The 57671-nt window shown below is 65.2% G+C and carries 28 protein-coding genes, 2 pseudogenes and 2 CRISPR repeat arrays (2 of these 32 only partly in view); of the genes and pseudogenes, 12 read left to right on the top strand and 18 right to left on the bottom strand.

Going from position 1 to position 57671, the window contains the following annotated elements; genetic code table 11:
* Positions 1-729: the end of an NACHT domain-containing protein gene (locus tag NWFMUON74_RS19745; RefSeq protein ID WP_187683339.1), read on the top strand. Its footprint begins 2268 nt before the window's first position; only the last 729 of its 2997 coding nucleotides appear in the window; its start codon lies off the left edge, out of view; the stop codon is at positions 727-729.
* Between the two features lie 244 nt (positions 730-973).
* A CRISPR array of direct repeats spans positions 974-1367; the repeat unit is 28 nt; unit sequence GGATCATCCCCGCGTGCGCGGGGAGCAC.
* Positions 1368-1407: 40 nt separating this feature from the next.
* On the opposite strand, the gene cas2e is transcribed toward NWFMUON74_RS19745, so the two are convergent.
* From cas2e to NWFMUON74_RS19795, 10 genes are all read right to left on the bottom strand, one after another.
* Entirely contained in the window at positions 1408-1815 is a 408-nt protein-coding gene (gene cas2e, locus NWFMUON74_RS19750; RefSeq protein ID WP_187683340.1) for a type I-E CRISPR-associated endoribonuclease Cas2e, read from the bottom strand.
* Positions 1812-2759 (bottom strand): type I-E CRISPR-associated endonuclease Cas1e, encoded by a 948-nt coding sequence (gene cas1e / locus NWFMUON74_RS19755; RefSeq protein ID WP_187683341.1) that lies wholly within the window; start codon positions 2757-2759, stop codon positions 1812-1814. The genes cas2e and cas1e overlap by 4 nt, the downstream gene beginning before the upstream one ends.
* Positions 2756-3433, bottom strand: coding sequence for a type I-E CRISPR-associated protein Cas6/Cse3/CasE (cas6e, locus tag NWFMUON74_RS19760; RefSeq protein ID WP_187683342.1), 678 nt, complete (start codon positions 3431-3433; stop codon positions 2756-2758). Before cas6e ends, cas1e begins: the two co-directional genes overlap by 4 nt.
* A 3-nt stretch (positions 3434-3436) precedes the next feature.
* The gene (gene cas5e, locus NWFMUON74_RS19765; RefSeq protein ID WP_187683343.1) at positions 3437-4162 is read right to left on the bottom strand and encodes a type I-E CRISPR-associated protein Cas5/CasD; all 726 of its coding nucleotides are present in this window, start codon (positions 4160-4162) and stop codon (positions 3437-3439) included.
* Entirely contained in the window at positions 4159-5280 is a 1122-nt protein-coding gene (cas7e, locus tag NWFMUON74_RS19770) for a type I-E CRISPR-associated protein Cas7/Cse4/CasC (RefSeq protein WP_187683344.1), read from the bottom strand. Before cas7e ends, cas5e begins: the two co-directional genes overlap by 4 nt.
* A 6-nt stretch (positions 5281-5286) precedes the next feature.
* A complete protein-coding gene (casB, locus tag NWFMUON74_RS19775; RefSeq protein WP_187683345.1) occupies positions 5287-5943 on the bottom strand; it encodes a type I-E CRISPR-associated protein Cse2/CasB in 657 nt (218 codons plus the stop codon).
* Entirely contained in the window at positions 5940-7661 is a 1722-nt protein-coding gene (gene casA / locus NWFMUON74_RS19780) for a type I-E CRISPR-associated protein Cse1/CasA (protein ID WP_187683346.1), read from the bottom strand. Before casA ends, casB begins: the two co-directional genes overlap by 4 nt.
* Positions 7658-10477, bottom strand: a complete 2820-nt coding sequence (gene cas3, locus NWFMUON74_RS19785; protein ID WP_187683347.1) for a CRISPR-associated helicase Cas3' — start codon at positions 10475-10477, stop codon at positions 7658-7660. The genes casA and cas3 overlap by 4 nt, the downstream gene beginning before the upstream one ends.
* Before the next feature lie 975 nt (positions 10478-11452).
* Positions 11453-12701: a CRISPR direct-repeat array (repeat unit 28 nt; unit sequence GGATCATCCCCGCCTGCGCGGGGAGCAC).
* Between the two features lie 1359 nt (positions 12702-14060).
* A complete protein-coding gene (locus NWFMUON74_RS19790) occupies positions 14061-16883 on the bottom strand; it encodes an ATP-binding protein (protein ID WP_187683348.1) in 2823 nt (940 codons plus the stop codon).
* The gene (locus tag NWFMUON74_RS19795) at positions 16877-18685 is read right to left on the bottom strand and encodes a hypothetical protein (RefSeq protein ID WP_187683349.1); all 1809 of its coding nucleotides are present in this window, start codon (positions 18683-18685) and stop codon (positions 16877-16879) included. Before NWFMUON74_RS19795 ends, NWFMUON74_RS19790 begins: the two co-directional genes overlap by 7 nt.
* A 1457-nt stretch (positions 18686-20142) precedes the next feature.
* Between NWFMUON74_RS19795 and NWFMUON74_RS19800 the strand changes: the two genes are divergently transcribed.
* Both NWFMUON74_RS19800 and NWFMUON74_RS19805 read left to right on the top strand, forming a co-directional pair.
* Positions 20143-21348 carry a hypothetical protein gene (locus tag NWFMUON74_RS19800; RefSeq protein ID WP_187683350.1) on the top strand — a complete coding sequence of 402 codons (1206 nt, stop codon included), beginning with the start codon at positions 20143-20145 and terminating at the stop codon, positions 21346-21348.
* Positions 21349-21353: 5 nt separating this feature from the next.
* Complete coding sequence (locus NWFMUON74_RS19805; protein WP_232110462.1) at positions 21354-22355, top strand: nucleoside hydrolase; 1002 nt, start codon at positions 21354-21356, stop codon at positions 22353-22355.
* Between the two features lie 18 nt (positions 22356-22373).
* On the opposite strand, the gene NWFMUON74_RS19810 is transcribed toward NWFMUON74_RS19805, so the two are convergent.
* On the bottom strand, positions 22374-23408 hold the full coding sequence (locus NWFMUON74_RS19810) for a hypothetical protein (RefSeq protein ID WP_187683351.1): 1035 nt from the start codon (positions 23406-23408) through the stop codon (positions 22374-22376).
* Between the two features lie 258 nt (positions 23409-23666).
* On the opposite strand from NWFMUON74_RS19810, the gene NWFMUON74_RS36910 reads away from it, so the two are divergent.
* From NWFMUON74_RS36910 to NWFMUON74_RS19830, 5 genes are all read left to right on the top strand, one after another.
* Positions 23667-24194 (top strand): MT-A70 family methyltransferase, encoded by a 528-nt coding sequence (locus NWFMUON74_RS36910; RefSeq protein ID WP_187683352.1) that lies wholly within the window; start codon positions 23667-23669, stop codon positions 24192-24194.
* A 134-nt stretch (positions 24195-24328) separates the two neighbouring features.
* Positions 24329-25593 (top strand): IS3 family transposase gene (locus NWFMUON74_RS19820; protein WP_425301314.1). Its coding sequence is split into 2 segments (ribosomal slippage): positions 24329-24611 and positions 24611-25593, totalling 1266 coding nucleotides; the frame shifts between segments, so codons are not numbered across the junction.
* Positions 25594-25808: 215 nt separating this feature from the next.
* Positions 25809-26489 carry a hypothetical protein gene (locus tag NWFMUON74_RS19825; protein WP_232110464.1) on the top strand — a complete coding sequence of 227 codons (681 nt, stop codon included), beginning with the start codon at positions 25809-25811 and terminating at the stop codon, positions 26487-26489.
* Between the two features lie 134 nt (positions 26490-26623).
* Entirely contained in the window at positions 26624-26755 is a 132-nt protein-coding gene (locus NWFMUON74_RS36915; RefSeq protein ID WP_425343067.1) for a hypothetical protein, read from the top strand.
* The gene (locus NWFMUON74_RS19830; RefSeq protein ID WP_425343068.1) at positions 26752-29079 is read left to right on the top strand and encodes an NAD(P)-binding domain-containing protein; all 2328 of its coding nucleotides are present in this window, start codon (positions 26752-26754) and stop codon (positions 29077-29079) included. The genes NWFMUON74_RS36915 and NWFMUON74_RS19830 overlap by 4 nt, the downstream gene beginning before the upstream one ends.
* A gap of 23 nt (positions 29080-29102) precedes the next feature.
* Here NWFMUON74_RS19830 and NWFMUON74_RS19835 read toward each other — a convergent pair.
* Positions 29103-29424 (bottom strand): annotated as a pseudogene (locus NWFMUON74_RS19835) (low molecular weight phosphatase family protein); the annotation flags it as partial.
* Here NWFMUON74_RS19835 and NWFMUON74_RS36920 point away from each other — a divergent pair.
* Complete coding sequence (locus NWFMUON74_RS36920) at positions 29394-29801, top strand: hypothetical protein (RefSeq protein WP_425343069.1); 408 nt, start codon at positions 29394-29396, stop codon at positions 29799-29801. The pseudogene NWFMUON74_RS19835 and the gene NWFMUON74_RS36920 sit on opposite strands and share 31 nt — an antisense overlap.
* A gap of 23 nt (positions 29802-29824) precedes the next feature.
* Here NWFMUON74_RS36920 and NWFMUON74_RS19840 read toward each other — a convergent pair whose 3' ends face one another.
* The 4 genes from NWFMUON74_RS19840 to NWFMUON74_RS19855 form a co-directional block, all read right to left on the bottom strand.
* Positions 29825-30091: a hypothetical protein gene (locus NWFMUON74_RS19840; RefSeq protein ID WP_187683355.1), complete on the bottom strand. Its 267-nt coding sequence runs from the start codon at positions 30089-30091 to the stop codon at positions 29825-29827.
* 879 nt (positions 30092-30970) lie between these two features.
* Entirely contained in the window at positions 30971-46780 is a 15810-nt protein-coding gene (locus NWFMUON74_RS19845) for a GNAT family N-acetyltransferase (protein ID WP_187683356.1), read from the bottom strand.
* Positions 46710-51692: a coiled-coil domain-containing protein gene (locus NWFMUON74_RS19850; protein WP_187683357.1), complete on the bottom strand. Its 4983-nt coding sequence runs from the start codon at positions 51690-51692 to the stop codon at positions 46710-46712. Before NWFMUON74_RS19850 ends, NWFMUON74_RS19845 begins: the two co-directional genes overlap by 71 nt.
* Entirely contained in the window at positions 51682-52281 is a 600-nt protein-coding gene (locus NWFMUON74_RS19855; protein ID WP_187683358.1) for a hypothetical protein, read from the bottom strand. Before NWFMUON74_RS19855 ends, NWFMUON74_RS19850 begins: the two co-directional genes overlap by 11 nt.
* A gap of 696 nt (positions 52282-52977) precedes the next feature.
* Here NWFMUON74_RS19855 and NWFMUON74_RS19860 point away from each other — a divergent pair.
* Positions 52978-53160, top strand: coding sequence for a hypothetical protein (locus NWFMUON74_RS19860; protein ID WP_187683359.1), 183 nt, complete (start codon positions 52978-52980; stop codon positions 53158-53160).
* 161 nt (positions 53161-53321) lie between these two features.
* On the opposite strand, the gene NWFMUON74_RS19865 is transcribed toward NWFMUON74_RS19860, so the two are convergent.
* The gene (locus NWFMUON74_RS19865; protein WP_232110465.1) at positions 53322-54707 is read right to left on the bottom strand and encodes a hypothetical protein; all 1386 of its coding nucleotides are present in this window, start codon (positions 54705-54707) and stop codon (positions 53322-53324) included.
* A gap of 342 nt (positions 54708-55049) precedes the next feature.
* Here NWFMUON74_RS19865 and NWFMUON74_RS36925 point away from each other — a divergent pair, with 342 nt between their 5' ends.
* Both NWFMUON74_RS36925 and NWFMUON74_RS36220 read left to right on the top strand, forming a co-directional pair.
* The gene (locus NWFMUON74_RS36925) at positions 55050-55460 is read left to right on the top strand and encodes an integrase core domain-containing protein (RefSeq protein ID WP_425343090.1); all 411 of its coding nucleotides are present in this window, start codon (positions 55050-55052) and stop codon (positions 55458-55460) included.
* Positions 55436-55825, top strand: a pseudogene (locus NWFMUON74_RS36220) (integrase core domain-containing protein); the annotation flags it as partial. The gene NWFMUON74_RS36925 and the pseudogene NWFMUON74_RS36220, both read left to right, overlap by 25 nt.
* 259 nt (positions 55826-56084) lie before the next feature.
* On the opposite strand, the gene NWFMUON74_RS19870 reads toward NWFMUON74_RS36220, so the two are convergent.
* Positions 56085-57671, bottom strand: partial view of a helix-turn-helix transcriptional regulator gene (locus NWFMUON74_RS19870; protein WP_187683360.1) — the 3' portion only. The gene runs 1146 nt beyond the window's last position; 1587 of the gene's 2733 nt are visible here — the last part of the coding sequence; its start codon lies beyond the right edge, outside the window; it ends in the stop codon at positions 56085-56087.

The raw sequence follows: 57671 nt of genomic DNA on the forward strand, positions 1-57671 counted from the left end.
CTGCACACCGACCAAGGCCGCCTGCACAACGCGATGTTCGTCGGCCCTCTCGACCCCGCCCTCGCCCGAGCCCTCGTACTCGCCTACGCCCACGACCTCGGCCGCGCACTCGCACGCCTGCACGACTCCCTCGGCCGCCGCAGACCCACCCGCCTCACCGACGCCCTGCACGACCTCACCGACCACATGGGCATCCGGATCGAACCGGACCTCACCGCCGACACCCTCGACCTCACCAGCGCCGCCGAGATCGGTGACTGGTTCGCCGACTTCCACCCCCACCCCGGCCACCACCTCCGCGACCTGCTCATCCTCGCCGGCCAACGCGACAAACCCCTCACCCACGCCACCACCTCACTGCGGCGACTCGCCGGACAGCCCAACCCACCCCTCCACCAACGCACCGTCACCGCCCTTACCCAAACCCCCGGCGACATGACACGCGACCTCACCTTCACCCATGCACCCCTGCCCTGGATACGCGACCTCGGCGACCAACTCGCCGCCTTCGTCACCGCCGCCCTCGAACGCAGAACCGACATGCCACCCGCCGTCGCGACCCTGTTCCGGCTCACCGCCCTGAGCCTGGCCCTCGAATCCGACCACCACCACGGCCCCCGCCACATCCGCACCGCCTGCCAGACCATCGTCAACGCCACCACCATCCTCGAACGCCGACTCCACGGCCCCATACCACCCAACGAAATCATCGTCCTCACACGCGAATAACCACGACACCAACCGAGCAGATCGACTCCAACCGTCCGACACGGCCCCCACGCGCACGCCAGACCAACCCGCAACGACGCGTCAGACTTTCCCCAACCAACGCACACACGCACGGGCTCTGCACCAAGCAGTACTCCCCAGCCGACAGAAGCACCCCGGTCCCGAACAACCAAAACCGCTGACGTTCTGAACCATTTCCACGCGCGAGGAGCACCACGGTGGTGGTGGTCTTGCCCACCCCACCGGGTCATCCCCGCGTGCGCGGGGAGCACAAGCCGTCGAGCTGGCGCATTTCGATGCCGAACGGATCATCCCCGCGTGCGCGGGGAGCACGCGCGCGGCGACATCGAAGCACACCGACAGCAGGGATCATCCCCGCGTGCGCGGGGAGCACATCGATCGCAGCTTGGGCACGCGACGGCCGTACGGATCATCCCCGCGTGCGCGGGGAGCACGGCCAGCTTCCGTCTTCGTTGCGGTACAGGTGCGGATCATCCCCGCGTGCGCGGGGAGCACGCCGGTGTGCAGGTAGCGCTTCGCCAGGGTGCCGGATCATCCCCGCGTGCGCGGGGAGCACTGGTGCAGGTCAGGCTACAGCGCGTTCATGGCCGGATCATCCCCGCGTGCGCGGGGAGCACACTTGTTGACCAGGCGCTTTGTGGTGACCACGAGCGAATTTCATTCGGTTTGTTTTGGTTTGAATTTCCGTCGTGTTGCGCGTCTGCGCCACACTGTTTCGTCGGACAGTTGTGGTGCGCCGCTGTTGCGTGTGTCTTGTGTGGTCCGAGTCCTTCGTGCGGGTGTGTAGTCGGGGACGGTTTGTCGTTGCATGAGGGTGAGGCCGTCGTAGTCGATGGGGGTCCAGTCGTGGCCGTGGACTTTGAATTCAAGTCGTTGTTCGTTGTGTGCGGTGTAGACCATGATGGCGCGGCCGTCGGCGACGTATTCGATGATGCGGTCCCAGGTGAGGTGCCGGATTCTGGTGGATATGTGACCGATGAATACGCCGGGGCTGATTTCCAGGAGCCATCGGGTGAGGTGGCCGCGCAGTCCCGGTGGGACTGCGGTGAGGACGATGACTGTCAAAATTCGTCTCCGTAGCCGGCTCCGCCGGGGACGGTGTTGTTGTGTTCGTCCCAGAGTGTGATGACGTCGAATTCGAGGCTGTCGATTTCCGGGTCGTCGTCGTCGCCAGCGCGGAGGAGGTGCTGGATATCGGCGGCGCAGCGGGTGAGGAGTTTGCCGTTGTAGATGGTGTCGCGGAGTCGGCGGCGTGTGGTGGCGGCGATGTCGTCTGGTTCGTCGGCGGCGATGTCGAAGGCGAGGGGGATGGTGATGTCTGCTTTGTAGAGGTCGGCGATGTCGTAGACGAAGGACCGGTGGTGGCCGGTGTGGACGAATCCGAGCGCGGGTGAGCAGCCCAGGGCGACGATGACGGAGTGGACGACTCCGTACAGTGCGGAGTTGGCGGCGGAGAGGGCTTGGTTGATGGGGTCGCCGCTGTCCCAGTCGTCGAGGTCGTAGCGGCGGTGTTTCCATTCCACGCCGGTGCGGGCGGAGTGGTGTCGGTAGACGTGGCGGACGCGGGCGCCTTCTCGGCCGCGTAGTTGTTGCATGGTCAGTTCGGAGACGTCGTCGTCGGGGAAGCGCATGGCGTACATGGCGCGGGCGACGCTCAGGCGGACGCGGGTGTTGGTGATGCAGTGGGCTTGTCGTTCGAGCAGCCGCGCGGAGCGTGCGGTGGTGGTGCCGTGGGCGTAGTAGCGGACGCCGCGTTCGCCGACCCAGACGACGGTGGAGCCGCTGTCGGATATCAACGCGATGGCTTGGTGGGTGATGGTGGTGCCAGGGCCCAGTAGCAGCACGCCGACGGACGCGGCGGGGATGTGGACGGTGCCGCGTTCGTCGGTGGCGGTGATGGCGTTGAAGTCGCGGTTGACCACGCATCGGTCCAGGTAGAGGAACGAGACGCGGTCGGAGATGCGGACGAGTTCTTGCGCGCGGGTGGGGCGCCGCCCGATCGTGCTCATGGCTGGTGCGCGGGCCGGGGCGGGGCGAGGGTGAGCAGTCCGCAACCGTAGGATTTCGCGCGTCCGAGGCCGTGGGTGAGGGTGTGGCGCAACAGGTCCGGGTCGGTGACCTGGAGGATGCCTTCGTAGGTGGCGGTGGCGACGGTGACCTGGTTCTCGCCGCGGCGGAAGCGGTGGGTGCGGCGTTCGGCCAGGGTGAGCTGGTATTCGCCGGGGGCGCTGGAGTGCGGGAGGATGGTGAATCCCGCGCGGGCGGCGCGGGCGAGGAGCCAGTGCTGCTGCTGGTCGGCGGTGACGTGGCCGACGGGTTTGGTGTCTGGCCAGTCGCGCAAGCGCACGGAGTGTACGGGGTTGGCGGTGAGCCGGAACTGCCAGCGTTGACCCGGGGTGAGGGTGTCGAGGAGGGTGTCGTAGTTGCGGGTGTCCCAGGTGTGGGTGGTGGGCCAGCCGGCTTGTTCGACGAGGTGGGTGTAGTCGGGTTTGCCGGGGCTGGCGGTGTAGAGCAGGACGCGGTGCGTCGAGTAGGTGTCCAGCCGCCACAGCACGCGCCCGTGGTCGGTGGGTCCGGGGTCGGCGAATCCGCTCATGACCGCGGCGTGCATGGCTTGCGGGGAGGACAGCAGGGGGCGGGCGCCGCGGCGGCGGGGGTTGAGCGCCATTCTGGTGAGGAACACCGGTCATGCCTCCAGGATGGTCATCGGGTCGTGCTCGTCGACCGGTTCGGTGGTGCCGTGCGGGTTGTCGATGCGCACGGTCGCGCGTACGACTTGGCGCCAGGCGTACTCGCGCCGGTCCGGGTCGTAGCTGACCGGGTTGTCGCGCAGCATCTCCGTGCCGGTGTCGCCGGGCCGGGCGTCGCGGACGGTCGCCAGCTCCACCTGGGTGGCGCGGGTGCGTTTCTGGGTGCGTTCGCTGACCAGCCAGGGGTGGGTGGCGAGTCGGGTGTCGAGGGTGTCGTCGAAGACGCCGCAGGCGACCGGCCCGGCGGGCGGGCAGGCGCGCCGCCCGAGATAGAGGGGGAAGTGGGGGTGGCGCAGGGCGTGGTCGATGCCGTCGAGCAGGGCGCGCTCGCCTTCGACGGCGGCGAGGTAGACGGCGTCGGCGAGGTAGTAGCGGTAGGACAGTGGCAGCGACTGCCAGCGGGTGCTGCCGTCGCGTTCGGTGCGGGGGCGTTGCGCGGTCTGGAAGTCGCGTACCAGGCGGCCGGGCTGGTCGATCCGCACCCCGAACCTCAGGTCGAGCAGGTCCTCGAGCGGGTCGCTGCGACGGCGGCCCTGGGCGGCGGCGATCAGTCCGAGGACACCGCTTTTGGTGGGGGCGTCTTCGGTGTCGCGGCGGACGAAGCGGCTGCGTGAGCCCCACGATTGCAGGGGCCCGGCCAGCCGCAGTGCGAGGACGCTCACGACGGGTCTGCCAGCCGCTGGGCGGCCAGTTCACCGACCCCGGCGACCAGCTCGGCGAAGGGGACGTTGCGGCCCAGGTCGTCGAGGCTGGCGGTGTCGGTGCCGAGGCGGGTCACCCACGCCGCGACGGGGGTTTCGGTGTAGGCGCGTTCGACTTCGCGGGCCTCGTCGCGCAAGGCGTCGGCGGCACGTTTGACCCGGCCGGTGTGGTCGGATTCCCGGACCGGGTGCTCGAACGCGCCGACGAGATTGATCGGCTGGGAGTCACGGGCCAGCACGACGACGGCTTCGGGCAGGGTGCGGTTGGCGAAGGTGTTCTGTTTACCGGTGGGCATCGACCGCACGAAGCAGTCGACGAACGCCTCGACCGCACGCCGCGCGGCGACCGGGTCGCCGAGGTTGTCGGCGAGCCGGTCGGCATCGACGGTCGCGTACCGGTACAGGGTGGCGGAGTTGAACTCGACCGTCCCGATCATGCCCGCCCCCTTCTCGTGGTCATCGAGGAAATCGTCGACCGCGGTGAAGTAGTCGAACTCGGTCTCGGCCGGGTGCACGCTGATCGCGTGCGCCACCTGGACCGCGGCGTCGACGTTCAGGTCGGCCTGATCGGCGACCATCCGCCCGAACAGCGCGACATCCACCGAATGCGCTTGATCGGCAAGGTCTTTCACCTTCGCGTGTTTCAACGCCTGCGCGGTGTCTTCGGCTCCGGCGGCGTCGATCGCGGCCTGCGCGAGGGCCTCCACCTGGCGCCGCGACAGGAATACCAGATAGCCCGCTTCCGCGGTGGCGTCCTTCTTCGGCGGCTTCACCGTGATCCCGACGGCTTTGATCGTCTCGCTCGCCAGCTCGGTAGCTCGTTCCGTCAGTTCTGGTGCCCGGCTGGTGATTTCGCATGCGATAAGTTCGACGACGCGTCGGGTCCGCACGCCGAGTTCGGTGCGGTCGAGGCGGTCGTCGAACGCAACGCGGGTGGCGCGTTTCCAGGCTTGGCTCGACACCCGGGCACGGCGGACCCCGCCGTAGACCGCGGTCTTCGGGCTGCCGGTGTCGTCGCGGTTGAGATTGCTCGGCGGCACGGTGTGCAGGATGTGAATGTCGAAAATGGTGCGGCCCATACTGTTTCAGTCCTTAGTGGTGGTTTTCGGGGTGGATTCGGTGGTGGTGCGGTGGAAGTCGCGGCCCCATGCCAGCCGGACAGTGACCTGCCTGCCAGGCGTCAGCAGTGCGACCACATCGTCGGCGAAACGGGCGTAGTCGAACCCCAGCCCTTCACCGCGGAGCTGGGTGATCAGGCCGCGGGCGTGGGTGAGGAATTCCTCGACCGTCTCGGCGGTAGCCAGGGCGGTGAACCGCCGCGTGACCGCCTCGGTGTTGGCGGTTTTGCGGATTTTCAGCTGGGCGACAGCCGTGCCGAACGTGGTGCCCGGCTTGTGCGCGCGAACCGTCATCGACTGCTGGTGCACCGCAAACAACGTCATCGCGGCATGAGCGGCCTGCTCGGTGCGGGTCGCGTCGTCCCACACGGCCGGGTAGGACTCGCCGCGACTCCAGCGGACGTGGTCTGGCATGTCTCCGACGGTGAGGTTCCAGATCTCGGGAACGTCACCGACCGGCTTACCGACACCGCGGCGCAACCGCGCCAGATCCGCCCGCGCCGCCGGCACACCCCGGAGCAGGTTGTCCTGTAGCTGCGTCAGGCGAGGGTCGAGGAACCGGCCCAGATCGCCGAGGCGATACTTGCGCTCGACCGTGGTGGTCTCGCGGGTGGATGTCGTCATGCCACTACTCCCTTGGTTGCCTCGGAGTCAGTCGTGCGGGATGTGTTGTGCGCCAAAGGCAATGCCGCACGCACGCTGGCCATGAATCCTGCCTGGGCGGCGGCGACGGTCATGGTGCGGCCGTCGACCTCACGGCCGGTCCACGCGGCCGGTGGCGCGGCGGTCACCAGATCGCGGGCGATCGCCGCCACGCTGCGGCGGACGGTGTGCTGCCACTCGGTACGCGCGACAATCAGATCGCTGTCAGGCACCAATGCCGCGAGCCAGCGCCGATACGGTGCATCGAGCGCCGCATACACCTGCTCCTGCGCCCGATCGCCCGCGCCGGCCTTCGGCTCCGCGCCCGCGGCACGGGCGATGTTCTCCGCCAGCCGCCACACCGCGCTCGCGGCCTTGTCGGCGTCGGTGACAGCGTTGACGGCGACCTGCCCGGCCGCTGGGTCGTCCTCGCGCAACAGCATCACCGACACCGGCAGGGCGTCCTCCACGATCTCGGCATAGGTCGCGTTCTGCGCACCATATTCGACACCGACCACTCCGATCGCAGGCCGATAGGAACCGGGCAGCACCTCCGAGGCGCACAACTCACCGATCCACCCCAGCACCCCCGGCGCCAGATACCGCTGCGGCGCACCGTTCGCCGTCTGGCGGCCCGCGGCCGAGGGCAGCAACGCGTTGAGGCCACGCCACACCGACCGCTCCGCAGCATGCGTGACCGGCATGTACACGACCGTCTTCGCTTTCTTGCTCTGTGGCTCGGAATACCGCCACGCGGTGTGCGGGTCCAGGCTGTGCCGGTTCTGCGGCTGGATCCGGTCACCGTTGGCCAGCACCACCCCCGTCACCCCCGACCGGTCCCCGACCAACCGGATCCGCCGCGTCTGCCACGTATACAGCTCCACCGTGCCCGCCGGTGGCCGCTCCGACCACACCGGCCCGTCCTGATCCTCACGCTCCCACACCGGCACATCCCCGGCCCCGCCCAGCCGCGCGAACCGCTGCTCCTCGAACGCGATCAGGTTCAGCAACAACGTCTCCCGCAGATCCGCGCCGAGGGGCAGCACGCCCCCGATCTGCCCGGACCAGCCCGGCCCGATCGGATACCCCTTCCCCGCCTTCACCGTCGTATCTCCCACCGCACCGGACTTGATCCCCGACGGATCGAACGCGTGGGTGTGGACCAGCCAGCGCGCCGCCTCGCCCGCCGAGATCCGCTGCAGGCTGCGCCGCGACCGGGTCGTGAACAACGGCTCCCCGTTCGGCACATCCGCCACGATCTTCTCCAACCCCGACACCTCTCCCCGCGCCGTCCGCAGACCGGCAACCTGGAAGAACGGCGCCACCGGATCGAACAGGTCGAACCGGTGCCGTAGCCGCTCGCCATACTCGGCGAACACCTCGATCGGCAAAACCGGCTGCTCCCACAACTCCTGCCACTGATCACTGTCGACCGGGCCCTGAAGCGCGCGATGTGCGAACGCCAGCAGCAACCGTGTGACGGCGAAACCCTGCGTCGGCACCTCGCCCCCGACCGCAGTGAATTCCGTTGCGCGCTCGAACAATCCGAGAATCGACACCACGTGTTCACGGCCGTCGCGGCCGAGCACGACGATCCACGGCTCGTCCAGCAAATTGAACGGCTGCCGCTCGCCGACCGGTGAGTCTGTCGCCGATACTTTGGTGCTGGATGGGCGAGGTGGTGACGTGGGTGGTGTCATGCGGTCACATCCAATCCGGTGTGGCGGGTGTAGCGGATGTCTTTCCCAGCCAGTCGTCCACGGCCGCGCTCATCGACGACCAGAGCGGGGAGGCGGTAGATGATCAGCGAGGATTCCCAGGCAAGTGGGGTGGCCTGCCACAGTTCTTCCTCGGCCTCGGCCGAACTGAAATCCAGCGGCAGCCGCAGCGCGCAGTCGGCCATCACACGGGCTGTCGAATCGTCCGGGGTGACATCGCGCGGGATAGGCAGGCCACCGTCACCGTCGGGCAGCCACGATGGCGTCTGCCACTCCCCGGTGTCGGTGGTTTGGATCAAGACGACTTCGAGGCTGGGGGCGCCGTCACGTACCTGGCCTTGCCCTTGCGCGGCGTCGTCGGCGTCACCGACGTTGGCCGACAACCAGCCGACGAGCGGCTTACCGGGCCGGCCAGGATCATCGAGCTGATGATCCATCGCTCGGTCGGTACGGCGCGCGATGTCGCTGTGCCATCGTTGCCGGGCCTCAGCCATCGCCGCCTGCCAGCTGCCGGGACCGATCGGCTCGGGCCCGTAAGCGTTCTGCACCAGGGGCGCGATATCGTCGGGCAGCGAAATCACCGACCCCAGACACGGCAGCAGCACCGCGGCGGCCCGCAGCAGCGGATAAGACTGATACACATGCCGGGCCGCGGCCGGTTCCAGTGCGGGTGGCGAGACCGAGAAGTCCACAGCGGCAAGGTAAGTGCGTGCCTGGCGCAGTTTCGGCGGGCGTTGCGATTGGCCGTCGCCGCGCTGGTGGCGGTGCAACCGTCCCATGCGTTGCAGGACCAAATCGATCGGCGCGAGGTCGGTGACCAGGACATCGAAATCGACATCCAGGGATTGCTCGACCACCTGGGAGGCGACCACGATCCGCCGCCGCAACCGCTGCGGCGCCCCGCCGCCGGGGCCGAAGTCTTCCAGCAGTTCGGCGTCCTTGCGCGCCCGGTCCGCGGCGATGAACCGGGCATGGGTCACGATCACCTCACCGGGAAACTCCGCCTCCAACCTCGCCGCGGTCGCGAGCACGCGGCGCACGGTATTGCGGACCACCAGCGCGCAACCGCCCTCGGAGAGAAGGTCTTTCAGCACAGCGGTGAGTTCGTCGAAGTCGTCATCGACCGCTCCGCCTAGTGCCTGCACCGCGACGCTCGTCGTACGACCGGAAGGCACGACGACCCGGCTGCCGACCTCGGTGGCCGCTGTCCACGACAGCAACGGATACCCCACCTGCACCGCCGGCGGCGCCGGTGGTGCGCCGAGGCGTCCGCGTTGATACGCCTGCAGCAGCTCGGTGCGGCGGTCTGCCGGTAGCGTAGCCGACAGCGCTATCACCGGGACCCGGTACGCGCCGAGCCACGTCAACGTCTTCAACAGGTAGGAGTTCATGTAGGCGTCGTAGGCGTGGACCTCGTCGAGGATGACGACCTTGCCCGCCAGCCCGAGGTGACGCAGCATCACATGCCGCGCTTTCAACGCCGCGAACAACAACTGATCGATCGTGCCGACCACGAAATTCGCCAACGGCGCCTTCTTCCGCCCCGCCAGCCACGCATGCGCCACTACCGCATGCCGCCCCCGGCGCGATTGCGGATCCGCGGAATCCTCTTCGTCACAGCCTATTCCGGTCCGCGGCAACCAGCCCTCGCGCACCAGTCCGTCGAACTCCCTGTGCAGCCGGGCTTTTCCATGGCTGAGGGTCACCGCGCCCACCTGCTGCCCGTCGGCGCCCATCGCGTCCAGCCACGCCAGCACACGATCGAACATCGCGTTCGTCGTCGCCTGCGTCGGCAACGCCACCTGCACACCACCCGCGCCCCACCGGGCAGCCATCAACTCCGCCGCCGCCAACGCCGCCTCGGTCTTCCCCTCCCCCATCGGCGCCTCCACCACCAGCAACCCCGGCCCCGCCATCTCCTCCACCGCCTCACACGCCGCCACCTGCACCGGACGCACCGCACTGCCCTCTGGCAGCCGGAAACGCGACGCAAACAGCTGCGCCACAGACTCATTCACCGAATCCGGCCGCCACGGCCCCGGAAGAGCCAACCGCCGCAATCCTCGCACCGCCCGACCATCACCGTCGCCCACCGCGGGTAGCGCGCCGTGCAGGAACGGCAGCAACTCCTCACTGCTCGCGATCCAGTCCGACATGATCACCAAACCGGTCACCACAACCTGAAAACCGGTCGACAGCTTCACATCTCGCCAGCGATCGAGGTAATCCGCCGCACCTATCCGCGCCGCGACACGATCAGCCAGCTCCCACTGCACCGACCGCCACAAGCCCTGGCCGAACAAGCAGGGATACGCCTGCGCTGTATCGGCCGGGTCGGACTCCAACGGCACACCGTGATGCCCACCCACCACCACACCCCACGACCGCGCCACCGACCGACGCCACCCCCGCTCCACCAGCCACGCCACCAGCAAATGATGCCCAGTCACCGTGTGATGCGCCTGATCCCGATCCGGCAGCTCACGCTTGCTCGTCGGCATACTCAACCCGAACTCCCGCATCCGCTGCGCCAGCAAATCGTGCTGCACCGCGAATGCCGGAGTCGCCTTACCCACATCATGAACCCCCGCCAGAAACCGCACAGCCGCCCGCGCAGCCACCACATCACCCCCCAAATCCCGCGCCAGCAACTCCACCACCGACCCCGGCAACCACCGATCGAACAACCACCCCGCCACATCCGCCGCATCATCCATGTGCTGCCACAACGGAAGCCAATCCCCCACGCTATTCGGCGATTTCGCCCACACCGAACGCGCCGCCTCACTCAACCCCATCGCAGTCCCCCTCCAGATGCCCACGCAGACCAACAGAATGCCCGAACTATCGCACGCCCCACCGACACGTTACAGACGACACGACCACCCCCGGCCCCCACCAAACCGACACGACAGCAACAACTTTCGATCTTGAAACGGACCACCCCTGACACAAACCCGCGGATAACAACGAGCCCGCACCTCACCACCACGACCACGCGAGAGCGCCTACCGCCAACGACCACACCACGAAACGTCTCCGCTCCGACGCGGACCCCACTCGCCTCACACGGCATCCGGCACCGCATGGGATCACCCCGTGCGTGAAGAGCACCGCCTGGCCGTGGGCATCATCCGGCAAATCGCCGCACACCAACGCGGGGGTCACCGCCGCGTACGCGGGGAACACGGCTGGCCGTCGTCGGTCATCACCCATCGCCCGGACCATCCCCGCATCCGAGTGGACCACGCCGCGGTGCCCATGACGTCGAGCACACGACCCGTCTCATCCCCGCCTACGCGGGGAGCACACCGAGGTGCACTGGGCGTCCTGGCGTGCCATCGGATCATCCCCGCCTGCGCGGGGAGCACGCGTAGGTGCTGTTCGTCAGGGATGGTCCCTGCGGATCATCCCCGCCTGCGCGGGGAGCACACCGGCGGCGGCCGCTGGGTGCGCCGTGTCAACGGATCATCCCCGCCTGCCGCGGGGAGCACTGTCAGTGTGTACAGCTATCTACCCTCCTAGGAGGATCATCCCCGCCTGCGCGGGGAGCACGGCTTGACGATCTCGTCGCGGAAGATGCGTTCCGGATCATCCCCGCCTGCGCGGGGATCACCCAGCGAACATGCCCTCAGTCGGCGCGCGACCCGGATCATCCCCGCCTGCGCGGGGAGCACAGCTCGGATATCACCGGCCGACCGGCGAGTGGCGGATCATCCCCGCGCCTGCGCGGGGAGCACGTCCAGTGCGGACCGCAAGCGGAAGTCGACGGCGGATCATCCCCGCCTGCGCGGGGAGCACTGCGGCGGGCACGCCGCCGATCAGTTTCCCCGGGGATCATCCCCGCCTGCGCGGGGAGCACGCTGCCGAGACGGGAAAAGGTCTTGGTCGTCTCCGGATCATCCCTGCCTGCGCGGGGAGCACGAGAACTTGGCGATGGTCGTCGACCGCCTCGACGGATCATCCCCGCCTGCGCGAGGAGCACCGCTCGCTGCGCTGACCGGGCCGACTGCGACGCGGATCATCCCCGCCTGCGCGGGGAGCACCAACCTCTACCGCGAGGTGGACAACCGGTGGTCGGATCATCCCCGCCTGCGCGGGGAGCACATCGGGTAGTCCAGGACGACGATGCGCGTCCCCGGATCATCCCCGCCTGCGCGGGGAGCACTGTGCCCGACTGTGATTGCCTCCGGGGAACTGGGGATCATCCCCGCCTGCGCGGGGAGCACCCGAACCTCGAGTTCGTCGCCACGGTGAACGCCGGATCATCCCCGCCTGCGCGGGGAGCACAGCCGCTCCCACCGCTCCTCGGCGGCAATCAGCGGATCATCCCCGCCTGCGCGGGGAGCACTTGAACATTCCGGTCACCACACACACGCCCGTCGGATCATCCCCGCCTGCGCGGGGAGCACTGCCCTTGCCTTCGGTGGGATCCTCAGTCGTTTGGATCATCCCCGCCTGCGCGGGGAGCACTACCTGCGCGCGTACCGCGACGGCAAACGAGACGGATCATCCCCGCCTGCGCGGGGAGCACCGTCGGGTATCCCCCGATGTGCGCGATCACGCCGGATCATCCCCGCCTGCGCGGGGAGCACGATGTCCCCACGTCTCGCCCGGCCCTCCCCGACGGATCATCCCCGCCTGCGCGGGGAGCACCGGTGACGACAAATATGTCGGACTGCTCGGATTGGATCATCCCCGCCTGCGCGGGGAGCACGCCATGTGGAACCCTGCGGCCGTAGGGTTGAGCGGATCATCCCCGCCTGCGCGGGGAGCACGGGTAGCGGGAGTGGCTCGTCGATGCCATCTGCGGATCATCCCCGCCTGCGCGGGGAGCACTGTCCGGTCCTCTCGGTGATGAGTGGGCGCTACGGATCATCCCCGCCTGCGCGGGGAGCACCTCCACAACCTCCACGTAGCCATTGCGGATCAGGGATCATCCCCGCCTGCGCGGGGAGCACTTTTCGTGCGCGCACAACGTTCCGCCCTGTAGCGGATCATCCCCGCCTGCGCGGGGAGCACACTTTCTGACCTGCTACGTTACCGCGACACACCCGGGAATTCATTCACTTTGCTCACGCACAGGTCCTAACCGGCGGCCGGAGGGCCGGTTTCCGGATTCGGCGGAACCACTGCGCCGGATCCTGATCACCCGTCGCCCGGTTCACCCCGACGGTGACAGCCAGTGGCTGCGGATGGTCGAGATCCTTGGCGAACATTCCCCTCCTCCGGCACCGCGTCTCGACGCCGGAGCGCCGAGCCTCGGTCAACGGCGCCACATGATGGATGTCGACTTGTACCGGGTCAGCCACCACCCGTATCGTCGCAGAGCGAATGCCAACTGCCCACGGCATAGCGCATCGACATCTAAACGCTACCGTTACGCCGCAACACGGTCTCCGGGTGGTGCAACCACCGGAGGTGGTGCCAGTACCGAATTCTGCTTGGCTGGAATAGCCGTCGGCGCCGTCCCTCGCGGGCCGCCACGAGCCTGGACTCAGGACAGCCGAGGCTCGGCATCTGCACGCACCGGCAACGCCAGCGCGACGACCACAGCGACCGACACCACCGACCCAACTGCTTGCCCGCACCAACCGCGTCCCCGCCCCTGCCCGAAACGGCCACTCCGGGTCCGAATAGCAGCGCGGCGGACCGAGCGAGCCACGATTGGAGTGAGGTGTGGCCACCCGCCGATCACGTTCGCATATACCAGCGGAACCGGTTCCCATTCCGTACCGCCGACGTCGCCAGAACCTTCGATGAGACCACCGTCCACGGCCTCCGGCGGCGCGGGGCAAGGGCACGCCGCCGGCAACCATCAGGCGGAACGAGAACTGAAGGGTAGTCGTCGAAAAGCTCTGTGCGCCAGTCATTCCGGCCGCGACCAAACCTGGCGGCCAGTCCTCATTCGAACTGTCATCAGAACGAGAATTGACCAATAGCTCGCCACCTCGAGAGCTCGACGTGAATGCACGGCTGTCTCATCAAGTGATGATTCGCTCCCCCGAGCGGGCACGGCTCGGCCGAACGCGTCGGCGACCGCCTTCAACACGTTCGATTCGCCTTCGGGTAGCCAAATCGCGTTTCGACTGTCAATGTTCCCCAGGCAAACCGCTGGTCAGCGGCGGTCCCATCCTTATAGTGCCCCGCCGAGGGCGCGAACCTGCGACAAGTCGACGACACCGGGTCGCCCCTGGCTGTGCCTCATACAGGCCCGCGTTCGCGGAACATTCAGAACGGTCATGGCGTCATCGCCCAGATGCTGGCCGACTCAGGCGAGGTACCAACCCATACCATATGGGACGAAATTCCTTATTCACTTGCTCCGACGTCAGACCGCGGCGACTCATTGGCGCCCGGGCCGAACCGGTCGGGTTGATGTCATGAGTCGTTCTGCGCACCAGAAGCGTTGTGGGGTTCGAGTAGCGCGAGCGGCCAGCGGGTCAGTCCGTGCAGGTGTGTGGTTGCGTGCTGAAGGCGTTGTTCAGTGGTAGCGGCGCGGCTGAGTTGGTCAATGGTAAGGGACAGCAATGTTGGGGCGGGGCCGGTGATGATGGCCGGATCGGCCCAACTATCTGGGTGGGCGCGGAGTTGTTCGCGTTGCTCGGGCAGGGTTGTGCCGGTCAGGCGCAGCCCGCGGGCAGCCCAAGCGTTGGTGTCGGGATGTGGGCACTGCTGTGGCAATTGTGGATTTTGCAACGCTTCTTCGACATCGCTCCAGCGGTACCTGCCAGCTTGCCAACAGGTCTCATCATCCTTACAGCAGCGTTGTGGCGCGCCACGCAGGGCTGTGGTTGCGATCGTGGATAGGTGTTCGGTGAGGTGTTCGGGCGGGAAGTACTGGGACAGTCCGGGGCCTCGTCGGTCGACGGCGGTGCGGACGAGGTGGTGGACTGCTTCGTCAGTGATTGCCGGGTTGGCTTGGCCACGCCAGGTGCTGAGCCAGGCGGGGTCGGGGCGTGGGACCGTTCGCCCGACGAGGTGAGCGATGAGAGTCAGTTCGATCCAGAGGACCAGCCGCGGGTCCTCAGCGAGCCGGTGCGCGCGGTTGAGGTCCCGCAGTAATAGCAGCGGTTCGCGTGGGGGCGGCAGAACCGCGGGGGCTGGTGCCGATCCTCGTGCTTCGCGCTCTTCGCCGAGGGGGATGTCGATGCGGATGGGACGGTCCATGCCATCGGTGAACGCGACGGCGCGGCCGGGTGGTAGCGAGACGACGTGGCGAGACTGCTGGGAATCGAGGTTCATGGTGGTGCCGACAAGGTCGCGATCGTCGGCGGCGGGTAGGCGGTGCACGATCTTGAGCGCGGTGTTCTTGACGATATCCGGGGTGATTTTGGTCGGGATTTGCTCGGCGACCACGATTCCTTCGCCATAAGCGCGGATCTCGGCGAGCAACGCGGTGAATAGTTCGACTGCGTGCGCGGTAGGGCTGCCTGGCTCGGCGCGGCGCAGCAGTCGGTGGGCTTCCTCGATCACTGTCACGTGTGCCAACCGATAGGTGCCCGCCGACGTTTCGTTGCGGTGGATGCGGAGGTGTTCCGCGATGCGGATGAGTACGACGCCGATGAGGAATGCCTTATCCGTATCGGTTCCGACGTCCTCGATCTCGATGACCGTGTCGGCGTTCAGAAGAGCAGAAATGTCGAGACGATAGCCGCCGTCGAAGAAGCGTCCCGGGGTGCCGAGCCGCAGCGCCGCCAACCGCACGTCGATGAAGCCGCGCACGTTGTCGGCGACTTCGCGTCCGTAGCCGATTGCGTCGACTACTTCGAGTGCTGTTTGCTGTAGGTCGCCCAGCTTCGGGTACCGCGGTGACCGGCCAGGGATACGGGGTTCGCTGAGCACGAGGTCCCAGCCAAGGTCGGTGTAGCAGCGGATCAACGCGTGCGACAGGACTTGGGGAAATGGTTCGACGGCGTCGAAAGCGGCCAGGAACAAGGCGCGAACCAAATCGACATGGGTTTGTAGCGGGAAGCCGGGCTCGGGTTCGAGGGGGTTCATTCCGACCGGGACCGCGTCGGGGTCGCCGGGCCGGATCACTGCGACCGGCGCGCCGGTGCGGCCAGCCATGGCGGCATACTCGGCTTTGGCTGGTTCGATGACCAACCACGGGACTCCGAGCGTGTGGAGCTGCTCGAGGAGGTGACGCACCGTCTGCGATTTGCCCGATCCGGTTGCCCCGGCTACCAGGGTGTGCCGGTTGAGGGTTTCGCGGGTGACGCTGAACCGGTGGACGGGTTCGTCGGCGGCACCAAGGACGGAGCCGAGGTCGATGTCTCCCTCGTTCTCGGGTGTCAGGTCGAATCCGGCTGTCTCCACCATTCGAATTCCGGGCAGCTCCTGTCGTGGCGGACGGGCCAGTGCGGCAAGCAGTTCCGTGTCACACAGAAAGGGCGAGGAGTCTTCGCCAGCGACCACGGGGGTGCGCCACACCTCCTCGGCGTCGCCTGTCTGCGGGTGCGGGGTCAGTGTGTACGGGAGATCGTCGAGATCGGCCGCGTTGCAGAGTAGTGCGGCGGTGGTGCGGGTAGCGGTGAGATCGTCACCGCCGACGAGGACATGAACTCGCCACAATCCGGTCCCGTGTGCTCGAGACAGTTCCCGGTAGCGGAGTTCACCGCGACGCACGGCGACGCGGGCGGGCTCTGAGTCGTCGCGGGCTCGCAGCCGCGGGAGCTGCACCTCTAGCGCGGCGAGTTCGGCGTCGACTTCCTCTGTGCGGACAGGCGCGGCCACGACCAGCCAGACGAACCTGCCAGGCAGGTGAGTGACGTAGTCTTCGAATCCACCTCGCCGCGTCCGTGCCCCCTCACCTGGCACCTGCAACCACAGCGCATCTGGACGTCCCGTGCACCGCAGCCAAACAGGCAAGGCTTTCCATTGTGCCGCAATAGTTTCCGTATCCATTTCACAACCGACGGCTCCCGGTGGGAACATCACGGTCGTCCGGCCGTTGCGGGTCGACACTGCGGGAAACTGTAGGCGTCCGCCTACCAGCACTCGGATGCGTCGATCGTCGCCGACGCGGTCCCAGGCCACTGCTAACGACGCGCCGTCAACTGAGGCCAGGGCAGGGTGCGCGGCGGTCAATGCCGCGAACACCGCAGCCCAGGGACGCGCGCTCTGATTTCGGGCAGGCTCGTCGGCGCCTGGCTGCGAGGTCGGGATAGCCAGTAGCTGATGAAAGCGCAAGCCGCTCAGCATGTTACGGCCGTGTTGGTCCGGGGATGCGGAGCGACGCGGTCGAGTAGCGCAATGCCCGGGTTGCAGTCTCCGGCGACGACGCGGCGGCCCCGGCCTCCCGGTTCCACCCACACGAACGCGGTCGCTGGTAGCGACTGGAACGTGGTGGGTTCGACCGTGTATTCGTACGCTCGTGCCCATGTCCGAGAAGACGACGAGTTATCGCCCCACGACCAGCTGCTTGTCTGCGACCACGTCGCCGCGCGGGACCGTGAATCTGAACTACCTGCCGAGGTCGGGGAGTAGTTGTCGGTTACGGTGGCGGTGACCGAGTCGCCCGCGGTATCGGATATTCCGCCTGTGAAGCTGTGGCCGACCTGCTCGGTCAGTTGCGACAACACGAATCTGTGCCCTCGTCCGACGAAATCGGCCGCCGTCGCGGCTTCTGCCGCCGCTCCCAGCCGCATCAGCACGGTCGAGGTGTTCGCCCCGCCCAGCAACTGGGCGTGCTCACCGCGCAGGTGCTCATACATCACGATCAGTCTGATACCCATTCGTCCGGCATGCCGGGCGAGCGCCTCGATTTCGGCGACGGGCAAATTGTCCGCTCCCGCCACTACGACCGCGCCTGCCAGGCCTACGGTTCCCGAGCGAACTTCGTGCAGGAGTCGGAAGAACACGAAATGGTCCTGTAGATTCTTGCGCCGGGAGTGTGGATCCGCCGTGGCGACCACATGTACCCCTGGCGAGGCCCAGAAAGAACCCAGCGATGTCCCGCCGTGCGGTGAATCGCTGAGAAGGCGGAGCGTGGCGGTGGCGAATCGCAATGCGTCGCTGTCGGAAAAGGGTCCCAGGACATCGGTCGCCCGGGTCAGCTCGCGGATCTCGCTGTGGGACAGGCATGGTCGGCGCTCGGTGTCGAAGACTCGCCGCACAATCGTCAAGCCCGCGGCGATCCGCTCGAACGTCCACGGTGGTGCCAACCGGCCGCAGACGGCTTCTACTACCTCAGCGTCCGCTGCTCGTGCTCGCGCCGCATCCGGGTGCTTAGAACCTCGGGCCTCGGCCAGCACGCCGGCCATCAGCTCTCCGGCTTCTGCGGCCGACAGGCCTTCAACACCGAAAACACCATCGCCCGGTACCTGGTTGACGCATATATGGTGCCCTGCCGCATCCGCCAGAGTCGCCAGGCCTGTACCGACGCCTCGCTCGGTGAAATCCAGCACTAGCAACTGTGGACTACTCGACAGCAACGACATACCCAGGGTCGATAACAGGCTCGACCAGCCGTCCATTGTGCCACCGAAGATGTTCGCCTGCGTCCATTGCTGTTCCGGCACCACCGGGTACCACAGCACGGTGGATGCTAGCCGCGCTTGTTCGCGTTGCTCGTGTTCGGCCACCCGCGACTGCCACTCCTGTACGGCGCCTTGGTAACGGTTCCACTCCTCTGCCGTGCGCGTCTGATGCAATCCACGGGCAGCCCAGTATCGTAGTGCCACCATCGCGCACCATGCCGCCATCGGTGCGACGACGACAACACCTGAGATCGGCCAGAAGGGCAGCCCCCATGAGAACGCCAGGACAGATATAAACCCCGCCACTAGCACCGCGGCACCCAGACTGAGCGGAATAGCTTTGGCGCGCAATCGGTCTCGCCGCAGAGGTTCCGGTTCGGCGCAACCCAGCCAGCGAGGGGCCTGCGCCTGCAACGGACTCGGCGCCAGCGGTTCGGGTGCCACGTACTCCCAACCCCACCGCTCGTGCGCCGCCAACAATCGCGCAGCCAAATGGCGACCACCCGCATTCGGCAATTGATCCACGATATCCCCCAGGAATTAAGACGTGGTAAAGCAGGCCCGCAAGGTAAGGTTAAGGCCCTATGCGATTACACGCAGCGATCGTTACCGGACAGTAACGGTGCTTGCGGGTATGTGCTGCCACAGCGGCACCGTATTGTCGTCACGATAACGTGTAGCTCTTTTGTTGCTCTGAACGCTTGAACTCCCTACGGCACGATGGACGTGCAGGTCATTCAGTATCAGCTAGTAGCTGCTCGCCACATTCGCCGATGGTCGGTGGCGGCGGACCGTGCATCGACGCATTCATTTGAGAATACCGCTGTTCCTAGCATTGGTGAGTACAATTATCGCGTACGTTTGATCATGGCTGCCCAAAGTCGGCCGACCGCGTGCCCGACCAGGCCGACGTGTTTGCGCACGCCATGAACGGAGCACTAGCCGAGCCGTACGGCTGGCAAACCGAATGGCTCATACATTCTGTCAGGTAGACCAAAGCATCTGCTCTGTCTGATCATGTCAGCAAAGCCGGTGGCGCGAATATCAAGTGGCCTGGACAGTGCGCGGTGAATGATTTGTGAGGATACTGTTTCATAACGGATCGTCGATGAGAAGCCGACTGCACTTACTCTGTCGAGCGGATTGGCAATGGAAACCACTCGTTCATTGGGGGATGCGGTGGGCCCAGTACTGGTGCAAGTTCTAACGACTCGGCAAGTGGTGTGCCTACTGCGGAGTCGGTGCCACTGACGATGTACACCACAGGCGTAACTACTCGCCCGTCGATACACGCTCGGGCCATCGGTTCTGCAGCGCTGTTGCTGGGCGTTGCACCGATGCAGGGCCGCCGTCCCGGGCCAGGAAGCCGACACCCTCCTGTTCGACCTCGTCACGGCGGACTGCGCGGCCAAGGGCGGCGCCGGGGCTGCGCGGAGTTGCCGGGTGAGGCCGACAGATGCGCGAGGTATCGGAGGGGTCCTTCGGTGGAGCCCGTGCACCGCTTCTCGCCTTGTGCCGGGATAGCTGCCACAGCGGGAGAAATGGTTCAACGACATCGAGATCCATCCGCTCTGGGAAACAACATGAGTATCGACTCCGGGCAGCCCGACCATCATCAGGACGCCGCAATCACACCGGCATCTCCACGCCCAGGGCTTGGCCCGGAAACCGGTACTACCGACAGCGAGCGCATGGCCTCGCTCGAGCGCGAACCCACCGACACTCCTCACACTTCCGATCGTGACCACCACCCTCCAGCAGATCACAGCGAACCAACAGACGCCGAGCGGATGAGGGCCATCGAGGGACACCGTGTGGCCGCGAACCTTGGGCATGCACCCCCACATAACCCAGAGGCCCCGGCCCTCGACCGACCAGTAAGCGAATTACCGCGGGGGCCTGATCGGCGTGTGCCAGACGGTGGCGACGGCCGAGCAGGCGAAGACGGAGCACCGCGCGCGCGGGATCTCACCTTGCAGCACGTGCTTCCTGAAATCTGCCGCATCCGAGGCGTCGATACACCCGAGGGTCTCGAAGCGGTACATCGTGCCTACAATGTCACCTTCAACACCGTGGCGCCGTTCATCGTCCATCACATGGCCGACTTCGTCCACCAGGCCGAGGCCGAAATTCGTGACGACCCGAACCACCGCTACATGTTCCTAGGCCGTGACGGCAACGCCCTTGCCGTCAGCGCCGCGGTCCTCTCTCCGGATCTGTATGCCCACCACGGTGCCGCACTGTCCATCACCCGACGCATGATGGAAAACAGCCTGCGAGAGCAAGAACGCGTGACAGGCAAGTCTTTCGAGATCGATGCGTTCCGCAAGTACAAGAACGACGATATCGATGAACCTGTCACCGGCGCGAAAGCCGACCTGGCCGACGTGCTGGAGTCGGGCGGCTTCCAGATCAATGAGCCAGGCCAGACGATCACCGTCGTCGACACGAGTCTGAAAGGCTCGACCCAGGTCGGATTGTCGACTCAGTACCCACAACCCAACTGGCGCGGCGTCTATCTGGTCTTCATGCAGGGACAGACCGATCCAGACCCTGACTCCAAAAAGGGGCTCGCCCTGGATCTGCGCTGGCCCCACGATCGGGGCGGCGCGGGAGAAGACGAACTTCCGGCAAGCCGGGCGCACACTTTCGCCCATCCCTCCGCGATCCTGATCATCGAAGACCTGTTGCACGGACCATGGTCGTCGGCTCAGGGAATTGATGCCGACGGCCATCCGATTCAGACCCTCGAACCACCCCCGATCGACGAACTGAATCCCCTCGACATCTCGCCAGCATTTCAGGCTCCCTCTACGCGTCTGGCCGCCGCCGACGCGATGCTCCTAGCGGTGCGCGACCGTGCGTTCGAGGCCGTCCGCCGCCGTGCGGCAGGCGCCGACTGGCGCACCGAACTGGAGCAGGAAGCCGAACGGTTCGTCGATGACGTGCGGTCGTGGATCTCGACGGGTGACACCGATCCGGGATTAGCTGAACTGATCCGATCATTTGCCCGCCCCATCGACCGCCATCACATCTCGGTGCTCCACAACGCCCTCCGCGCCAGCAGACTGAGTCCCTCCGAAATCGATGCCGTGTGGCGAGGCTACAGCGACATGGGCACGCTCGCCGACAAGCAAAGGTATGTCACCGAGTACACCCTCAGTAGAAACCAGCTGGAACAGGAGTAGCAACTGTGGGCGAAGTAAGCGACGACGACCACGCCGAGTCTCCGCAGCACATGTGGGAAGCGCTCACCGATCACGCCAACCGCATCCGCGGACCAGGATTCGGACTGATCGCCGACCAGCGCCTCGCTAGCGGCCCGCCACCACGATCCTTACGCGGAACCCCCCTCATCATCGACACCGACATCGGCGGCGACCCCGACGACGCGATCGCCCTGTCCTGCGCCGCACTCACAGCACCGGAATTGGCCTTGGTCATCACCAGCGACGAATACCAAAGCGACCGCGCGCGGTTTGCGCGCCACCTACTCGACCTGCTCGGCCGCCCCGACGTGCCGGTGGTCAGCGGCGCCCAACTCGGCGACACCCGGTACTGGGTCGTCGATGATCTTTTTCCCGGCCACCTCGCCGATCCGGCCGAGGACATCATGGCAGCCGTGACATCGGTGTGCGCCGCCACCGATGGCCCGGTGCGGTGGGTGGGAATGGGGCCATTGACCAATCTCAAGCGTATTCTGACCGAGATGCCGCAGCTCGCCGGCCAGCTCGTCATCACACAGACTGGCGGGGCGATCAACTATCGAGATCCCGCCCGAGCCAGCCACAACTTCCGGCTCGACCCCAATGCCGCTGTCACCGTGATCAACAAAGCTGCCGAGTTACGTCTGGTCATCTCCGATATCACGACCAACGACGCCATCGTCGTTCGCCGCGGCGACCAGTTCTACACCCGGCTCACCGCACCCGGCTCACCCGCGTGGGCGGCCCTCCTCGGCAGACATTTCGACCGCTGGTTCGACCGCTTCCATCCCTACACCCACCAGCACGATTCGCTCACTCTCACCGCCGCCTTGCGGCTACCGTTCGTCACTTTCACCAAGAAGCGCCGCTTCCGCATCGAACCCGACGCCCGGATGTTCCTCGACGACAACGGCCACAACACTTGGCTGGCGAACGGTGCCGACTACACCGGATTCCTCAACTGGCTGAACACGCACTTCACCTGGTAGCCTACGGGAAAACGGTTTCTATGCGCCTGGCATTCGGTATCTATCAACCGCCGAAGCGAAAATGACCTGTCTGATCAAAGCGAGCGCGGCTTGGACCCCGGCCCCGCCATGCCCCTGACCCAACTGCGCGACCAGCATCGGATCTACTGGATGACCACCGAGCACGAGCGGTCGACCAGCAGCGCGCATCGCTTCACCATGTCGGCGAGCCGTGCCGCCGGTGAAGGTCAGCGGGATCACAGGGATACGCAGACTCTGCGCCAACCGCGCCTCTTCCGCAGTCCCCGGACCACCTGCTATCAGCACAACTACATCGCTACCCGGCAACATCTGCAGCCGCTTCGCCCGCTGGGTCTCGCCATAGACATGCAAGTGACCGACCAACCCCTCCGGATGATCCCGCTGATAGACATGGCGCGCGAACTGGATGATCTGCCCGGTGCCGAGTTGGATGCCCCTCTCCTCCAATCTCTTTGCCATTGCGATGCTGACTTGGAGCCCCGCGCGGGCGTAACCGGAAGTCACATCGACGTCCAGCTCGGCCAGCCCGCTACCGAGGGCCCGACAAGCCGCATCCCATTGCGTGCCTTCGTAGTTGCCGGCGATGCACACCACAGGCCGCTGCGGCCACCCCGCAGGGAACGCCTGAGCAAGCTTGACGGCAATGTCCCACAATGCATCACGTCGACGGTCCCGGAAGACATCCGCGGAGATACCCTCCTCGCTCACGAGGGTCTTCTTCCGCTCACCGACCAGTGTGCCGTAATAGTCCGGATGCAAGGCCAGTGCCGCCTCAGCCACGCGCCGTCGCGTCGGGTCATAGATCTGGTCAACGATGATCCTCACCCTTGGCGGTATCGCCCTGGCAAGCTCCAGACGATAGGCCTCGTCCGACAGCAACTCGGGGTCACCCAACTCGTTCAGCAGCGCATGGGCGGATCGCACGTCCCGTGACAACGCGGCCGGGGTGAACTCCCGAAGCTCACGTCCACATTCCTGCAACGCCTTCGCCAACCCGCCAATCGAAATCCTTCTCTGCATGGCGACCATCATCGGCAAACCCGCGCCGACCGCCACCTCCGCTTCGGCGAGTCCCCTACTTTCCCACCATCTTTCGAACCGAGCCCCCAAAACGACCTCTATATCCGAGTCCGGACAAGGCTTAGCGTCATCACCGCAACCTTCCCTTCCGCGGACCGCCAGTTCCAGCCGACACCCGGACCGGCCACACACGCGGGGGCACCAGACACCCTCCACAGCCTGCACAACCGACGTGAACCCCAATCCTCCTCCCCCGAAAGGTGCTCCTACATGCAAGATCAGCAATCCGTCCAGCCAAGTGCGCCCTTTCGGTACCGGACCATCGTCGCGGATCCGCCCTGGCAGCGTTCGGGCGCCGGCCGGCCGCTGACTTCCGGCAACCACATCCGGATGACCATGGCAGAACTTCTGACGGCGCCTGTTAGTGCGCTAGCGCACGCCGACGCATACCTGTGGATGTGGTGCACCAACCCCACACTTCGTTCTGCCTACCAAGTCCTCGAAGCGTGGGACTTCACCCCCCGAGCCCCGCTGACGTGGATCAAAGCATGCCCCGGACTCGACACCCACCTCCGCAGCCGCACTGAACACCTCATCCTCGGCACTCGCGGTCACGCAGACATCCACACCCACCAGCAACTCACATGGATGTTCGCCCCCACTCAAGTACATGGAGGCCGGTCCGACGAGGAGTACGCCCTCATCGAACGCCTCTCACCCGGCCCGTACCTCGGACTGTTCACCAACCACACGCGAACTGGGTGGGACATATGCCAAGACCTCACCTTCACCCGCTAATTCGGCCGCAGGCCGGCGCCGTGTACTCGACTACACGGCGCGTGCTGGCTGACCGAACCTCGCGTAGAACGCCGCATGCTGCATGAATCCCCCCGGCATGTCCGGAGACTTCATCTCTTGGAGAGGATGTAGTCGTGTCGTCGAGGAAGAAGTACCCGGCCGAGTTGCGTGAGCGGGCCGTGCGGATGTTCGCCGAGATCCGGGAGCAGCATCCGTCGGAGTGGGCCGCGATGGGCGCGGTCGCCGAGTTGCTGGGGGTCGGGCATCCGGAAACAGTCAGGACGTGGGTGCGCCGAGCCGAGATCGACGAGTGCGCCCGCCCGGGCGTCACGACTGAGGAGTCGGCCGAGCTGAAGCGGCTGCGGCGCGAGAACGCAGAACTCAAGCGCGCCAACGCAATTCTGAAGGCAGCGTCTGCTTTCTTCGCGGCCGAGATAGACCGGCCACAGCGCTGATCTGCAGGTTCGTCACCGAACACCAGGGCCACCGGGAAGTCGGCGGCCTTGTGTGGGGTGTGGAGTCTATCTGCGCCACGCTGTGCGAGCTTGGCGTAAACCTCGCCCCCTCAACGTATTACGAGTATCGCAAGCGAGTTCCCACGAAGCGTGAGGAACGCGACGAGGAGCTGAAGGTCGAGATTTCCCGGGTGCACCGTGAGAACTTCGGTGTCTACGGGGCGCGGAAGGTGTGGCTGCAGCTGAACCGGGAAGGTCACCAGGTGGCCCGCTGCACCGTCGAGCGGTTGATGCGCGAACTCGGGCTGCGCGGGGTAACCAGGGGCCGGGTCAAACGCACCACGATCGCCGATCCGGCCGCCGAGCGGCCCGCAGACCTGGTGCAACGCAAGTTCGCGCCGGCGGCGCCGAACCGGCTCTGGGTCGCCGACATCACGTATGTGTCGACGTGGTCCGGGTGGGTGTACGTGGCATTCGTGATCGACGCTTATGCGCGCCGTATTCTCGGCTGGCGGACGTCGACGTCGATGACCACCGGGTTGGTGCTCGATGCGATCGAGCACGCGATCTGGACTCGGGAACGTTCCGGCTGGAGCGTGAAAGATGTTGTGCACCATACGGATAGGGGATCGCAATATACATCTATTGCGCTGTCGGAACGGCTCGCCGAGGCCGGGATCCAGCCCAGCGTAGGCGCGGTGGGCTCGAGCTTCGATAACGCCCTCGCCGAGACCGTGAACGGTCTGTACAAGACCGAGCTGATCAAACCCCGCGGGCCCTGGCGCACCCTCGACCATGTCGAGTTCGCCACCGCCGAATGGGTGGATTGGTTCAATCACCGACGCCTTTACCAGTACTGCGGGGATATCCCACCGGCGGAGATGGAGGCTGCCCACTACGCTCAGAATCCAGCCCAGCAACCCGCCGGGCTGTCACACCAGTAAGTCTCCGGACTCACCGGGGGGATTCAGCACAACGCTATCTGCACGATCTGGCGCTGCGGCACGGCGGTGGGCTGCCGAACCTGTCCCCGATCGTGAACTTCGAAAGAGTATGGATAGCCGCACAACTGACCGCAGCCGGAATCGCACTACCTCGCGCGCTACGAACCGCGGTCGCCGCGTTAGGCCACGGCTTGTCGCGCAACGGTGGTCTGGGAATGGCTCCGGGCTTCCCGCCCGATTGTGATATCACCGCCACCACCGTGACCGTATTGCGACGCTGCGGATTCGACACCGACCCCCAGATACTGAGCCGGTACGAATCCGACTCGGCTTGTTTCACCTACTATGCCGGCGAGCGACACCCCTCCCCCACCGTAAACGCGCACGTCCTCGACGCTCTCGGCCATCTGAGCGATTCCCCGGTGATGCGGCGCATCGCCGACAAGTCTGTCGCGTTCCTGATCGACAGCCACGACGCCTCAGGTTCCTGGACCGACAAATGGCACGCATCGCCATACTATTCGGCGTCGCGCTGCGCGCCCGCGTTGGCCCGCCACGCCGAAGACACGGCCGGACACGTGATCGCCCGAACCGTGCGCTGGGTACTGGACACTCAACGTCCGGATGGCTCCTGGGGCGTATGGGCCGGAACGCCGGAGGAAACCGCCTACGCCATCCAGACCCTGATCTGGGCCGCAAAGGATCTCCCAGCCCGCGACCGGGCGATCCGCACCGGCACTCGGTATCTGCACGACCTGCAGGGTTCCGGCGACTCACACCCGCCACTGTGGCACGGCAAAGAACTGTTCACCCCACACCGAATCGTCAACGCAACGATCCACGCCACCCTCCACTCGGCGGCACGCTGGAGCAATGATCCAGCGGCAACCCACTGACACCAGCACCACGAAATCTGGCCACCAACCCGAGGAAACCTGGACTGATGTGCGCCAGGACATCGTCGTCGACGCGGCGGCCGCTCCGGCGCATCTGCTCGACAGCGAGCCCGTAATACTCTGTCGTCCACGCGATGACGGCCACCGGCAGCTACGCCCGCACCTCCCTGATCCTCGCCGGGGTCGCCGTGCTGGCCGCGGTCACCGCGACCGCCACCACACCACCCCGGCCCGATACTCTCGTTCGTTCGAAGGATGTTCTGTGACAAGCGAATACGACGCCCTGATCATCGGCGGCGGCCAATCCGGCCTCGCCGCCGCCCACCACCTACACCGCCACGGCCACACCGTCGCGATCCTCGAGGCCGGAACCGAACCGGTCGGGTCCTGGCCGCACTACTACGACAGCCTCACCCTGTTCTCAGCCGCCACATACAGTGCCCTGCCCGGCCTTCCGTTCCCCGGCGACCCCGACCGTTACCCGCACCGCGACGAAGTCGCCGACTACCTGCGCCGGTATGCGGCACGGCTCGACGCCGACATCCACACCAGTACACCGGTCCACACCGTCACCCACGACAACGGCCTGTTCACCGCTCACACCACCAGCGCCAGCTACCGGGCACTACGCCTGATCGCCGCCACCGGCACGTTCGGCGCACCCGTCGTCCCGCAGTTGCCTGGCACCGACGAGTTCACCGGGCAACTGCTGCACGCCAGCACCTACCGGAACCCGGCCGTGTTCGCCGGACAAAGGGTGATCGTGGTCGGGGCCGGGAACTCCGCGGTCCAGATCGCCGCCGAACTCGCCGACCATGCGACCGTTACCCTCGCCACCCGGCATCCGGTGAAGTTCGTGCCGCAACGCCCCCTCGGCCGCGATGTGCACTTCTGGTTCACCGTCACCGGATTCGACACCCTCTCCAGATGCTGTTCGGCTACTCCTACGGCGCCGTCCTCGCCCTCGAAACCGCCCTCACCCACCCCGACCGCATCCCGAAACTCGCCCTCTACGAACCACCACTCCCGGCCACCTACCCGATACCTGACCTCGACGCGCTCGATACCGCACTCGCCGCTGGTGACTACGAACGGCTGTTGCTGGCCGCGTTCGCTGGTGCGGGTGGCTTCTCTCCGGCGGAGCTGGCCGCAGTGCGCGAGGACCGCTGTGGCTGCACAAGGTCGCCCAGGCACCGACCTTGGCCGCAACCTTGCGGGTTCTCGACGGAGTGCAGCCCACGGTCGCCCAGTACGCGGCAGTCGCCGCCGCCACGACCCTGATCACAGGCACGACCAGCGCCCCTTACCTGCTCGAGGCGGCCGATCTGCTCGCCGGGCACGTCGCGCGCGTGGACCGCGAGACATTGCCGGGCCAAGGCCACCACCCAGAACCCCGGCTCCTGGCCAACGCGCTGGCCGCTGCCGTCCGGCGCTGACAACCCACAGCGACGCCGGATCCGGGGTCGCGGACGGTGCGCGGCCGTACGATCACGCGATGGGACCCGATCTCCTGGCTCAGCTCAACGCCATGCGCTTCGAGCACCCGTGGCTGGACGACGCGTTCGCCGAGGAATCGCGCCGGCAGGCGGTGAACGAGACCGCGAAAGAGCACCATTACGTTCCGCGGTTCTATCTCGACCGGTGGGCGATCGACACACTGATCCAGCCGACGCTCGTCGACACCAGGACCAGGCAGCGGCCGTGCTCGCCGCGGATGGCGGCGCGGGAGAAACAGTTCTACACCCTGCCATCCACCACCGACACCATGGACCTGCCGTTGAAATGGGTCGAAACCCACCTCGGCCGGATCGAAACCGCGTGCGCGCACCGATTCACCGAACTCCTCGAGACCGGCGCCGGACGCGTCACCCACGGCAAGCTGAAGCGCGATCTCGCGGTGTTCCTCGGCTTGCAGCGCGTACGGACGCCGAGCCAACGCGACTACACCCTGCTCATCATCACCTCACCCCGATCGATCAAAAAGGAGTTCCTGCGGCGCGCGGCACCGACGTCGTCAGCCGCCGACATCGAGTTGATGTGCCGCAACCAGTACGCCGACACCAAGCACGAGGCCATCCGTGTCATGCTCAGCGATGTCCGGACCGTACTGGCCCGCTCGATGTTCAAGCGCCGCTGGACCATCTACGAAACCGCGACCCCGCTGATCACCTGCGACGATCCCGTCATCGCGCTCGCCGGCCCTCCCTGCGGCCGCGACGCCTTCCTCGGATTCCGTGACTCCGCAGCCGTGATCTACCCTCTGGATCCGCATCACCTGCTCGTGCTGTTGCGCCCGGATCTCCAGCATCGCGGCCCGTTCACGCTGACCGAGAACGAGACCCACGCGATCAATCTCGAAATCGCCGCCGCCGCAACGAAAACCACGTTCGAACAGCACACCGACCACATCGCGGCCGAACTCGACGTGCCGACGCAACCGCCGGTGACACCGCTGACCGACCACGATCTGCACGGCATGGACTGCCAGACCGCACTGGCGACCATGCTGCACCGTGGCACGCTACGTAGCCGGTGGGCGTCCGACCCCGGTCACGCACCCGGCTGGCCGATACCTCGCTGGTACAGCTGACCCCGGCTCCGATCGTGGCCGGGTCAGCGGTGGGCCGGAAGGAGTTCGGCGACGAGTTCCTCGACGAGGGAACGGATTTCATCGCGGATCGGCCGCACCGCCTCGACGCCCCGCCCGGCGGGGTCGTCGAGAACCCAGTCACGGTAGTCCACCCCCGGGAAGAATGGGCAGGCGTCGCCGCAGCCCATGGTGATCACCACATCCGACGCCTGCACCGCGCCTGCTGTGAGGACCTTCGGAGACTGGGCGCCCATACCCCCACGCCGCAACGCGTTGCGGCCGAAGCGGATCCGCTGGGTCCGCTGCCGCAGTGGATGCTCGATATCGACGACCGGACGCTGGTGAACATCCATGAGCAAATGCGTATCACCGACGACAAACGGTTGCGGGCGTTGATGTATCTGGTGTCGCGCGGTGCCACGATCCGGCTCCTGGGCGATCTCGAACAGCTCCCCGCGATCGGCGCCGTCGTCGATGCCGGCCAGAGCGGTCGAGCCCAGGGCATGTTCGATGGCCATGCCGAGCGCGTCGAGGAAGATGTCGATGGCGCGGCCCAGGCGCAGCAGCGGGTCGAGCGCATCGCGCAGCTCGGCGTGGGCCGAGGTGCGGGCGCGGCGCCGGCCCAGGATGGCGATGAGGATCTCCACCGCGGTGCGGGGAAAGGACGCGGCGTCGGTGAAGAACGAGATCTCCTCACCGTCGACGGTCGTGGTCAGATATAGATGGTTGCCGTGCCAGCTGCGGGTCAGCACACATACAGCTGGTCACGAGATTCCCCGCCGCGCAACGCGGTATGGCAGATGTCGGCAGTGATGCCCTGGGCGGAGTCGATCGTCGCGGCGTAGCCCAAGCGCACATGCCGGGCGGTGTAGTCGGCAGGCAAGGTGACGGGGTCGGTGCCGGGTCGGCCCTTCACGATGCGGACCGCGGTGAGGCTGCCGTCGTCGCCGACGTCGGTGACCTTCGGCGGCCGCGCCCCCGGCGCCACCAGCACCAGATCCCGCCCCCGCAACCAGCGAGCCGCTGCGCGCTGACCGACACGGAACTCGACGAATTCGCCCTCGACCTCCAGCAGCGCATCCAGCTCGCCGAGGGCCCGAACGCCGTCCTCACCAACCCCTCGCTACTGACCACCACGACCACCGCCGGACCCTCCGCCGACGACCTCACCGCCATGTGCACAGCCATCACCACCGCACTCGAAACCAAGGCCGACCACGCCGCCAAGATCGCTGAACTCCAACACATCCGGCCCGCCCTCACCACAGCCCGCAACGACCTCGCCGACGCCGCACGTCTGTCTCGCACCGAACGTTTGGACGTCGAACACGACCTGAAAAGCCTGACACTGCAACACAATCGGATACAAGGCGACTCGACTACGCACGGCAGACGTGGCGTGCCGCACGCCGCGATGCCGTCCTGCTCGCCGGCGCCGAGGACGAATGGGACCGCATCCTGCACGCCACCACCCCGACCAGCACCCAACAACCAACCCCACGCCAACCACAGCCACGCGGTGCCGCATCGCCGAAGAACACACTGACTTGCGCCGCGAACTCGACGCCGTGCACGCCGAGCAAACCCGCCACGCTGCGCTGACGCCTCTGAGCAACGCGCCCCCAACATCCACCCAGCACCCCAAACTGCGAGCCGAAATCCACACCCGAACTCTCTGCACCCGACGGCACCGCCGTCGACAATCCCGAAGCCGGGCTCTAGTTGTCCCGCGCATCAGACGGTCGATGCCGCGCCTTCGGTTGTGCCAACCAGTGTCGAAGATCGACACGTCGACCTGATTGCGGAACGGCTCATCGTCGTGACGATGGTCGTGCCGCTGCGCGAAGAACCCGACAAGCTCCACCTGTGCGTTCGTAAAAGTTGTGTCTGCCTACGTTTTCGGGTCGTATATGTTATCAATGGCGTACTCCAGGTTCACGCGTTTTCCGGAAACGGTGCCCGTCGCCGCGAATCCATGGCGTTCGCACAAACGCATCGAAGCCACATTGTCGGGGCGCACACCGGCGACGGCACGTTGATATCCATTACGTTTCGCCCACTCCAGAAAGGTTCGCACCAACATGTCGCCCGTACCGGTGCCACGGGCTTCCGGGACGACGAATATCCTTGTCATCTCGATCGTATGGCCGGGTAGTTCGGGGCGCTTTTTTCCTACTATAGTTCCGACTGGACTACCACCCCGCATGGCAACAAAGGTCACTGCCCGCGGTGAAGTCTCCTCAGCGAGAAGTTCACGGAAATTCGATTCGCTCAATGCCAGGATATCCTCGTAGCTATCGCGCCATTCATGCGGCGTATCCTTCTTCGACGCGAGGTTCATCTCGCGTTCGATACGCCAGTCGTCGGGCCGCAGCATCCGTACTTGTACGTCGGCGTTTGCGACCGTTCTGGGGGGCGATTCGGCGGCTGTCGCACCGGTCGCACGCTGCCACGGCGTTGACCGCGGCCGGTTGCCGAGCGCTGGACCTTCAGCATGCGAGATTGCCGCATCTACCTCGCTGCTGCCTGATACCGCTGCGAGGCTCGACCCTGGTCCCCACAGTCGCACCCGCTCTGCAGGATCCAGGTAGAGCCGGTCGCCTGGTTGAACTCCGAAGGCTTCGTAGAAGGCGTCGAGGTTGCGGACGACACCGTTGATGCGGATGTCCGGTGGCGCGTGCGAATCCACGGCCAGCCGACGGGCGAGAAGTGGGCTTTCTACGCTACCTTCACGTAGCGGGATGGATAAGATTCCTGCTGCGAACCCCCGTATATACGTCGACACTTCCGGGTCTTTAACGAGCTTCTGCCAGCCATCCCATTGCCGGAAATAGGCGACGATAGTGGCCTGCGCTCCTCGTACGATTCTCTCATAGTCCACCAGTGCGTACATATTGCTGTAATGCACTTCGCCGAATTGTCGGCTCGAGTCGGAAAAGAGCTTTTTCCACGCAGCTACCGAGGCGCTTGCGTGGTATTCACAATGTCCCACCGCGCGATCCACGAGGACCGTCAAGTCGACGATTCCTACCTCTCCGAGAGCCTGCTCGAGAGCTTTCTGAACGACGGCACCGACCTGCTGGATCAGCGCGGTGCGCCATCTGATGTATTTCTCGTCGCCGGTGTGCAGTGGTTTGAATGGCGCCACATCGACGCGGTACCCGTAGGATTGGAGCACTGCAGTGAATGCGCAGTCCTCGTTGTACGAGTGCGGTATAGGTGCCCGACGTACCGCTTGGCCGTCCATTAGAAGGAAAGCGCCACTGATCGGTATGTCACCTGCCAAGGATTCGTCTCTCTGATCACCTTGGTAGGCTGGCACGGTCCGATATACGACCCTCGGGCCGGACTGCCGCGAATCCAACTCAAGGGCCTGTTTGGCATGTTCCACATCGTAAATGTCCGCCCTCCCGATATATTCGGCACCCACAATAGAATCCGCTGGGGCTGGTCCTGCCAAGAATTCGGAAATAGCTCTTGAATCGACGGCGTGCAGCTCTCCCTGAAAGAGCGCGTCAGCCAGCCTGATATCGTCATCGAGAAAGAGTATCTTGCCCCTGGGGGGAGCAATGGACGCGGCAATGAAATGCGCCAGCGCTCTCGCCCCGGCATGGTCCCATTCCGGCTTACCAAGTTCCTTGAACGCGTACTGCGCATAGGATCGGGATCCTCGACTCGGCCACGGTAGATTTTCCAGCAATTCGTAGCGCCGCGGTTCATCGATGTAACATGTCGGGAACGACATCTGCTGTGCTGCAGTTCGAACGCGTACGCGGTTGATCCAACTCACTGAATCGTCGTAAATGAATACTGCATCCACGAAAGGCGCCACAGATTCGATATCTGCAAGAAGTTTCCCCAGACGATCCGGCCCGTCTTTGGTGCAGATATGGATACTGAACATCGGGCCTTCGTATTGGCCCTTTTCCGGCATCTGCGGGTCGGTGTCGGTTGTACCGGTCTGAGCCGTCGCGGGCCGTTCGGCAGTCGTGGCAACGGCCGGATGCATCGGTCGGATGCCACCATCGAGCAGGTTCGTACCGGGCGCGACTGCCTCTTCCACTCCCAAGTCGGTCTCGAAGCGGACGATCCGCATCGGTCGTCTACCTTTGAAGTCTGCCTGGACGGAGCGGTAGCCGGGGTCGCCCGTAAGTACGAGCGCTAGTTCACCGGCGCCTAGGCCGGCGAGTTCCGTGGTGAGCCTGTCGGCGAAGCGCGGCGCGTCCGGGAGCAGCGCGCTCAACACGGCTCGTAGATCGTTCGTCTCACCGGTCTCGTCCGAGTCGGGCGTGGTAGGAAAACGTATCTGCACTGTAGGGTAATTCCGCGCGTTCACCGCCTCGAATCCCAGCACCCAGTCTCCGGCCTGCATACTGACGACGGTGTCGCCTTCTCCCCGGGCGGTGTCTACAACGACATCGGCGGATTTGCTCCGGGTAATCAGTTCGGCGACGACCGGCGCGACCCTGTCGGTGTAGTGACGCCCGTCCAGTGCGCCTTCCACCAGCGAACGAGCCCGGCGGGTGACCGCGCCGGTATCGGAACCCACAGTGATCGGCACCGTCACCGGCCCATCCGGACCATGCCCGAACCCGGTCCGATCCCGCCGGTCGGCGACGACAGGACCAGCGAAATCGAGCAGCACCCGGTGCCGTGGCAGCTGTTCCGACAGAATCAGCGGCTGTTCCTGCTCGATCGAAATCCGGCAGGCCACCCCGGACAGTGCCTGGTGCAACGCCACGCGGCTCGGTGGTGTCCCCAGGACGCTGTAATCCAGTTGCGCCCGCAGGTGAGGTCGCCCGTCGGTGGTCTCGGTCATCGTCAGCACAATCGCCGCGTCGGCCATACCGCCGGGTGTGGCGGCCGCGTCCGCGGCGGCGGGAGCGACGAGTTCGGCGACCCGGATGACGCCATCGATGACATCCCGCGTCTTGCTGGATTCATACCCACCGGGCAGTCGGCGTCGGAGGCTGTCCGCGATGCCGAGGGGGTCCCACGGTTGCCGCCCCGGGCGTATCACCTGCTGCCATCGGAAACCGCGGTACTTCTCCCGCATTCGCTCGGCATGCTCCTGCGCGTCACGCATGGCGTCGACCGGCGTGTAATCGCGATCGGTCTCGAGCTTGTGGGTGATCCGCCGAAGGAGCGCGGCGTGCTCGCGGCGCATATCGCGATTGCCGAGAACCCAGCCATCGGGATAGCGATAACCATAACTCGAATCCGGATCGACGAATCCGCTATACTTCCGCAGCAGTTCTACGAACGCCTCACCAACTGTCGGTCCTTCACTATTCAGTCCATCCGGACGCACATCGCGATAGAAGCCGATCAGGTGCAACGCGTCCGCAAGATAATTGGCCCTTGTTCCGAGCTTCGCTAGAAAACGGCCGAATTCTCCCCTACCATCTTTTCGACGCATTATAAGTCTTTCGGCTGCAGCGCTGATACAATCGATCACAGCTTCCGGACTTGATAAGGTCTGCAAATCCTCGCCAGCAACCCATTGACCAATATTCCGCGGCTCTTGTCCGGCGACTGAGCGCTGCTGCCGCAGGTCATCGCTCATCACGAACGTCTGCGTTCCGGTTTGCTCGTCGAATGCAGTAGCGACTACCGCCTTTGCCGCTTCCAGCGCCTTCGCCTCGTTGAAACCGTGGACAATTGCCCGCTGCTCGAGCAACGCTGCCGACCGCTTCTCGTCATATCCTTCCGGATTATCACTCTTCCCGCCATGGCCATACTCGATGTCACTCCACGCTGCGGCCGCCATGGCGAGAAGGATGCGTTCCAGCTTGCCACCTAGAAGAATTCCGTTCTCCACGATGGAGGAAAGTCCATTCGCAATGTCGCCGTCGTGGTAGAACGCCGAACCCGTGAATCCGGGTAATTGGAAGGACCCGTACCGATGGTTCGCCCGCCCGATGCGTGGGTCTCCGTAGAGCGTTCGTGCGGTATACAACCCCTCGGCGATGAGGCCGATGGCACGTTGGGTTTCTGAATCGGCGAGGAGTCCGTCTGGCAGCGACTCCCCCACCTTCCGGAATACCGCGCGAAGGATCTCTGTCACCTCGGCGATATCCGCCGCCAGTACCCCTTCGGGCAGCGGTGCACGCCTCGGATCGAGCAGTACATCTTTGATCCATTGGGAGGCTATGGCATCTGCCGGAAGGTCCCGCTCCTGCGTCCACGCCAAGACATCTGGTAGTCCGGCAACGAGTACGCTCGGTCCCCGCCAAGCCCTGTCCCGCAGCTCGTCGTGCGATGCCAAGTCCCGCCGCTGCTTTCCCGTGACCGGATCTCGCAGCTCTTGTAGCATCGACAGGCCGGGCCATCCCACCGTAACGCGATAACGGCCATGCGCGAGCACAGGATGGCTTTCGCTGCGCCGCGGCCAGAAGTCCGCTGGATGCCCGTCGACCGATCGTTGTTCCTCGCCGCTGTCTAGTGACACCTCCCTCCACTCCTCCGACCGCTCGGCAAGTCGCTGGTAAAGCCACTCGGGCACCGACAACTCGACCGCCGCGTCATCGCCGGGCGGACGCACACCCAGCGCCACAGCCACTGCGGCGCCATCCACCACGACGCCGTGTTCCCGCAACGCGGCGACGAGCTCGGCGGGGCCAGTCAACTCGGAGAGCGGATCCGACTCGGGCGCGGCGACCTCTTCGCTCTCTCGTACTCCACGCTCAGAGGGATCCTCGCCGGGGACCGCGGCGCGGCTCGGGCGTGCATCGTCATGGTGCTTACCGGAGACTGTGGCGTCCTGGCCTGCCACGTGGCCTGGACCCGGGCCCGAAACGGGGGGGCCTTCACCCATTCCCGCAATCGGAAACGGAGGCAAAACGGGGCGGCTGCCCGGCAGCGAGACGATATCTCCGCGATGATTATAGAGCACTCCGACTTTATCGACGTTCTGCGGTAGCACCAAATCCTCCGGCAGGTTCCCGGGTACGTAGCCCCACGGCCGGGACCGGGCTCCGGGGTCATAGAACTCGATCCTGCCCGGCTCCTTTTTGCTGTGCGATATCTTTACCGTATGCGAGCCTGGACCGCTGTCGAGCAATGTAATGAGGCTCGATGCGGCACCCAATGGGTAATAGACCACCAATAAGGTTGCCCCTGGCTCCATCTCAAGTAGTTGCTGCTCCAGCTCCGGCCAGTCACCGAGCTCGCAGAATGTGCCGCCTGTTGCGGCCTGGGCCGCCAACGGGAAAGCGCCGCGGGCACCAAGCTGTCCGAATGGTGGCCGGGTAATCTCCGTGCTCCCGGTCTCCACACGCACGCGCTCGAGTACCTGCCGGAAACAATCGACAGTGTGGTGGGCGGCACTGTCCACCGGCCGGTGTTGCGGAACGTCCGACCGGCGACCAACATCAACGGGTCGGCTGCGATGGGAGTCTTCCGCTGATGTATCCAGTGGCCGATCGGCAGCACCATAGTCGGGTGGGCCACGAAGCGGATCCGCGATACTTTCGGGCGCCTCCCGAGAAGCCCCCACCGGGAATGCCGGCAGCATCGGCGGACCCGGCAGCGGAACTACATCGCCGACGTGGTCATACAGAACGGCCGCCTTCTCCACACCCTCCGGCAACACCAAATCCTCCGGACGCGCCCCCAACTCGTAGTCCCACTCTCGGTCACCATTTGGATCGTAGAAAACGATCCGAGCGGGCGCCGCCTCCGCGGCGGGCTGCTCCTCGCTTTTGAAGCGCGAAATCGTCACCACATGCGAGCCAGGACCAAAACCCGTCAAACTGAGAGGCCGCGCGGCTCCCACCGGATGATATGCGACCAAGAAGGTTGCGCCAGGACCCATTCTCAACAGTTGCCGCTCCAACTCCGCCCACGTACCTACTACACAGAACACCCCGCCGCTGGCCCGCTGCACCGCCAACGGGAACCCGCCCCGCGCACCCGACTGTCCAGGCGCCAGCTCACGGATCACGCTGGACCCAGTCATCTTTCGAACCTGAGCCGCCGCCCGCACGAAGCAATCCACAGCACGCGCACCAACGACGTCGTCAACTCCCGCCAGCTCGCGCCCCAACGGTGAACTACTTGAGTCGATACGGCTGTTCGTGGGACCAGGTGAGGACGTGGACATCGAGTCGGCCGCCGACGCGGTGTCCGGACCCCTAACCAGAATCGGACGCTTCATTTGGTGCCGTCGGATCGCCTGCTTGAGTTTGTAGTACGTTTCCAACGGCATTCCAGCTGTCGAGCGCAACGGCCGCCAGACCGGGTTCTGGTCTTCGCGCTGCACACGAATCCAGTCGGTGTAATGCCTGTCCGCTTGGCGGTAAATCCCTATAAGGCCCCGGTGATTAGGTCGGTCGCGCAGGTTCTCAAGAATGTGTCGCATCAGCGCTCCCGCGCCCCGCACGGAGAGACGATGCAGCGATTCTGCACCGAAAATTCGGCTCGGATCTTGCCACTCCTCGGCTCGCATCCGCATTCCCGAAGCGAACGATTTTGCACTGTCACTGAACGTAGTCGAGGCGACGTCAGACGGAAGAAGCTGGATCAGGCTGCTGAGGACATCGGCGCGAGCCCGCAACATGTTTGCCGCTTCAAATCTCTCGAACGACGACGGAAGGGTCATCCACTCGGACACTTCGACTATGAACGGCAAGCCACCGTATCGGGTAACAAATTCACCTGAAAGTGCACGCCCTCGATCGGCGGGATGAGTATAGACACCATTTCCCAGTTTCCTGGACGTAGGGCTACCCGCAATTTCTCCCGGAGACGATTCGACCGGAATGCCATATTTTTCGGCAACAGCGTGAAATACGCTAGCGATTTCCGAGCCAAAAATTTCAAATCGGCGATCCTCCGAATATCCAGCATACATATAAGTACCGCCTGTGTCGATACTGTGCAGACTCATGGACAGGCCGGGCTTGAGCGCTTTAATTACGCCCATCACCGCCAAAGTTTCCGGTTTCGGAACCGCCGAATCGAATGCTTCTCCCGGCACAGGAGCAGCCGTTGGAAAATTCCATCCAGGCTGTTCAGGTCCAGCGGCGCGGTGGATCCCCAGGTGATATGCGTAGAGATCTACCGGCCCCACAGTCTGCGCAAGGGGAGCATTCAATGCCTCGCTATCGGGATCGGAGCATACGACGATGTTGTACGAGTCGGCAGACCGCATCTCCCCGTTTTCGAGGACGTACTCGGCGTGCGCCAGCGCGACCGCCCGGGTCGTCGCTTCCATGGGATGGACACCGACATCCATCAGATCTTGGTTCTGGCCACCGTGTATGGACAGCATTTCTACAGGCCGCCCCTTCCGGCTACGCCCGATCTGTGTGTAAGACGCCAAGCCAGGGTGCCGGCTGGCCAGTGCACGCAGCCGCTGACGCAACTGCTCATGAGTCGGCGGAGTGTCCCCCACAAATCTGTCGATCAACAACACCGCATCGACATCCCACGCTGATACGGGCTCGTCGACAACGACCGCACGATTTCCAGCAGCCTCTTGCTGCGCCCTTTCCGGCATTGGGTTCGATGTTACGAGTAGCTGCCGCTCATTGTCCTGCGGCGGCCCCTTCACGTAGGCAGACCACGCGTCCTCCAGATTGGAACCAGATTCCGACGACCTCGTAAACCGAAGTACTATATTGTCGTAATCGACCACATACTGCACAAAGTCTTTCTGACTCATGGCGTACGCGAGCAAATCTAAGTGGTGGGGGAAATGTGGCACACGACCCATCCGGTACATGGCAGCTGCGGCGAGATACGTTCGAATCACCGAGTCGAAATTACTTACCCACTGCGGCGACTGATATAGTTTATAGGCGATATTCGCCCATACCTCGACAGTAAAGATCGCAGATCCGGCGAGTTGTTGAAATGCATCCTGGAGTATCCGTTGCCTGTCGGCTTCGGTACCAACCACCGCGTATGCTTGCCCCAGCCATATCGCGGACCGCTTGTTGACATCCAAGCCCATGGCAGAGCTACGCGCTCTTGCTTTACGGTTTACCCGCTCGGCCGGCTCGCCCCGGAATAGCGAATTTCCATTGATTCGTGTCCCATCACAAAGTCCGACAGTGTTCTGCAGTTCGTCCCCTGCGACGTTTTCGGTTCGGAAGCGGTCCAGAGCCCGTGCGCCTGCCTCCGCGTATGCTTCGAAGGAGGGTGCCGACTGCCCACGGACCCAATCGGCCTCTTCCGGACTCCACACCGCCGGCCCTTCACGACGCTTGCCGATCGGACCGAGCCTATCGGCGTTCGGCTTCTCGTCCGTGATCGGTTCGAGGAGTTGCTCGTGTCCGAATAAGCTGGCGAGATTTCGCGACCGTTCGTCGGTCAGCCGCCAATACTCCGCATACCAGTCATCCGATGTCGGCTTTCGCCCCCGAGCCAGCAGACGGACGACCATTCCATTGCCGGCCTCTGCCTGCCGTCGGGCGAACTCCTGCAGCTCGGCCGTTTTCTCCGTGTCCTCTTTCGTCAACGGTGCCGCCGATGTAATAACGCGGCCTGGCAGCGGGAAGTCCGTCCATCGGATTCGCAATCTGTTATCGGGTTCAGCTGTGTTATCCCGGTCGGCCGTTCCGTGGTCTGTCCACGAGTTGGTTTCTGACTCGGCCGCCGGACGTCCTGGTCCCGACAGCACATGGTTCTGTTCTGCCCCCACATGCCGATTGAGCCGGCCGTCGACACCCGGTTCCGACGATGACGTATCCTCCAGCCGCAGCTTGTCCGAATCCATACCGGTAGCCGACTTTTCGACCACGGGCTCCCCGGAACCAGTGCCCGGCAGTGTGCCTGGCGTCTGTATCTCTTGGCCCGACCAAGGTGCCGATCGTGTGATGTCGGCTGGAAGAGCCCCGGCTTGGTCACCGGGCAGTCGGGTACCGGTCGAACGATCCACTCCTCGGCTGCCCGACTCTGCGGGTCGGTTCGGACGACCAACTGGACCGTTGGATGCAAACCTCACCGGAGACGCGGCTCTCGACAGTTCGTGTGAGCCTTTTGTGACAACAGATTTCGCTTTGTTGCGTGGTGGACCTTTAATGGTTTGCTGCGACACATCCGCTGCGGCGGGAGCACCGCCGGGGCCATCGCTTCGCGTTGCGGGTTCGATGCCTGGAACAGCGGCGGAAAGGGACATGATTTTCGCGAGCCGTGTCATCACCATGTCGTGCCAGTCGGCGCGGCCGAGATGTTCGAAGTCGGTCCGCAGCTTCTCGGCCTGGTCTCGGAACCACTCGAGCTCGGAACGTGGGACATCGTGAGCGATGAAATCTACGGTGCCGTCGGCGCGCGTTCGCAGGAACCGCTGTGCGAACCGGCTGACCGTTTCGCGAGTCAGGTCCTCGAACTCGAAAGCCCGGTGGTGATTACTCCAGGCGATTCGCTCGCTACGCTCGACGATCACACGGTCGGCGGAATCAGGGAAACCGACCAACGCGTCGTGCAGCCCGAGTCGGATCGATCCGACTCCGATTCTGCTCAGCTCGACAGGCAGGGCCCATGATGTCGGCTCGAAGTACAGTACGTCGCCCTCCGCGACGACACGGGGCATCGGCACATCGAACGCTCTGCCCAGCCGGGACGACAGCACCGCGCCGTGCCGAGCCCGGGAATCGTGCACTGTCATTCGAACATACGCGGCACCGTCATTGTACGAAACCAACTCGACGTTCTGCACACCGGGAACAGCCGCACCGCCGTCGAGTGCTCGCACCGACCGCTCACCGCTCCTGCGGGCGGCTTGGACCTGCTCGGCGAAGGGCTGAACGCCCTGGGCGGCATCCCACGCCTTGCCGTAGAAATCCCGGTAGGACTCCGCATGCGCTTCGACTTCCGGCCGCAGCGCCACCAGCCCGGCGTCGTTCGCCATCCGATCCAACACCGGCAGCAACCGGTCGGGTACCGCTTGTCCGTCCGGGGCCATGTTCTCGGCCAGGTCCGCCCGTGCCCGATAGTAGGCCTCGGTGTAGGCACGCATCCCCACCGGCTCGGGAACGTCGTATCCCGCAGCTCGAAGCTGCACTGCAGCAACAATTTCCATAGCGTGAGCGCGGGTTTCCTCATCCATCCGCGCATCGACGTACACCTCTCGCGGTGAGATCAGCTGTGCGCGGACGGCCTCGATCGACTCCCTGCTTCGGGCTACCGCAACGTGAATTGCCTGGTGTACCAGGTGAGCCATATGATGCTCATCCGACATCCCGGCGTCGAGGACCAACCGGTGCAGGACCGGTTTGTAACCCGCCTCTGCGGCATCCGACGTTTGCACGATCTCCACGTCGTGCAGTACCTCAAGTGCCCACTTGCCGATCTCCGTATTGCCTAGTCCAGCGCGAATGCGGTCCATGCGCTGCCGAGTCGCCCGCTCAGCAAGGCGCAGCGATCCCATCGGCGTCGGTCGTCGCGCTGCGGCCGGTTCGATCGACGTCCACACGTGCGGCTCCCCGCCCGGTTCCATCTGCACGTGGCAGTATTCGACTTGTGCGTCACGGCTCGCTGCGGCCACACCAGGATCGGCCAGCACGTCCTCATGGTCTCCCGCACCGCCGACGATCACCAGCCGCCTCGGCGTACCCGGCACTAGGACCGCTCGGTCCGAAATAGGTTCCGCGCCAGAGACAGTGCGCACCATCCGCTCGACGACATCGGCGGCGAGGACATCCTGCATCTGCTTCACCCGATCCCAGCGCATCGACGCATCGAGCCTGCCGTACTCATCGGCCATATCGGACAGTTCGCGCCACTGATGCTGTCGACGCCGCAGTTCGGGCAACCGATCCGATGGATCAGTCGCCAGTTCTGTGTCCAGCGCAGCAATCTCGTGCGCCACCCGCTCTCTGGTCACCGACCTGAAACCTCCGGCGATACCGAGTTCGGCCGCCGTCTCAGCCAACCGCCGGGACAGATCGTTCGCCAATACGGCATCGTGGTCGTAATCCAGGGAAGCTCGGCGCATCCGTTCCGCACTCTCGGGTGTGAGGTCGTAGCGGCGATGATTCTTGGTGGCGGTGACCGTTGCGACCTCAGAACGGGTGCGCGCAGCCGCCTCCAACGCTTCATAGCCATCGCGGTAGTACCGACGGTAACTGCGACCGTCTACCCACCTGAAGGTGGCGACTTCCTGTTCGCACGCTCTCATCGCCGACGCGTGCGCCTGCTGGTGAATCTGTTCCGGGGTCAGTGCGGCCCCGATGCGACGCTCTACGGCTTTGTCATATGCCTCGTTGTAAGCGGCCTCTGTTACCTGGAGAGGTATTTCGAGTCCGAGCGTTCGAAGTTCGACGGCCAGCCCCGCCATGAGGCGGAAACACTCCGTCTCCTCCACGACCATGGCCCACACATATTCGTCGATCGACATCGATAGCGGATCATGAACCGTGCGACCGTCGACGAAGAACTTGGCGTGCATGAACTCGTGTACGAGAGCCAGCGCGTGGGCCACAAAGTCGTTCCCAGAGGTGAAAACCGTGGCAGCCAGTGCGCTTTCGACCCACTCGCCATCGCGGTGACCGCTGCCTCCCATCAGCTCGAAACGCGCGTGCACCGGCATCGACTCCAGCGACGCCAACACCCGGCGGCCAACACGGGTATGCCGCAGCAACTCCTTGACCTGTTCCGGCGTCGAGTCTACGGCGTGCCCGCCGAACACAGCCTGAGCACCGATGCCACCAGCGTCCGGGTCAATGCGGTGAGGACCACCGCCAGCCGGTGTAAACGCGGGAAGAGAAGGCGGCTGAAGCGAATCGTCCGGCAACGCCGACTGAGCAAGGTCCTTGACCAGTACGCGAGCCATCTCTACATCAGGAACTCGAACCCGACTACCGTCCGCCTGCTCCACAATCCCATAACACTGCACGGCCCCCCGCCCCCAATCGACATAACCCAACCGCTCGTACAGGCGTACCGCACCGGTATTGCTCGGAAAGACCGCCAGAGCGACACGATCACGACCCGCTTCCACACGGGCATACCGCTCCATCCGCGCAATCAACTCACTGCCGATTCCACCACCCCGAAAACCATCCGCCACCTCCAGGTGGTTGATCAACGCAACACCCGGAAGACCGGACCGAATCTCCGGCTCCTCCGCATCCTCGAGCCACAAAAACCCGTGCGCCACCAGACCGCCGCCACGACGCGCCACGAACAACACACCACCCCCCCGATCCTGACGCTGCAGACGATCCTCGAAGACCCAGGACTGACCGAACCGCTCGGACAAAGCCCCCAAATCCGCCACCGTCGCCACTTCGACCATCAGACCAGACAGAACCTGCTTACCGCCACGCTGCGGGATCTCGAACCGAACCTCGTCGAATGTCTCAGCGATATCCCGATACGTCACCGCACTGGGCGCGAATATGCGAAGGTAGAGTTCGATGAATTCTTTGGAGGGCGGCGTCTTTCCGCTTTCGACGTTCCTGACGGCCGCGATGGTGAGCATACGCGCCGCCTTCGCCACTTGCGACTGAGAAAATCCCGCCGTGTCGCGAAGATATTTGAGGTAATGCCGCAGCTCTTCAAAACCCTCCGGATATCGAGGGACGGCGGGTACCAGGGCCAGCAGGTATTGCTGCACGGTATCCGTCGACGGGATGGACACTCCGGTCTCGATCTTGTCGATCGTTTCCGTCGACACGCCCATCGTCTCAGCAATCTGCTCCCGACCGCGTCCGGATTCCAGGCGGAATACCTTCAAAACTGCGCCGAGGTGCGCGTCGTCATAGACCCGCCAAGGTAAGCATGCCGCCAAAGCGCGCAAGTGCCCTTCCCAGGCTCGTCGCGACGGCGGCAGGTGCTGGGCCAACTCTCGATGGCGAACGGTTGCCTCCAGGACACCAAGCTGAAGCGCAAATCGCTCGATCCGCACTCCCGCCTTCTCGCGAATGCGGCGCAGGCTCCGACCGACCATGGGAGACCGAGTCTCCAGACCCGGGTAGAAGCGCTCGGCCAGGGTCGAATAGAGGCGACGGGCACCAGGTACGCGGCGCAACAAGGCACGCACCTCGTCGTCAGTGAGCGAACGCGGATCGACCGCTGCCTCGGCGGCGGCCCACGTCCCGCCAGTTGCCCCTATAAGCTCGTCCATCTGCTCAGCACTCAGTTCAAGATGGCGGCGGATTGCGCGCAACCAGTCCTGCGGACCGTCCCCGGAGCGCGGGCGCGGCACCGCCGCGTCGTGTTCCTGCCCCTGCCTAGCTGCGTCCTCGCGCAATGCGCGCTCTTTGTGCAATTGTTCGGAAAACTCCGTCTCCGGACCCACCGGTGCGGAGCGAATCTCAGGCTCCGGCAGTCCTTCTTCGTCCTTTGGCGGCCGGGCGCCGATCGGACGATCCGGTCCATCGGTGTGCTCTTCGAAGTCGGCCTGTTCGCGCAAACTGGGCACCAGTCGATCCAGGAAACGGCGTTGCAGATCCAGCAGGGCGTACGCCCGCAGGTCATCGAGCGACCAATCGACCGATCCCATAAGGAGCGGCCGAAGTGCCTCGGCGGCAGCGTCGATCATGGCGGGCAGGGTCTGCAGGTTCTCCGGCAGAAGTGCGGTACCGACGTACTGCCGCACGCTGTCGACGAATTCCTCGAGGATCGCGTGTGGTGGTTCCGAAGTCGGGTAGCGCGCATTGACGACACCGGGTAGGGCTTCGCGTATCTCCTCGTAGCGGCGCAGCAGCGTTCGGCAGGTCGCCGCGTCGACGCCAGGCAGGCTGGTCTTCACGTACTCCATGCGGTACTCCGCCAGGATGGCGTCCTGGTAGGAATCGGCGCCTACGACGGTGCGCCACAGGCCGATCACGGTTGCCAACTGCTTCAGAACGTCGTCGTCCGGCCGAGCCGTCGTTTCCAATTGAGTGAGTTCGTCGGCCGCGGTGAGCAACCGATGCAGGTGCAGCCATAGGCGGCCGATCGCATGCTGTTGCGGTGTAGCGAGCGCATCGGAGTCCAGTTGTGCGACAGTCTGTATGGCTTCTTGGGATGTCAGAGTCGAAGCGGGATCGCCGGTGAGGCGGGGGTCGCCCGCGTTTCGCCGCAGCTGGCTGAATTCACCAAGGTAAGCGTCGCGGCTTTCGTCCAACCGCTGACGTTCGGGCGTGCCGGGGATCGCAGCGGCGGGATCGAGACCGATTGTCCCTGCCGAGAGGAACATCTGCACGTGCAGAGAATCATCCTTACGACCGGATGGCCGGGAGCCGATGCCACCACCGGGTTCGAATGTCTCGGCGCCAGCGCCGAAGTACCGGTTCACACCTGTCTCCGTGCTGTCGGCGAGAGCCATGCTGGAATCGATGGCGTCGTCCGGGTTCTCGTCTCCTGCGGGCGATTGTTCGTATTCGGGTCGCCAGAGTTCTGTGGCGGCCGTCGGCACATTGTCGATGTGCGGTCGGCTGTCGGGTGGGCGGTGGCCCGCGTGCCTGAGTTCGTCCAGCTGGACTTGTGGTGGCACGTGGTTGCGCCGCGAAGCCAGGGAAACCACGTCGGCGAGTGGAGCGGAAGCGGCCGGGTTCCGGGACTCGGAATCGCGCTCCAGAGCATTGCCGCCGCTGTCGAATTCGATGGCGCGGACTAGGCTGTCCTTTTCATTGAGCCGTTCGATGTGACTTCCCTGCTTCTTCTTCCACTTCTCGAAACGGACACTTCGCTTCAGGAGTGCCTTCGGGCCGGACAGGTCCTCGGGGAGGGTAGCCGAGCGAGTGTTACCGGCGTTGATGTCGAGCACGACGAGGTCCGGCTCGTTCTGGCGGTCGCTTCTATTGTGCAGCAACACCAAATGGGTCCGGACTTTCCCGTCCTGTCCTTCGTCGGTGTCGATCCAGTTGTAGACGACCCAGCTGGCGCCTCCTGGTATTTTCGCCAGCGACTCGGCCGCTTTGTCCAGGCTGTCGAATGTCGTGAAAGCCCCTCCGCCGGAGGCGAACTGGACGTCGGCGCTGCCGTGGCCCGCCAGCGGTGTGTGCTCGGGCATGCGATAGGAGTGCTGATTGTCCGGGTAGAGCACGCGCATCATCGTCACGGCGTTGTTGACGCAGCCGTTCGGGGTCCGCTGGTGCACGCTGACGACCAGGTCGAGCAGGGCGGTGACGGCCAGGTATTTCGATGCGGCCTCGACCATGGGCTCGGCCGGTGCTTCGGTGTCGGTGGAGATCCGTGCGAGGTCTGCGACGGCGTCGGCGATCACCGCGCGGGTGATGGCGGCATCGACCTCGGCGGGCGGGCGGGGCAGGGTCGCCAGCGCTCCGGAGAACTTCTGGCGGGCTCGCTCCACCATGTCGCCGACCAGGCGTATTCCTTCCGCACCCGCGATCTGACCTGGGCGCAGGCCGAGTGCGCTCGCCAGTCGGTCACGCCGGTCTTCGAGCTGGTGCAGTGCTTGTTCGTCGGACAGGGTCATGTCGTGGACCACCGCTGCGGGCCCGGCGTGGTCGAGGTACTGATTCAGCGTTTCCACGGCGGCGGACGGCAGGCTTGCGTGCAACCGATTGAACGCTTGCACGGCCGCCGAGGTGTCCGGCTGTCGCAGCGGCCGGTCCGGCAGATCATCGTCGTCGTCGAGTGGGGCCGCGATCGCACCCGGGATCGCCCCGGCGATCCTCAGCCACCCGGCCAGACGGGCGAATCGCTCGGCCGGATGTTGCGGGCCGACAAGGCTATCGGCGCCGTGAGGTCCGGATGTCGGCAGGGCCGAATGCACCGGTCCGGGAGCGAAACCGCCATCCATGGCCGGGACGGGTGCGACAGCCTGACCAGGGACGACGGCGTGGGGAAAGGCGTTGGTCCGACCAGGGGCGACGGCGTGGGGAGGGGCGTCCGCGGCCGGAGGGGTGTGCGCGTACCGGGCGCGGCCGGAGGCCAGGAGGTAGTGTTCGACCGCGCGCATCTGGGCCGGTGCCGCGTGCTCGCGCAGGACGCGCTCGGCGGCTGCGACGGCCCGGTCTGCCCGGTCGAGCGCGGCGCGGCTGTCGGCGGTGTTGTGGACCGCGTGCTCGGCGGCCGCCGCGCGTTGGGCGGTGACGGCGTCGGTGAACATGACGACCTGCTCGGTGACGCCGTGGTTGGCGACGGTGCCGTGAAAATCCTCCGGGGAGAGATATTGCATGAAGGTGCCCGGTGTGCCGCCTGCTGCGCGGTCGGTGCTCGTACCGCCGCGGGATGCGCGGCCCACGCCCTGCTCGAACGCCCGTTGCCCCCGAGACGGCCCACCATCCATCCGGGCCAGGGTCCCGCCCAGCGCGATGGATTCCGGCGTGGGCTCCCAGTCGGTGCCGCGCAGATACTCCTTGTTGACGAACGCGACGGTGCCCGGCGCCCCCCCCCCATGCGTTCTTGATCCGATCGTTCGCCCACCGCTTGGCCGCCTCACCGGTGCCGTGCTCATCGGACGTACGGGCGTCGAGAACCAGATACTCGAGCCCGATCCCGTCGGCGACCGGTAGACCGTCCACCGAATCGAAGCGCACCTCGACTCCGTAGTGCGCGGCGGCCGCGTCGAGCATGGAGCGGATCACCTCGACCGGCGGTGCCTGCGCGATCCGCTGCCGCAACGCCGCCACCTCACCGGCGGGAGCACCGGCACGCTCACACGCGTCGAGCAGCGGATACGCCCGCGACAACGCCTGCACATGGTCGTGGGTGATCTGGTCGACCCAGTCGACCAGGCCCTTCTCGTGGTCGAACTTGTCGCGCCACCCGTGCAGCCGAATCCGGTTGCCGTTCTCGTCTTCGCGAACGTCGTCACCACGGATGTTCCTGTTGTCCATATGCTCGTTGAGCTGCGGACGGCCGTGCTGCTCCACCCCGACCAGCACACCGTTCTCATCGAAGACCGGCGTCAATCTCAGCTCCCCGACCACGTCACGGCCCATCTGCGCGAGCTTGTGATGCCGGGCCTCGTCGTTGAGCGGGTAGTGCCGTTCCAGCTGCGAGACGTAGTAGGGCGGATTCTCCGCGACGCCCGCGATACCGTAACGGTCGTAGAGTTCGGCCTCCACGATCTTGAGCGTGCCGGAGTATCCCGTCGGCCGCCCCAGATAACTGCTGCCGATCAGCTGATCCACCGAGATGTACAAGGCCTCCTCCGGCAGGTTGGCCCGCACCGGCACCCCTTCCTTGAGGTCCATGAACTGGCCTACCAAACCCTGCGTCCGGGTCTCGGTCCCCTCCTCCCGATTCGCCTGCAACTGATCGTTGGTGTCCGACGCCAACAGCAGGACCTTCCCCGGACCGTCCGCGGTGTCACCACGGCCTTCGATGTAATCGCTGTTGCGCACCCGCGCCCACTCCGCCAGCGCCGCACTGGCGTACAACTCGGCATCGGCCACCGTCACCGGCTCCCCGCCCACCAGGTTGAGCTTGGCGATCGCCGCCGGGGTCAGCACCGCCCGCCAGAACCCACGAGTGCCCTCCGGCCTGCCGAAATCGGCAGCCGTCAACCCGCCGGGCAGCCGCTGCGCGGCCTTGAACCGCTGCCAGACCTCCTCCAGCCGCGCCACCGTCCCGGGGTCCTCGTTCCCACTGGCGCCGGGCGACAGCACCGCCTCACGGCCGTCGACCACCGTGTCCATCTCATCGATCGTGTGGACCTTCGCCCCACGCCCGCCCGGCAACGGCTCGAACCGCTCGCCCAGACCGTGCTGCTCCGCAGCCTCGTCCAACGCGTCCTTGATCGCGTCCAGCGGCGGCCGATGCTCGCGCGACCGAGAAAACAGCCGCTCCCGAAGCGCCGCGACCGCCTCGCCCGGCGCACCCGCCGCGAGTAGGCGATCGAGAAAAGCCTTGCCCCGGCGCAACACCAGGAACTCGGCGTTCTCCGGTGTGCCGACGAACATCTGCCCGCGCCCCGGAGCCGCTTCCGGAAAGTCACCGTCCTGACTCATCTCCGCCAGCCGGTAGGTATCCACCGGCAGATCCCCGTGCTCGGACCTGGTGACCTGCTCCACCGACGCGATCGTTTCCAACACCAGCGAATCACTGCTGGTCCACACATACGCCACACCGTGCTGAATCGCGTCATCGATGGTCTTCACGGTGGTCAGCAGCGTCTTGCCCTCACCGGTCTTCATATCCGCCAGCTCCAGCCCCCACGCGATACGCTGCGTCACCCGCATGTCCTTACCGGTGGTCAATTCGGCCCACTTCCGCATGGCGAGATAACGCTCCGCGCGAGTCCCCTCCACGATTCCCTTCAGCAGTGCCTCCGGCGCCACCCCCACCGCCACCGGATCCGACGAATCCCCCTCGTACCGCATCTCCTCGTAGTATTCGGTCGCCAGCTCATCGGTCGCCATCATCGCCCGCAGCCGCTTGTCCGACGCGGCACGGAACGCCGCATCACGATCGGCCACTCCCGCCTCATACGCCGCGATATCCGCCCTACCCGCCTCCGCCGCCACCCGGAACCGCGCATCAATCGCCCGCACCCCCTCCGCCATGAGGCTCTCGCGCGCCGTCCGGTATGCCTCCGTACACCGCCGCAGTTCACCCTCGGCTGCCCGGACCCTGCCTCTCGCCGCCTCCTCGTGCTCGGCTAGCGCCCGGCGCCAGTACTGCTCCCGTACCGTCACCTCGGACCGGAAAGCCCTTCTCCCCCAACGCGACACCACCTCATTGCGGCCGACCTCGGCGGCCCGCAGCCGGACAGCGTGATCAGCCCGCCCCACGGCGTCCTGCCCGATCAAGGCCCGTAGCAAGGCCTCCCGCTCGACCATCGCCGCCCGCAGCCGATCCCTGGCCCGGTCGACGCCGCGCTGCAAACCAGCGAGGTGCGCGGCCTCCGGCTCCGCGCTCCGGATGTAATCGCGATACTCCTGTTCTCGCCGCGCCAGGGCGGCCCCCGCCGCGTCGACCCGCTCCTGAACCGACCCGATGCTCTCCTCCACATGGCCGCGCACACTCGCCTCGTAGGCGGTCACCGCCGCCTCATGCGCATCATGACTTTCCGACCACTGCGCACGCGCCGCCGCCAGCGCCTCACGGCCCGCCCGCATGCGCTCACCGGTCTCCGCCTCCACCCGCGACCGCTGCTCATCGGCCGCCGCGATCGCGGCCTCCTCCTCCGCCTTCCGAGCTTCGAAGCGTTCCTCGACCGCCTCGCTCACCGCAGCGTCGTGCGCGGCCCGCGCGGCCGCTACGTCACGACTCGCGATCTCCGACTCGAGGGCTGTGCGCGCCTCTTCCACCGCCGCCAACGCCCGATCCAGCTGCTTGCGAGCATCCACCACCCGCTGATCATCGACAGCCACCTGATCGGCCAACTCGGCCCGCAACTTCGCCTCACGCCCGTTCACCACCGAGGACGCGGCACCGGCCGGACCACTCTCCGCTACTGCAGCCCGGTTCTCCTGCACCCCCGACCGCACGACATTGGAAGCAATCGCCTCACGCACCCCACTCTGGACGGTCGACTCCGACAATTCGTAATGCCCGGTCGCACCTCTCGATTCGATGCCCTCAGGTTGCCCGTGTGTAGCGAGCCCGGCCGCTGACCGGCCGTTACCGCCCGAGCTGGCATCTGCCATCGTGTGGCCGCGCGAACCTGGACCCACACCGCGGCCGGTGTTCTCAGCAGGCCCGCCGACAGACACGTCTGGCGGCCTGAAGCGTCCGCTGCTGTCGATCACTGCTGTCGCCACTGCATCGGATCGGGCGAGTGCACCGGCGTGGGCGGCCATCGCTCCGCCGGCCGCACCATTGAGCAACTCCGCGAGCATCTGATCGAAATGTTGCGGCCACCCGGTGACCAACGCCGCCGCACCCAAGCCCGCCACCGCGCCAGCAGTCCCCTGGACCAGTCCGAGCAACGATCGACTGGCCCCCACTCGAGGAAGAACCTTCAGCACAAGCTGACCTGCGACGATACCACCGACCGCACCACCGGCACCGCCCGCACCCATCGCGGCGATCGAGGTCAAGTCGAAACCGTTCGGATTCTCGCCGTTCGCACCAATCAGGGACATTTCCCGGTGTCCCTGCGCCCACTGCAGCAGTTGCACACCGCTGTCGACGGCCGCAGGGAACGCCGCCGATTTCCCCACCACGGCAGCGAGTCGCAGTGGTCCCAGTCCTGTAATTCTGGCCACCGCGTTCGCCGCGTGCTGTGTGAAACCGTGCTTCAGGCCCGTGCGCATCATCTCGGCCTCGGCGCGTCCCTTGACCAGCATGGACTCCACCGTCGACGCCGCTGCCGCCTGCCCGGCCGGACCGGCCACCGCCGCTACCGCCAGTGTCCGGTAGATCTGCCAGGCCAGCTGGATACCGAACGCGAACATCACGCACAGCGTCTTCTCCGCCTCATTCGCCGCCCCGTCCGCCTGATCGGCCAGAATCAGTGCCTCGTCGTGCAGCCGGACCGCGCCCCTGTCGTGCAGGCGCAGCATCTCGCGCGCCTGATCACCGAAAGCACCGAGCGAATCGTGCTGCGCCAGCAGGGCTCTCGCGTCTTCGGCACGGCCGCTCAACGCCACAGCGTGTTCCCGGAGCTGTGCAGCCAGCCACCGCATTCGAGACACATCGGCCCGCGGCAAGTCCCCACCGAATACCACCATCTCGATCGGTCGCCGCACGAATTCGGGCAAGCAGTCGAACAATTCCCGCGCCTGCACGGCCGGGTCCGACGACAGCACCTCAGTCACCATTGTCCGTCCCGCCCGCCGAGGACGCCGCGTCCATCAAGGCCTCGTAAACCACCTTCGCCTGCACGCTCGCTTGCGCCCCGTGCAGAACGACATCAGCGAACGCACACCCCACAGCCCGACGCACGTCGAAATCATCCACACCGCGGGTGCCAGCGAGCAGTTCGGCACGCCAGCCCCGGTATCCGCGCACAACCTCACCGAGCGTCGTGTACCGCCCCGCCATCGAGCGCAGATACTCCGCGATCAAAATCCGCTGCACCCTCCGCCCGACCACACCTCCACCGGCCGAGTCGAGCGCCCAGCCGAACTCACGCACCGTCGCCACATAGACCAGCAGATCCGCTGACGCTGGTAGTGAGTCGTCACTTTCAAGTTCAGGCCCCGATGTCGCAGCGGCTGCCCGCTCCGGTTTGCAGGCCATGTCCTGGTCCAGCGTTATCGACCGGACGGCCCGCGACCGGCCCTCACGCTGCCCGCCCTCCCATCGGACGACGGCTCCGCTGCCGAGGTCTGCGACCGCGACATGGTCGACGACGATGGCCGGGTAGTCGGTGAGTACACGATCGACCGCCGCCGCGAACTCACGCACGGCCGACTCGTCCAACCCGGGGATGTCGAACCCGGAGACCTCGACACCATGCCGACCGGCCAAGCTCCGCGCCAGCCACCCGAGCCCCGCCGACACACCAGCTCTCCCGGCTGGCCGGTCTGCGGGCCGGTCGCGGCGGGATCGGTCCTGGCGTTCCTTTCCCGGCGCCCGCGGGCCGTTAGACGGAGGGCCCGTGGGACGTCCGTCGCTTCCCGCGGGCCCGCTGATCGGGGTGGCGGGCGGGGTTGTCCATGGAGTGGTCGTCCGTCCCGCACTCACCGCACGATCCGAACCCCTGGCGGACATACCTTCTCGGGCACGCCGGGGCTTCTGCTCCACGAGCGGAGGTGATACCGCGCCGGACGAGCCGCGAGGTTCCCCGGCTCGTCCGGCGCCGTTGTGTCGGTTCGTGACCTCGGAGGTCGGCTGTGTAGGCTCGGGGACCTGCCGAGGGGCGGGCTGTCCTTCCAGCTCTTCCGGTGCCGTCTCCCTTCGCGGCGGCTGCTCGCCACCGGTTGCCTGGGCAGCCGGTTCAGTGAACGGCGTGCCGGAAGAGCCCGCGATACCGCCGGGCGCCAGGTGCGAGCGCACCGAAAAGGAAGGCACGGAACCAGACGACGCTACGCGTGCTTGAGGGCTCTGGAACGGCGCGACGTATGGTGACTGCGGGGTGCTGATTGCCGGGGTCGGGTCCCTGTGGATTCGTTCATCAGAGTCTCGGACGATGTGGTCGGCACTATCCTGATCTACGTCTTGGAAGCTGTGCGTGGCGTCGATGAGCCCTTGAGCGGTGTCACGCAGACTTTCCTGCATCGCTTGCAAGTTCGCCAGCAACTGAGCGGCGTGCGGTTCGAAGCCCACCGCGAAAGCCGTACCTAGATCATCATCACCCCAACATCCCTCAGCCTGTGCGAGATCGTCGCGCAAGCTGGTGTAGATGTCGCCGAATCGATCACCGAGAGCGGCCAGCAACGCGCCCTGCTGTCGAATACCGTCCGGGTCGAACCGAAACTCGCTGCCCACGATGCCGCCGCTTCCGATCAGAATCGGCCGTCGCCGCGAAGCCAGTACCGCTGCTCGAAACCTGCCGTGTACTCCGAGGTCGACACCGACTCTGTCGACTGCTCCACCACGCCGTCGTCGGCGACATAGAACACCGCACGGTCCAACGCGAACTCGTCACCGCGCACCGGGGAGTGCACCATCCACCCGACGCTGAGCCGGTCGGCCGTCAACGTCGACAGCGAGAAGCCTGTCGTGCCGAAGCCCTCGCGGCGAATGCGATCCCGGACCAAGGCGATCGCCTCCGCCTCAGAAACACCGCCATTGTCGGCTGCCACCAGCCCCGCGATAGCGAACTGGAGGAATGCCGCATCGCAGTCGATCTCGTCACCATCACCGAAGACGCTTCGAATGTGCTCACGAGTAACCGCGCCCGCCTGCGCGGCCGAAATCAACAACTGGCTCGACGCCGGCGCCGCATCACCCAGGTCGGCGAGAACGCTGACCATAGTCTCGACTGTCCACACGGCGGGCATCGCGAAGGCGCATTCGGTCATAGGAGCCGATTCACCTCGATACCATTGGCCAGATTCCCACCAGTAACAAAACGACAGCAATCCGGTAGCAACGCGGGTGTTGAGCACCACGTCCGATACCCAATACGGTGCGCCCGCAAAGAGTTTCGGCATAGCCGCACCTGCGTTGTATGCAGCATCCAATGCCGGCGCATTCCACACACCACCCGACAACACCGCACGGCGGCCAGGCAACAGCGCCAGCGTCGAACCACTACGACCCGCGCCCTCGAACACCCCCACCGAGGGGCACACCCGCGGTCCCCAGCTCGACCCTGCCGCTACGAACGCCGCCGACAACACTGCCCATCGAGCCCATAGGTCGCTTAGGTCCAACAGCTCACCAGTCACCTGCGTCGGCCGCACGCCCGCAGCACGGTCCGCCCGCGCGTCATCGGTCGCGCGGCGAGGGGGCCGTGACACGCAATTCTCGCGTCTGATGTACGCCGCCAACCACACCGGAAGGCGTTCGCGGGGAAAAGCTTCCAAGTCAGCGCGATATGCGTCAGGGGCGAACAACTGCACACCCGGGAACGGCTCTTCCCCACGATCACACACCACCTCAACCCCCGCCGCGTCGATCCGCACGATCAGTCGCCACCACGGCCCGTCCCCGGACTTGGCCGACGCTTCACGATGCCGCCGCACGGCGGCCCACACCGCAGTCGGCACATCGCATCGAACCGGCCGAGTACCGTCATCCACCACCATCAGCGCGGTCTCGCAGACGACTGTCATTGCGAACCATGCCTCCAGCCGTCGCCAGCCGGGCGGCGCAACCAGCCGCAGTTCATGGGCAATCTCGTCAGTCAACCCCATGAACTCGACCCTCCCCTCGGTCACCTTCATCCTTCCCTTCCACAAGCGCGAGTCCGCGGTCGAGCGAAGCGACCTTCGTCGAATTCGCCAGCCATCCCGAAGTCGACCGAGCACTTCGCGCGGCCCGAACCTGCTTGCCGCAGGCAGTCCACACTTCGAAAAATCTGGGCACAAGCTCACGATGAGCGAGCATCGCTGTTGCGAGAATGCCGTAACCATCAGCCACCTTGAAGGGGTGAATGGCCAGTCTCTGGTTCTACAGGTCCTTGGACTGACGAGGCGGCGACACCGCGGCTCCTACCACACAGGTTCCGGGCCTTGACCGAGCACACAGAACGTTGCGGTGCAACCGTCGCCATCACGACCAGGGTGATGCCGAGAATTCGTCTGTGCCATCTTCGGGTCACCAGTGACGCCCGCATCGTGATCAGCGACTGGAAGGACGACTACGACCACTACCGCAGGCATTCAGCCCTGGGCAATCCAACCCCGCGGGATACGCTGCTGCCTGCATCCACCGATAACCCGACTCACATTCACGGTGGACCGATCAACGGGGTCCCGTCACTCCTACATCGACGGCTGGTACAACACCCAGCGCATCCCGAAGAAGCCGGACCGGCGCTCACCCGACGAGTACGAAGCCAGCTACCATCAACGGGTTCTGGCCGGAACCAGATAATCACACTCTCCAGCTCAGCGAGGGAGCCTCAGGAGCGGTTACGCCCGGCATCACCCGCCCCCGCAACCCGTGACCGGGAAAGGCGTTCGTGCACACTGTGATCGACGATCACTCCCGCATCGCCTACGCCGAGATCCACGACAACGAAACCGCCGACACCGTCATCGCTGTGACGAGCAGTAGCCTCGCTCGCCGACTGCGGCGTCACCACCGAACGCGTGCCGTCGGAGAACGGCAGCTGTTATCGGTCGGAAGCAGGACCCGAGCGTGCACCGAACTGGGGACCCGAGCCAAACACGCCCACCCTACCGGCCACAAACCAACGGCAAGATTGAACGGTCTCACCGCACTCTGGAGCCGGGTGGGCCGTCGCCCGCCGCTACCACTCCGCACAAGCTCGGCGAGCCGCGCTGCCAGCCGGCTGCACACCCACAAACACCACCGGCAACACACCGCCATCGGTTGAGCACTAACCTCGGCGTGGACAGTTGACGTCCACGCCCTTCCGGCGGCCTGGTCGGCACCCACGAGTTCCGCTTGTCCGAAGACGGCAAGGACTCGGCGCGGACAAAGCCGACACACAGGAGGGCGTAGCGTCGACGCCTGAGAAACCCACGCTGCAGGCGTGATCACCACCCACCGATACCCCGCGCCGTCACTGACACGAGGCCACACCGACAGCGGGACAGAACTGCCATCCGAACAGGCGCAGTGGTTCAGAGACTTTAGGTCAGGCTATCTTCGCTGCCGCCGGTCAACATCTTACGAATGAGTTCTGCACGCGAGTTGGCTCCGACCTTATCGAAAATCCTGCGCAAATGGTGGTCGATTGTTGTAGGACCAAGGCACAGCTGAGCGGCAACCTCGCTGTTAGTAGCTCCAGCCGTGACTGCATCGACAATTCGCACTTCCTGCGGCGTGAGTTTTAAGATACCCCGGGAAACAGTGGTCTCCGCGGTCCCTCCTGCAGAATGCAGTTCGGCATTTGCTCTTGCAGCCCAGCCTTTGACATCGTGCGCTTGAAATATCTCAAGTGCAGTACGCAACGGTTGTCGTGCTTCGGCTCGACGCCGCTGGCGGCGAAGGTACTCACCGAACAACAGCTGCGTTCGTGCATGTTCGATCGGGTGGTCACCGCCAGTGTGTAATTCTATCGCATGGCGGAATTCGGCGACCGCGGCGGCAGGGGTGGCAGCGAGTAGCGCGCGGCAGCGCGCGGCCAATGCTGCCAATGCGGGTGAGTGTGCGGCTTCAGCCCATTGGGTAAACTTGGCAAACGATCTCAATGCCACAGCCGGTTGTCGTGCCTTGACTGCAGCCTCGACCAAATCTGGAACAATAGGCAATATTATGCGTGGATTTCCGCTGTCGACCGGTAATTGCAAATTCGCCAAAGCCAAGTCGGGCCGGCCTGCGACCAAATCGACCATACCGAGCGCTCGCTTGGCGGTCACGCCAGCGCTCATCAGTCCACGGGGCACCGCTTGACTGAGAACGTCGTCCGCCAGATCCCGTGCCGTTCTCATTTCGCCCTGCATCGCGGCAAGTAATGCCAGGGAGCTCTGATAGCGGCACCTCAGATTCGGATAGCCGAGATCTTCCGCGAGTCGATAGCCCTCCTCTGCGGATGTCCGGGCAGTCACCAAGCGATCGCTGGAGAATGCAAGAGCGACTGAAGAATCCAATGCCCACACGAGAACTCCCGCTGCCCCAAGTCGACGGGCGTAACTGACAGCCTTACCGTTCAGCCGCCGCGCGCGGTCCAGATTGCCAATGCATTGCATCAACTCGCCGGCCCAACACAGGACGGACGGGTCATCGATCGATTCCACTGCCACTTCGTCCCCGGTCCACAATTCGGCCTCTCGGCCTGCAAACACTCGGCAAGCGCCGCGGAAGAGCCTGAACAACGCGTCTTCTTTGCTTTGACCTGTCAGCGGTATCCGCTCACTCAGGTCGGCCATCACCGACCATCCAAGAGCCGAATTAGCGTGCAAACTGGCTGCGCCAAACATCATTATCGAGGCGATCGCTCGGTCTGGAGCGTCGGCTAGACCCGTTCGCATCAGCGGTTGCAACGTTCGTATGGCATCGGCCGGTACACCAGTGAAAACATCAATCATGGCACGGAGGCCAGCGAAGTCGCCACGCAACGATGCCTGAAGCGAATCATCCCGAGCAATGAGTTCCACCATTGCTTCAGCTCGTTCGGAGTCCCCGCTTCGCCAACTCGCAACTGCCGATCTATATCGGCGTCGCGACCGTTGCGTGTCATCAACGCTCAACTCTGCGGAGCGGCCGAGTAGAGACGC

Origin of the sequence: Nocardia wallacei (assembly GCF_014466955.1) — a bacterium.
In the GTDB taxonomy this organism is placed as follows: domain Bacteria; phylum Actinomycetota; class Actinomycetes; order Mycobacteriales; family Mycobacteriaceae; genus Nocardia; species Nocardia wallacei.

What these genes read in the sequence shown, in the direction of transcription:
- cas1e (WP_187683341.1), bottom strand. Translation starts at nt 2,759, where the DNA reads ATGAGCACGATCGGGCGGCGCCCCACCCGCGCGCAAGAACTCGTCCGC.
- cas7e (WP_187683344.1), bottom strand. Translation starts at nt 5,280, where the DNA reads ATGGGCCGCACCATTTTCGACATTCACATCCTGCACACCGTGCCGCCG.
- casB (WP_187683345.1), bottom strand. Translation starts at nt 5,943, where the DNA reads ATGACGACATCCACCCGCGAGACCACCACGGTCGAGCGCAAGTATCGC.
- casA (WP_187683346.1), bottom strand. Translation starts at nt 7,661, where the DNA reads ATGACACCACCCACGTCACCACCTCGCCCATCCAGCACCAAAGTATCG.
- cas3 (WP_187683347.1), bottom strand. Translation starts at nt 10,477, where the DNA reads ATGGGGTTGAGTGAGGCGGCGCGTTCGGTGTGGGCGAAATCGCCGAAT.
- NWFMUON74_RS19790 (WP_187683348.1), bottom strand. Translation starts at nt 16,883, where the DNA reads ATGCTGAGCGGCTTGCGCTTTCATCAGCTACTGGCTATCCCGACCTCG.
- NWFMUON74_RS19810 (WP_187683351.1), bottom strand. Translation starts at nt 23,408, where the DNA reads ATGATGGTCGCCATGCAGAGAAGGATTTCGATTGGCGGGTTGGCGAAG.
- NWFMUON74_RS36910 (WP_187683352.1), top strand. Translation starts at nt 23,667, where the DNA reads ATGCAAGATCAGCAATCCGTCCAGCCAAGTGCGCCCTTTCGGTACCGG.
- NWFMUON74_RS19825 (WP_232110464.1), top strand. Translation starts at nt 25,809, where the DNA reads ATGGCTCCGGGCTTCCCGCCCGATTGTGATATCACCGCCACCACCGTG.
- NWFMUON74_RS36915 (WP_425343067.1), top strand. Translation starts at nt 26,624, where the DNA reads ATGACGGCCACCGGCAGCTACGCCCGCACCTCCCTGATCCTCGCCGGG.
- NWFMUON74_RS36920 (WP_425343069.1), top strand. Translation starts at nt 29,394, where the DNA reads ATGCTCGATATCGACGACCGGACGCTGGTGAACATCCATGAGCAAATG.
- NWFMUON74_RS19845 (WP_187683356.1), bottom strand. Translation starts at nt 46,780, where the DNA reads ATGGATGGCGGTTTCGCTCCCGGACCGGTGCATTCGGCCCTGCCGACA.
- NWFMUON74_RS19850 (WP_187683357.1), bottom strand. Translation starts at nt 51,692, where the DNA reads ATGGTGACTGAGGTGCTGTCGTCGGACCCGGCCGTGCAGGCGCGGGAA.
- NWFMUON74_RS19865 (WP_232110465.1), bottom strand. Translation starts at nt 54,707, where the DNA reads ATGAAGGTGACCGAGGGGAGGGTCGAGTTCATGGGGTTGACTGACGAG.
- NWFMUON74_RS36925 (WP_425343090.1), top strand. Translation starts at nt 55,050, where the DNA reads ATGCCGAGAATTCGTCTGTGCCATCTTCGGGTCACCAGTGACGCCCGC.